The following is a 57,671-nucleotide window of genomic DNA, read 5'->3' on the forward strand; positions in this document are numbered from 1 at the left end:
CAGCGGTATGAGAGCAAACATCTTTCCTCCCACTTTCATGACCAGTGTTACATCATCGAACGGAAAGCATTCCTCCACTTGGGGCAATGACAAGCATAGTTCCCGAGCTTGCTCTATGTGCATATTTATCTATTTTTGCTACGTATGAATTTTGGATCGGAAATATTGCCGAAACTTTCTCAAACAAAAATAATGGAAAAACTGATTTTTGCCACCAATAATCAGCACAAGCTAAGTGAGATTCGTCACATCCTTGCGGGCATAGCAGAGATCGTCAGTCTGAATGATATCGGTTGCGACGAAGACATTCCTGAGACGGCAGATACTTTGGAAGGAAACGCACTCCTCAAAGCGCAGTTTGTCTACGAACGCTATGGTCTACCATGTTTCGCCGATGATACGGGTTTGGAAGTAGAAGCTTTGGCTGGAGCTCCCGGAGTGTACTCCGCCCGATATGCAGGAGAGTCCTGTGATGCAGAGGCCAATATGCAGAAGCTTTTGCAAGCATTGATCGACATTCCCCAACCACGTAATGCCCGGTTTCGTACAGTGATAGCCCTTATCAATGCCCAAGGGGAGTATTTTTTTGAAGGTAAGATAGAGGGTAGTATTGCCACCGAACGCAGAGGTACAGCCGGTTTCGGCTATGATCCCATATTCGTCCCCACAGGAGGGACGCTCAGTTTCGCCGAGATGGGCGAAGACGCAAAAAATCAAATCAGCCATCGCGCTCTGGCGGTGGCCAAACTCCGAGACTTTTTATTATGTGGAAAATAAGATTCGCATCCTTGCCGATTCTGCTGATCGGCTTCTTGCTTACAGTCCTTCCCCTTCGCGCCCAAAAAGAGGGTATTTGGAATACTTTGTTGGCAATCCATCGGACCGAAAAAGCCGTCGAGACGCCCAAGAAAATCTTCGCCATGGCCAATGGTGTCCTCTACAGTGTGGACAAGGAGGCGCCTTACGAAGTGAAGATATTCGATCGCATTAGTGGCCTTAGCGATGTATCCATCCTCGAGATCGCCTATGCCGAGCAGCTCCGTTCACTCGTCATTTATTATGCTTCGGGCAATATTGACATCTTGACGGAAACGGGAGCCGTTATCAACGTATCCGCTCTCCAGGACAATATCGATTTAATTGATAAGACACTCAACCGACTCTTGGTTGTTGGCGATAAAGCTTATCTCGCCGGTGGTTTTGGTCTCTCTGTTTTGGATGTGGCCGAAGGGCGCATCTTGGCCACTTATGCCAAAGGAACCAATGTAGTTGACGTGGCCAAATTGCCTGACTCCCAACTGCTGATGTTTCATAGCGGAAAATTGTATATCGGGAAGGAGACAGACAACTTGCAGGACCCCTCTACTTGGCGGACGTACCCTCTGAGTATACCCACGACTTATATGTCGAGTATAGGTTCGGTTGGCGATGACATCTGCTTCCTCCTATCCGATGGTCAGGTGTTTGCTGCTCCGGCTCTTTCTCCCGTCGCCACATACCTCTTCTCGGTAGCTGCAGGCTCGACAATGGAGATCGCTCCTCGTGGTTTATTTATCTGTGCAGCCGACCGAATTCATTTTATTGATCGTGGTCGTCAGGTGACTACTTTCCAGATAGCCAATGTGCTGGATGCAGGAGCCATGGCCGATAGCCAAACAGCCTATTTGGCTATGGGCGAAGATGGATTGGCGGCGCTTCCTCTTTCTGAAGGTAGTACTTCTACCTCCCTGCCAGTGGCTTTTGATGGCCCGGGTGATAATAACTACTATGAAATGCTCTTCCAACACGGACGCTTGTATGCTGCCAGCGGTTTATGGGGTACCAATCTGATGTGGTACCCGGGGATGGTAAAGGTGTATGATGGTAAGAAGTGGACTAACTATGACAAGAAAACCGTTGAAGAAACTATTGGTGGAGGTTTCGGTTTCAATGATGCTGTCGATATTGCGGTCACGGCGGCTGATCCCGATCATTTCTTCGTAGGGACATGGGGACGCGGATTGTTTGAGTTCAAAGGTGGACAACCTGTTGCCCGCTATTCTGCCGGCAATACGGCTATTGCCGAATGTAACCCTGGTGATGCGCGTGTAAAGGGTATTGCTTTCGATGCTAAGGGCAATCTTTGGGGCACGTTGGGCTCTGTGCTCAATAACATCTTCATGTACGAGATTGAGAGCAATCAATGGCATGCTTTCAGCTATCCCGAAGTCTCCTATCTGGCCTCATTCGGCAATATGGTTATTCTTCCCAATGGCGATAAATGGGTGAATATCCTTCACCGCAGTGGTGGCTCTTCGCAGCGAGGGATGCTCATCTTCAACGACCAAGGCACTCCTGCCTCAACGTCGGACGACAAATATCGCTATGTCGAGCAGTTTGTCAATCGTCTCGGTGCTCCTCTGGGACACAAGATCATCTATGCCTTGGCTATAGACCACAACGGTACCATGTGGATGGGATCTGATATAGGCATATTTGGCGTGCATAATGCTGCAAGTGTCCTCTCTTCTACGTCTTCTGCTCCCGTAGCTGTAAGACCGGTGGGAGGGGCAGAGCCCAACCTCTACTACATCCTCGATAAGGTGACTGTGACTGATATAGTCGTGGACAAACTAAACAATAAGTGGGTGGGGACTCAGGGCAACGGACTCTATCTCTTGTCCGAAGACTGTAGCCGGATCTTGGCGCACTATGCTGTGAGCAATAGCCCCTTGCTATCCGACAATATCCTTTCGCTGGCATTGGATGGTACTGATGGTTTGCTTTATATCGGTACGGCGGATGGTCTGATGACCTTCCAGACCGGTACAGGTTCCGGTACTGTAGCTGAGTTGGATGGCATCTATGTATATCCCAATCCACTTCGTCCTGAGCATCCCGACGGTATCACCATCGCAGGACTACAAGCCGGATGCGACATCAAGATTACGGACATGACGGGTCGTCTCCTCTTCCAGACGGAGAGCGTGGCCACGGAAGTCAAGTGGAATGCTCGAGGAGCTGACGGCAATAGGGTGGCCTCAGGTGTCTATGCCGTGGCGGTGTATGACCCTGCTTCGAAGAAGTCCAAGCTCTTGCGCTTCGCCGTCATTCACTGACGTTATTCGTCGCTCTTTTCATTCAAGAAATCATCATAATCTAAACCTAATAAGTAATGAACAAAAAGATTTTTGTCGCCTCTTTAGCTGTCGTTGCTGCCTTTGTAGCCGAGCCTATCCAGGCTCAGACTGCTAAAGGAGCTATCACGCCCCAAGTGCTCGCTGAGATCCGAGCTTCACAGCCTAATAGCCCCGCCGATAAGGCTCTGCGCAATGCTGTCGTGGCGAATGGTATGACCTTTGTCAATAGTGCCAAGACCGATTTCCCCGATGCGCAGTTCAGCCACCGAGTGGAGAGCAAGGGCATTACGGATCAGCAGTCGAGCGGTCGTTGTTGGCTCTTCACGGGAATGAATGTCCTACGTGCGCGGATGATAACCGACAATAATATGGGTAAATTCTTCTTTTCCCATAACTACTCCTTCTTTTGGGACCAACTCGAAAAGGCCAATCTCTTCTTGCAAGGCATTATTGACACGCGTAACAAGCCTATGGATGACAAGATGGTGGAGTGGCTCTTCAAAAATCCCATTGGTGACGGCGGACAATACACTGGCGTATCGGAAAATCTCATGAAGTATGGCCTCGTGCCCTCAGAAGTGATGCCTGAGACTCGCAATAGTAACAACACCAGTGCACTCAACCGCATCCTCTCCAAAGTGTTGCGTCAGGGTGGTATGCGATTGCGCCAAGCCGCAGAGCAGGGTGCCGGTGAAGCCAAACTCGATACTCAGAAAAAGGAAATCCTCAAGCGCGTCTATCGGATCTTGGTGCTCAACCTTGGCGAACCACCCACGGAGTTTACGTGGAGTATGCGCGATGCTTCCGGTAAAATTGTTTCCACCGAGAAGTACACACCACAGAGTTTCTATCAGAAGTTTGTCGGCGAAGACCTGCGTGAGGACTACGTCATGGTGATGAACGATCCCAGCCGACCCTACTACAAACTGTATGAGATCGACTACGACCGTCACACCTACGACGGCAAGAACTGGACCTACGTCAATGTCCCCATCGAAGACATCAAGCAGATGGCGATTGCTTCCATCCGGGACAGCACCATGATGTACTACTCTTGCGATGTGGGCAAGGAGTTGGATCGTACACGCGGTGTGCTTGCGATGGACAATAACGACTATGCCTCTCTCTTGGGTGAGGACTTCACGATGACCAAGAAAGAACGCATCCAAACCTTCGACAGTGGTTCCTCTCATGCCATGACGCTTATGGCTGTGGACTTGGACGCCGCCGGCAAACCTACGAAATGGATGGTTGAGAATAGTTGGGGTGCGGACAATGGTGCGCAAGGCTATCTGATCATGACGGATGAGTGGTTCGATGCCTATACCTTCCGTCTCGTGGTCAAGAAGAAGTATGTGCCGGCTAAGGTGCTTGATATACTCAAGACCAAGCCTACACGTCTGCCCGCATGGGACCCCATGTTTGCTGACGAGCAGTAACGCATAATCCGTTCGGCCTCAATCTTTTGAGGGCATGCCGAAATGAGAATTTCGGCATGCCCTCTTTTCTTTTTTTGATATAGATAATCTGAATAATCCGAATGTTTAGATGATTCCGAACATCGTTAATTTTTGTTGTTTTGGTTTCTACTTTTCATGGACGAAAAAAGTTTTCAACACCGAAGGTGCGCTTAGAATCATTCTAAATAAGCGCACTTTTTGATCAGATATAATGAGCCGGAAGAAGTCGATAACAAGATTTGAGAAGCTGAAAACCGACTTTTCTGGGATCGGAAAGCAAACTTTATAAATGTTAGATGTGATTATTATAAATATCATCACTGATAATTGTAATAATTGATTCGTAAACTTATAATAGTTGCAGGTAAAAAATATAAAGGTTACAACCTCCGAAAGCCTGCTTAGGGCGTTAGAAAACGAACAGCCCGTGTTGCGTTCATGGCCGAACACAACACGGGCTACGTGCTTTTTTACTTATGACTTGGGGTTTATTCTGTCTTAATTCTCATTCGGTTGTTGATGTTTATTGACATATTCCGTCGTTATCCAGTGCATACTGCGCAGGCACATAAACAAAGAAGGGTAGGGATGCGGAGCAATTCCCGCGGGTGTGAATAGGTCTCTGTCGTTCATTATCGTTGCTATTTACTACTATCATCCAAAGTTGTCGGGCGGTACGCACTGATATAATGCTATCTACTCTCAATAGCAACGTCTGCCGATATGCAAAAGTAGCAAAAAGATCGCCCTCCATCATCCCGCCCCTCTCCTCTTTCTTTTTGTCGTCGATCGGTATTTTTGTGCTACATCATCATGCGCGTTCTTGTTTTTTGGGGGGACTGTGCGGATGGTCGTGTGCCGAAACCTTGTATATTTGTGGGAGCTAAATCAGAAGATTAGGAATGAGCAATAAGACGTTACAGCAAGTCGGCGACTATACGATGCTGATGAAACGGACATTTGCGCTACCCAACAGGTGGAAAATGTCGTTCAAGGAGCTGATAAAGGAGATTGATAAGCTTGGAGTGGACTCCGTGTGGATCGTCATCATCATTTCGTTCTTTATCGGTGCCGTTATCACCATTCAGTTGTCGCTGAATATGACTTCGCCGCTTATTCCCCGTTTTACGATTGGCTATTCGACTCGTGAGATCATCCTGCTCGAGTTCTCCTCCACGGTGATGTGTCTTATTCTGGCAGGTAAGGTGGGATCCAGCATTGCCTCCGAGCTCGGGACGATGCGTGTGACGGAGCAGATAGATGCGATGGAGGTGATGGGGGTAAATTCTGCCAACTATCTCATCCTGCCGAAGATCGTAGGCTTCATGCTCTTCGTCCCCGTGCTGAGTGTCATCAGCATGTTTACGGGTATCATAGGTGGATACTTGGCGTGTTCTCTTGTACCCAATCTCCCCCAGAGTGACTTTGAGTACGGCTTGCAATTATTTTTCGCGCCGTACAACGTCTTTTATTCCATTATCAAGTCGGTGGTCTATGCCTTTATCATAGCGAGCGTGGCAGGTTACTATGGCTACACCGTCAAGGGAGGTGCGCTCCAAGTGGGCAAAGCCAGTACCAATGCCGTGGTGCAGTGCAGTATCTTGGTGCTTGTGGCGGACTTGTTGCTGACCAATTTATTGCTGGCCTAATTTCAACGAAGGAGACTATGATCGAAGTCAAAGAAGTGAGCAAACAGTTCGAGGACAAGACTGTACTTAGCAATATATCGGCCACATTCGAGGCGGGCAAGACCAATCTGATTATCGGCCGTAGCGGCGCGGGCAAGACAGTCTTGCTCAAGTGCATCATCGGCCTTATCGCCCCTACGACAGGACGCGTCTTTTACGATGGACGGGATATTACGGTCATGGGAGAAAAGGAGCTGAAGCTCTTGCGTCGCGAGGTGGGGATGCTCTTTCAGGGATCAGCTCTCTTCGACAGCATGACCGTGATGGAGAATGTGATGTTCCCGATGAATATGTTCTCTAATGATAAGTTGGCTGTGCGTCGCGAGCGTGCAGCCCGATTGTTGCACAGGGTGGGGTTGTCCGATGCCAAGTATAAGTATCCGAGTGAGATCAGTGGTGGTATGATGAAGCGAGCAGCCATTGCCCGCTCTTTGGCTCTGGAACCGAAATACCTGTTTTGCGATGAGCCTAATTCGGGCTTGGACCCCAAGACAGCGATCGTCATCGATGATCTCATCTACAGCCTCACACAAGAGCATGGTATCACGACGGTGGTCAATACGCACGACATGAACTCCGTGAAGACTATCGGAGACAAGATCATCTACATTCGTCACGGGCAGAAGGAATGGGAAGGCTCGAGTGCGACGATAGACAGCTCGGACTGCACGTCGCTGAAGAACTTTGTCTTCGCCAAGACGATCGAATACTAAGTCGGTAAGACCGATTGTCGTATCGGGAGGTTTTATCCCCCAGCGGTGAGTACCATGGATAATAACGATAATAAAAAAGTAGTCTCATGAAACGAAATATTGCTTTGCACACACTCTGCCGACTGTGCCTTTTGATGCTCTTCGCATGGAATACGGCGGGTGCACAGATCCAAATATCAGGAGCGCCGAGTATGCAGGCACTGGAGGATACGCCCAATAGACTACAGGTCTATATGCTCAATACGGCCAATGTGGGTACCGTCACGCTGCGTTTCCCGGCAACGGATGGTGGCAAATTATATCGCTATACGCTCAAGGCTATCGATGCTGAGGAGGTGACTGCGGCGGCTCTGGTCGATGGTATGTGGGTACTGCAGGCGCCGCAACTCAACTGTGGATACTTCGTCTCCGATGCGGCACGAATGCCTCAATACTATTGGGTGTGCAACTATGCCGACTATGCTCTCTCCATATCTCAAGTGACAGCGCACCTCTCCCAGACCTCGCCTTGTCTCTCAATGGAATTGGTGGTGGATGCCGATGTTCTCCCTATCACCTTCTATCAACCCAACGGGGTGCCGCGGATACTGGCTCGTGGCATGCAGGTGAGTTATCCCGATATGAAATGGGAGGCTTCTGCTCGACAGTTCCTCTCTTCCGTGACAGAAGTGGCTGCTGAAGTATCGGAAGATCGGCGCACCATTACTGTGGAGGCATCGCTGGCCGATGCCGTTTATACCATCAGAGGAGACCGTTTCACGAAAGGGCTCTCGTTGTCTGCACCCGCATTGAGTACGGACGAGATGCCGACTTCGCGAGTGGAGGTGTATGCCTTTGTAGATAAAGCAGATGGGACGACAGGGACAGATGAGACGACAGAAAGCGAGACGGGCAATCTCGTCTCTGCTCCCTTTGCCGTGAGGCTTTCCGCCTACGGCAATGAACCTTCGGCAGCCCACTTCGTCTGGCGCATCTATCGCAGTACCGAGGGACCGGAGAATAGCATCTTGGTTTATAATGGTACATCGACAGACTTCACTTTTCGTGAGGCAGGAACTTATAGCATTCTCTTGCAGGCGACTAACAGAATAGGCACTTGCAACGATGAGGTGCTCTTCGAGAATCTATATCAGGTGGCAGAGTCGAGCCTGACTGTGCCCAATGCCTTCAGTCCTTATGGCAGCCCGGGCGTGAACGATATATTCCGTGTGAAATACTCCTCGCTTGTCCGCTTCGACGGACGGATATTTGACCGATGGGGCAAGCAGATATTTCGATGGACCAATCCCGATGACGGGTGGGATGGCAAGTACAACGGCAAGCAGATGCCTACCGGAGTTTACTTCTATGTGATAGAGGCCGAGGGAGCCGACGGTATCAAGTACAAGAAAAAAGGGGACATCAATATCCTGCGTGCTGCATACGAAGTGCAACCGGGGGGTACCATCACCCGATAAGAACTGCAGATTTACAACGAATTAGGCACTTCGGCTGTTCTTATTTATTAGAACAGAGACGAAGCGTGCACTACAATGAAGAAAATAGCGATAGACATACAAGACAAGATAGCCCGCCATGATGCCGTGGAGGTGTATGGTGCACGTGAGCACAATCTGAAGAATATCGACGTAAGCATTCCACGCCATAGTCTTACCGTGATTACGGGGATGAGTGGTAGCGGCAAGTCTTCGTTGGCTTTCGACACACTTTTTGCCGAAGGGCAGCGTCGTTATATAGAGACTTTCTCGGCCTATGCTCGCAACTTCCTCGGAGGTGGTATGGAGCGTCCCGATGTGGACGAGATAACGGGACTCAGTCCCGTTATCTCCATTGAGCAGAAAACGACCAATCGCAATCCGCGTTCGACCGTGGGGACAGTCACGGAAGTGTACGACTTCTTCCGCCTACTTTATGCCCGTGCGGGCGAAGCTTATTCTTATGCCAGCGGCAAGAGGATGGTGAAGTACACCGAGGAACAGATTTTTCAGCTTATTCTGGATCGGTATAGCGGACGCAAAATCGCTTTGCTCGCTCCTGTAGTGCGTTCGCGCAAGGGACACTATAAGGACCTGTTCGAAAGACTTCGCAAGAAAGGCTACCTCTATGTACGTGTAGATGGCGAGATCCGAGAGATCTTGCATGGCATGAAGCTCGACCGATATAAGATGCACGATGTGGAAGTGCAGATCGACAAGCTTCGTGTGACGCAGGAGCAAGCTACTCGTATAGCCGAGAGTCTGGCATTATCTATGCGAGAGGGAGAGGGGCTTGTGATGGTGCTTGATTTGGATACGAACGAAGTAGGTCACTTCAGCCGGATGATGATGTGTCCCGATACGGGATTGTCGTACAGTGATCCTGCTCCGCATAACTTCAGTTTCAATTCTCCGCATGGTTACTGTCCGCGCTGTAAAGGCTTGGGCGAAGTCAACCTGCCCGATATGGATCGGATTATCCCTGCCCGCGAGAAGAGTATATATGAGGGTGGAATAGAGCCGTTGGGTAAGTACAAAAACAATCTTTTTTTCTGGCAGATAGAAGCACTGTGTGAGAAATATGATGCCACCATCAAAACACCGATAGCGGACTTGCCCGAAGAGCTGATAGAAGATATTCTATATGGTAAGGATGAGCTATTGACGATCAATAATAAGATGCTCGGACAATCGAAGTATGCTCTCAGTTTCGACGGTGTAGCCAAGTATATACTCATGCAGGCGGAGGAATCGGACGCATCAGCATCGGCGCAGAAGTGGGCGGAGCAGTTTCTCAAGATGACCACTTGCCCCGACTGCAGTGGCAAGCGCTTGAATAGAGAGGCTTTGTCTTACCGTGTTGCGGGCAAAGATATTGCCGAGGTCAATGCCATAGATATCAAGACGCTTGTGGAGTGGGTCGATTCGTTGGATGAACATTTGTCCGATTCGCAACGAGCGATCTCTGTAGAGATCTTGAAAGAGATTCGCACGCGTCTGGGCTTCCTACAAGATGTGGGCTTGGAATACTTGACAATGAATCGCGCTGCAGCTTCCCTCTCGGGAGGAGAAAGCCAGCGTATCCGCCTCGCTACTCAGATAGGAAGCAAGTTAGTAGAGGTTCTATATATTCTGGACGAACCAAGCATTGGTTTGCACCAGCGGGACAATCTCCGCCTCATCCGTTCTCTCCAAGACCTGCGCGACATCGGTAATACAGTTGTCGTGGTGGAGCATGACAGAGACATGATGCTCCAAGCTGACTGTGTGATAGACTTAGGCCCTCGTGCTGGCAGACATGGTGGAGAGGTGGTCTTTGCCGGTAGCCCGAATGAAATGTTGCAAGCCAAGACACTCACTGCCGACTATATAAGCGGTCGCAAGCGAATAGAGAAACAGACTGTCGATAGGCAAGGGAATGGTAAGGCAATAAAATTGTACGGAGCCAAAGGCAATAATCTGCAAGGAGTGGACGTTGTCTTCCCATTAGGGATTTTTATATGCGTGACCGGCGTGTCGGGAAGTGGCAAAAGTACGCTGATCAATAAGACGCTTTTTCCTGCAATCAGTCAGAAACTTTACCGTTCGTTTCAGGATCCGATGCCGTATGACCGGATAGAGGGTTTGGAGCATATCGACAAGATAATTGCGGTAGATCAGAGTCCAATAGGTCGTACTTTGCGCAGCAATGCTGCTACATATACGGGATTATTTACCGATATTCGCGCTTTGTTTGTGGGATTGCCCGAGAGTAAGGCCCGTGGATACAAACCCGGACGCTTCTCATTCAATGTCAAAGGTGGACGTTGCGAGGTGTGTAAGGGCAATGGGTATAAGACGATAGAAATGAATTTTCTGCCGGATGTCTTTGCCCCATGTGAAGGCTGTCGTGGCAAGCGCTATAACAGAGAGACGCTCGAAGTACGCTTCAAAGGAAAATCTATAGCCGATGTCCTGGATATGACGATCAACAAGGCTGTGGAGTTTTTCGAGAACGTCCCCCACATTCTATCCAAGCTTTCTGTATTGCAGGAAGTAGGATTGGGCTACATCAAACTGGGGCAGCCATCCTCGACATTGTCGGGTGGAGAGAGTCAGCGAGTGAAATTAGCGACCGAACTGAGTAAACGCGACACGGGAAATACACTCTATGTATTAGATGAACCTACCACAGGGTTGCACTTCGAAGATGTGCGCGTGTTGTTGGGCATTCTTGATCGTTTGGTGGAGCGGGGTAATACAGTGGTGGTCATTGAGCACAATCTGGACGTAATCCGTTGCGCTGATTATTTGATTGATATTGGTCCCGAAGGGGGAGCAGGCGGTGGTCGGCTCCTGTATCAAGGAAAAACGGAAGAAATAGTGAAATGCAAGAATAGTTACACGGCTCAGTTTATGTCAGCCGAGCTTTAAGGGAGATCGGACAAAGGTGGGACGAACAATTCTGCAGCTATATATAATGTAAAGAAAGGAAGGTTTATTCTATGAAAGAACAGAAATTATCGAATCGGTTCTGCCCGGAAGGCATGACCGTAGAGGAATGGCAAGTAGGACTCAGAAGAGAATTTGCCGAGCAGAACCCTTTTGAAGTCGAACATCTGGATGATAATCGGATATGGGGGGATTACCTAGTAGCCAATGGACGTAATCGCTACCGAGTGGCATTTCGTGGCGTAAGAAGCGAACGGAACTATTGTTCTTGTTTGGACTTCCGTACCAATGGATTGGGTACTTGTAAGCATATCGAAGCTGTAACGCTCTTTCTCCAAGATCATGTGCCGGGTTATCCTTGGGCCGAGTTGGACTATACGCCTGAGTATAGTTCTATCTATGTAAGCTACAAAGGAGGTCGGAGGATCAAGATGCGTGTGGGACGCGAAGAGTCCGCTCGTTTCGAATCTCTGCGTGCTCGTTTCTTCGATGATGCGGGAACCTTGTTGCCGGAGAACTATCGCTATCTGCCCCAAATCTGTGACGAAGCGAAGGATATTGCAGCTTCGTTCCGTTGTTATGAAGATGTGTTTGATCTGACACAAGAATACTGTCGCCAAGATGAGTGGCAGGAGTATCTGCGCTCGACATACCCTGACAAGCGTGTAGATAATGACTATACGGCAGATATGCCCGAAGAAATGCGTGCCCATGTGTACGACTTGGCTCATGAGGGTCATGGCGTGATGGTAGGCATTCCCACAGATGTTATCGTCCGTGAGATAGTAGCGCTTGCCGATGTTTACCTGCGTGACCAACCAGGAGTCACCGGCTATGTGATCATCAACGATCCTCAGCGTTTTATCCTCTGGCGCAACGCCTTTGCCCATCCCTCACTTCACAAACTGCCTCTTGAGGTGATGCATGCATCTGCTTTCGTGAAGAAGGTGGCAAATAATGTACCCCCCTGTACTTTCATGTTCGTGGAACAAGCTGCTCGCCTGAAAGAATGGCGTGATCCTGTTTCTGTAGCCATTAAGAGAATGCAGATTGATCATCTCTATTTGAATTTGGAGACGATCGAAGATCTGACTCCCGTACAGTTCTCTTCTGTGGTGCAGCATATTGATCCGTTTATCTTAGGGCCGTTCTATCGCTTCATACGTGACTATCGTCCCATCTTCCCTCTTAGGAATGACGGCTCGAACCTGCCCGAGGATGTACGAAACTTTATGTTCTTGTACACCTCTGAAGCTATCCGTGAAATGAATGCAGCACTTCCTCCCATTCGCATGGAAGAAATTACGCTGCACGGATCTGATGCAGAAGAGGAGGTGGACAAACTCTTGCGCCATCTCAATCGGATTCTCTCTAACGATGTCTTGAGAGATGTCTTCCTCAAACGACTCAGTATGATCATCGGGGCATAGAATGTCCGCTGATTATCTCTCCTCACTGAACGACAGCCAAAAGGCTGCCGTTCTTTATAATGACGGGCCTGCCTTGGTGATTGCCGGGGCAGGCTCCGGCAAAACACGGGTGCTTGTCTACAAGCTCCTGCACCTGATTCGTTCGGGCTACGATCCGCGCAAGCTGATGGCATTGACCTTCACGAACAAGGCTTCCAGAGAGATGAAAGAGCGCGTGGCTGTTGAGATAGGACGCGATGCGTACAAGATGCAGATGGGTACGTTCCACTCGGTCTTCTCTCGCATCTTGAGGGAGAATGCTGACCGACTCGGATACACATCGGACTTCAGCATATACGATACCAACGATACCAAAAGCCTTCTGCGTCATGTGATGAAACGCATGAACATAGACGACAAGGTCTATAGGATCAATGCGGTGCAGCATCGTATTTCCATGGCTAAGAACCAACTCATCTCTCCCGAGTCATATGCCGCCAATAAAGAATTGGCTCGGTACGACATTGACTGTCGCATGCCGCGGATGTCTGAGATCTATGCTCACTATGCGGTCTCATGCAAGCAGAACAATGCGATGGACTTCGATGATCTTCTTTTCAAAGTCAATATCCTCTTTCGTGATTACCCCGATGTGCTGAAGGAATACCGAGATCGCATCGATTATCTGTTGATCGATGAGTACCAAGACACCAACTTCGCTCAGTATCTCATCGCTCGTCAATTGATGGGGGAGAAGGGCAAAGTCTTTGTCGTAGGCGATGATGCACAGAGTATCTATAGCTTTAGAGGGGCCAAACTGGAAAATATCTTGGGTTTCTCGCAGTCATTCCCCAGCAGTAAGCTCTTCAAGTTGGAAGAGAATTATCGTAGTACCCAATGCATTGTCAATGCTGCTAACAGCCTAATCGCTCACAACGAGGGACGAATCCCCAAGCAGGTCTATTCGATGAATCAAGCCGGTGAACCCATTCGTCTCGTCGGCTGTCTCTCCGGCTATCTTGAGGCCTATACTGTAGCCGAGGCCGTTATGGAACGCCGATTGCAAGAGCATTGTGCCTATTCTGACTTTGCCATTCTCTATCGTACCAATGCCCAGAGTCGTCCTTTCGAGGAGGCCTTGCGCAAACACAACATACCGTTCCGGATTTACGGCGGTCTTTCCTTTTATTCTCGCAAGGAGGTCAAAGACGTATTGGCTTACTTCCGTCTCATTGTCAATCCAAATGACGATGAAGCCCTGCGTCGTATCATCAATTATCCCAAGCGCGGCATAGGAGACACCACCATAACCCGTCTTAATGAGATTGCCCATCGGACATCGAGCTCTCTGTGGTCTGTGCTGTCGGATCCGGCCACCTTTCTTGCCGATTTCAATGCTGCGACGCAGCGCCGCCTGACTGACTTCGCCGACTTGCTCGCTCAGTTGCGCGAAGCGGAGTATGACTCTCTTTACGAGCAGGCTGCCGATATCATCAAGTGTAGCGGTATTTCAGCAGATATTTTTTCGGACAAAAGCGTCGAAGGCATCAGTCGGCAGGAGAATCTGAAGGAACTGCTCAATGCAATCGAAGAGTATGCAGCCACTTATGTAGAAGAGAATGGACGGAAAGCTACATTGGCTACCTTTCTCAGCGAGGTGGTACTCCTCACCGATCAAGACACAGGGCAAGAGGACAGCCAGTTCTTGACCCTCATGACAGTTCATGCAGCCAAAGGGCTTGAATTCAAACACGTATTCATCGTAGGGATGGAAGAAAACCTCTTCCCCATGATCATGAATGCCAATGAGCAAGGGCTCGAGGAAGAGCGCCGACTATTCTACGTGGCCATTACACGTGCCAAAGAAACCTGTCACATCAGTTATGCTGCCGAGCGTTCGCGCAACGGACGCACCGAGCGTTCGCGTCCCAGTCGATTCCTTCGTGAGATAGATGCTGCCTACGTACAGAGCCGCGTCCCGCACGAGATGCTGACCGAGTCGAATGACGGTGATCATCTTCCCACACGTTTTGGCCGTTCGGATTCTTTCGACACCATTGCACAGCCCATCCCCTCGCGACGGAAGTTGGTGCACATCAGTTCGACGCCTGTTCATCAGGAAAATGCGCATCACCATCAGATTGGAGACCTGTGCGTCGGAGATACTGTTTCTCATGCGCGCTTCGGCATTGGAGTCATCTTGCAGCTCGAAGGCGAAGGGGACAATGCCAAGGCTGACGTCGCTTTCTCGCAAGTCGGGAACAAGCGGCTGCTCCTTCGATTCGCCAAGCTCTCCAAGCTCGAGAGCGATCCCTCTCGTTAGAGCTCGAAGCTTCCCCTCAATAGTCGCCCCCAAAAACGACAGTATATTCCGCCGGCAACATCTGTATGTTTTGCCGGAAACGACAGTATGTTTTGCCGGAAACGACAGTATCTTCCATTCGGTCTGCTGGGAGGACCTTTCGAAGCCGGTATCGGATTGGGCCGAGAGCGATCCTGTCGGAGATGGGGTGGGCGGAGCTCTGGTGGTAGTGGCATCCTTCGGCCCACGGCAGCCTCACACGAGCAACATGTGCATAAAGAAGAGGTCGCCCGCAGGTCTTTGCTGACCGGATGCGGGCGACTTCGCTGTATTTCGGAAGGCGAAACAATCAGCCTTCTTAGCTCAGGCCTTCGATGAAACCGTTGACAATGTCGATGTGGATTGCTTGAGGCTCTTCCGGCAGACCGGGCATACGCATGATCTCACCAATGATCACGACGAGCATGCCGGCACCGCGATTGATGATAATGTCGGAGACCTTGAGCTCGAAGTCACGCACATCTCCCTTGGCTTTCGGGTCGGAGGAGAATGAGTATTGCGTCTTGGCGATACATACAGGCAGATTGTCCAGCGATTGCATGGCTATCTTCTTGAGCTTGCCCTCGGCCTTGGAGCTATAGACAACGCTGCCCGCACTGTATATGTCCTTGGCTATCTTGTCAATCTTGGCTTTGACGGGGCTCTCCAGATCGTATGCATAGCGTAGCGGCTGCGAGGGCGTATTCTCCACCATCTCTACCACGAGACGAGCCAATTCTACAGCCCCCTTGCCCCCCTGGGCGAAAGCGTCATTGACGGCAAAGCCTACGTGCTGTTCTGCACAGTGGTTGCGTACGATATTGATCTCATCTTCCGTATCGGTATCGAAGCGATTGAAGGCTACGACAACTTGCTGACCAAACTTCTTCAAGTTATAGATATGTCTGTCCAGATTGGCCAGACCACGTCTGAGTGCTTCGGCATTCGGCGCTTTGATCTCAGTTTCGGCAACGCCTCCGTGTAGCTTCAGTGCACGCAGTGTGGCCACGAGGACGGTGAGCTTGGGTGATAAGCCGGACTCGCGGCATTTGATGTCGAAGAATTTCTCTGCCCCCAAGTCGGCACCGAATCCTGCCTCCGTCACGGCATACTCGCCGAAAGACAGAGCCATCTTCGTCGCCAGGATGGAGTTACAACCGTGTGCTATGTTCGCAAATGGACCTCCGTGCACGAATGCGGGAGTGTGCTCCGTCGTCTGCACGAGATTGGGCTTGACTGCATCTTTCAGCAATACGGCAATGGCTCCTGCGATGCCCAGGTCTTTGACCAAGAAAGGCTGTCCTTCCTTTGTATAGCCGAGCAGAATGTTTTCCAAACGGTGACGCAAATCCTCGAAGTCTTTCGCCAGACAAAGGATGGCCATGATCTCGGATGCCGGCGTGATGTCAAATCCCGTTTGGCGGGGGATGCCGTCCGAAATGGCTCCCAAGCCGGTAACGGTATTGCGGAGAGAGCGGTCATTGACGTCGAGGACACGCTTCCATAGGATTTCGGACAGGCCCTCACAAGTATTACGATTCTGATAGATGTAATTCTCCAAGAGTGCCGTAATCATATTGTGTGCGGAGGTGACTGCATGGAAGTCGCCCGTGAAGTGGAGGTTGATGTTTTCCATCGGCAATACCTGAGCATATCCGCCGCCGGCAGCTCCTCCCTTCATGCCGAAGCATGGGCCGAGCGATGGCTCGCGCAGAGCTACGATAGCCTTCTTGCCGATCTGATTGAGACCGAGAGCGAGACTGATCGAGACTGTGGTTTTTCCCACGCCGGCCTTGTTGGGCGTAATGGCTGTAACCAAGATAAGATTGTTCTTCTTTACCTTCTCTTCGTCTATATAGCTCAGCGGCACTTTGGCTATATGGCGGCCATAAGGTTCTATTTGTTCGGGGGGGAGGCCGATGGATTCGGCTATCTGTTCTATTCTCTGCAACTCAATCTCTCGTGCAATTGCGATGTCTGATTTCATTCCTAATGGGTTTATTGATGATTGATACTTCTTTTATTGTCTTTTGTTACATACATCTATATAACAAGGATAGAGGATTTCGGTTGTGTTGTGAGAGAAAAAGCCTATCTTGCGACGACAATTTCAGTATTACTCAACGGTAAAAGAACGTTACTATGGCTGCAAAAGGGAAAAAAAAGAATTTTGTGTTGGACACGAATGTGATCCTGCACGATTACGAATGCATAGAAAAGTTCGAAGAGAATGACATCTATCTTCCGATCGTCTCGCTCGAAGAGTTGGACAAATTCAAAAAAGGAAGCGAGCAGATCAATTTCAATGCGCGCGCTTTCGTTCGCAGGTTGGACGAAATATCGGATCAAGACCTCTTCAAGAAAGGAGCTTCTCTCGGCGAAGGCCGAGGACGCCTTTTCGTCAAGATCAACGGACAATACCATACCAAAGTAAAAGAGGCTTTTGGTGAGGCTAAAGCGGATCACCGCATCCTCTCCATCGCCATGACGCTGGCAGACGAACAACCTAATGTAAAGACCATTCTTGTCACCAAGGACGTGAATCTGCGCATGAAGGCTCGTTCGCTTGGTATGCTGGTAGAAGATTACATCAACGACAAGGTTACCCGAGTGGACTTGTTCGAGAACTCAGAGCCGGAGTTCGAAGGAGTAGATGGGGACTTGATCGATCGCATCTATGCTTCCAAGGACGGTATCAATGTGGATGAGTGGGAACTGGCTTCCAAATTGGATCCGAATGACTGCTTTGTCATGAAGAGTGAGCGAAACAGCGTCTTGGCTCGCTATAATCCCTTTACCGACAAGATCGTCAAAGTAGAGAAGTCTGTTTACTTCGGTATCCAACCTCGCAATGCAGAGCAGACATTTGCCATGCATATCCTCAGCGATCCTGATGTCAAGTTGGTGGGTCTCACCGGTAAGGCCGGAACAGGTAAAACGCTCTTGGCGCTTGCAGCGGCACTGAGTCAAGAACAGCAATACAAGCAAATCCTGTTGGCACGCCCCATTGTTTCCCTTGCCAATAAAGATTTAGGCTTCCTCCCCGGTGACGAAAAGGCGAAGGTAGCACCCTATATGCAACCCCTTTTCGACAATCTCAATGTGATCAAGGCACAATTTGCTCAGAACAGCAGTGAGCTGCGTAAGCTCGAAGAGATGCAGAAAACAGAGAAACTCGTGATAGAAGCCTTGGCATACATTCGTGGACGAAGCGTATCCGAGACGATATTCATCGTTGACGAGGCTCAGAATCTCACGCCGCATGAGATCAAGACCATTATTACACGTGCAGGCGAAGGCAGTAAGCTGATCTTTACCGGCGACATCGAACAGATCGACTCACCTTATCTCGATGCCCAAAGTAACGGCTTGGCTTACATGATTGAGCGGATGAAGGGACAACCGATATTCGCCCACGTTAATCTTGTCAAGGGTGAAAGAAGCCAACTGAGCGAATTGGCCAGCGATCTTCTGTAGATATGCTTTTTGTCTAACGAAAGCGTGATTGTTGAGAGGCAAACAAAGCAAAGGACAAAAGTGTCCTTTAGAAAGGATAGATTTGTCCACCGTAGAGGACAGAACTGTTCTTCCCTAAGGACAAAACGGCTCTTCGATATAATCGACAGCACATTTTGCCCTCTCACCGATCAGTTAGCAGATAAGAGCATACGAGGATTTGGTATCCTGCTTCGTCAAGGCAGCCGCATCACAAAAGGTGCAAAGACTCGTTCGATGGCATCATCCCGCGAATAACACCCCCCCCGTATTTGATACGGTTACCTGCATTTTTCCTTCAAAACGAATCGGAGAAAAAAAAACTTTGTATTTTTGTCCCAAAGCAAAGAAATCAAAAAACAATACTATCGGATATGGAAATCAAAAAATCACCTAAAGCCGACTTGGAAAAAGGTAAGGGTCTAAACTTCCTTTTGGGGCTTGTAGTGGCTCTCGCGGTTGTGTATGTAAGTCTGGAGTATCGTACTTACGACCGGACAGAGGCCTATGCACGCGATAAAGTGGATATTGCCGACATGGAAGAGACCATCTTGATCAACGAGGATCAGCCGGAGCCTGAACAGCCTGAACCGGAGCAGCCTCAGCAACAAGAAGTTCAACTTCCCGAAGAGTTCAAGGTGGTGGATAATACTCAGAAGGTAGAAAAGATCACACTTGTTTCTGCAGATGAGAGTCGTCCGCTCCCTCCTCCTGCTCCTGTAGCACCCGTTAAGGTGGTAGAGGAAGAAGAGACGATTCACGAGGTAGTGGAAAATCCTGCTGAATTCCCCGGCGGAGATGTCGCTCTGAACAAGTGGTTGAGCAAGAATCTGGTTTATCCCGAGCAAGCTGTCGAGATGGGTATCCAAGGCCGTGTAATCGTGCGATTTGTCGTAGAACGCGATGGATCGGTAACGCAGGCAGTCGTAGTAAAGGGTATCGACCCTGCTCTCGACAAAGAAGCTCTTCGCGTAATTCAGGCTATGCCTAAATGGAAACCTGGTATGCAGCAGGGAAGGGCTGTCCGTGTGCGTGCTACGCAGCCGGTTCTGTTTAGACTTCAATAAGCATTTGAGCAGGGGTCTCCCGCCCGAGTATGTAAGGCTCTTTCTATCTCTTGCGGCGTGAGGGGGGCTCCAGGTATTAAAAAAGAGGCTGTGTCGTAAACCTTACGATACGGCCTCTTCGACTATAGTAAAGCCACAACGAGGAGTGGTAGAATCTTTCGGATGGAATGCTGACCGTGTAATGGTCTACCATCCTATTGTCGTGTTGCCTTTGTCCCTTAGTGTATCATCAACAACAAATTTTTCAACGATACTTTTACAATAAAGGAATATGCATACATTTGAAGAGTTAAGAGACCGAATCGAACAAAAAATAGCGGAACAGCCCTATGCACTAAGGCGGCCGGACGGATTGTTTCACCCCATCTCCTATATTCTCAGTTTGGGGGGCAAACGTATCCGACCCACTCTCACATGCATAGCCTGTGAGATGTATTGTGATGATTACCTGCCGGCGATGGAGGTTGCTCTCGCTCTGGAGACCTACCATAACTTCACGCTCTTGCATGACGATCTCATGGATCGATCGTCAATGAGGCGTGGAAAAGAGACTGTTCACCATCGCTGGGGAGACAATACGGCTATCCTTTCGGGTGATGCCATGACCATCGCCGCGTATGAGCATCTTGCTAAGGTGGATAAGGATCTGTTGCCCGTATTATTGCCATTGTTCAATCAGATGGCCATGGAGATTTGCCAGGGACAGCAGTATGACATGGATTTCGAAGGCAGAGAGGAGGTTACTGAAGAAGAGTACCTTGAAATGATTCGATTGAAGACTGCCGTTCTCTTGGCCACAGCTCTCAAAATGGGGGCTATCGTGGGTGGAGCTGCTATTGGGGAAGCGGAAATTCTCTATCGTTATGGTATTCATGTCGGTTTGGCTTTTCAGCTGGAAGATGATCTCTTGGATGTATATGGCGATCCCATTATATTAGGAAAGAGAATCGGAGATGATATTGCCTGCAACAAGAAGACAATGCTTCTGATCAAAGCTCTTAACATGGCTGAGGGAGAGGAGCAGGCGATCTTGCACGAAGCACTTTCAATGCCTGAAAGTCAGCGAGAGGAAAAAATTAGGGTTGTAACCGGTGTATATAACCGTTTGGGCGTGCGGGCTCTCGTAGAGGATCTGATGGATCAACATAATACGTTGGCAGAAGAAGCTCTGTCCGAATTGTCTTTGGATCAAGGCCGTGCCAATGTGCTTAGAGGGTTGGTCAATACGCTTCGGAACAGAAAGTCGTAACACTTCTTTGCAGGGCCTCTATTCAGTTTTTATTCTGTGATATCTTAGTGGGGTGCCACACTGAGTGTTCTTGTTGTTCGCAGAGAAGATATGTTCCTCGTCGATACGCATACGCACGTTTATGAGCCTCAATTTGATGAGGATAGAGAGAGCTCGATAGTCGCCTCGCAAGAGGCAGGTGTCGCTCATCTTATCCTCCCCAATATTGATGTGGAGAGCATTCCGCGTATGCATTCGCTCAAAGCTCTCTATCCGGACTATGTGTCGGAGGCTATGGGGCTCCATCCTACATCCGTAAAGGCTGATTTCAGAGAACAGTTAGGAGTCATTCATGATGAGTTTGATGTTCGTCCTTACGTTGCTATTGGAGAGATAGGGATCGATTTATATTGGGATAAGACCTATCTCGCAGAACAAATTGAGGCTTTCGAGACTCAGATAGATTGGAGCGTGGAGCGTAACTTGCCCATTATCATACATGCTCGTGAGGCATGGGAGGTGGTCTTCTCTTCTTTGGATCGATTCCCTCTAGATAAGATTCGTGGCGTTTTCCATAGTTTCTCTGGCGATGAGGCTGATTTAGAGCGTGCCTTGTCTTATCCACATTTCTGTATCGGCATTAACGGCGTGGTTACATTTAAGAAAAATACTTTACAGAGCCTTTTGCAACAGATTCCTCCTAAACGACTGTTGCTTGAGACTGATTCTCCTTATTTGGCTCCCGTTCCCCATCGTGGCCGACGCAACGAGCCTGCATATATGGTTCATACAGCGAATCATATCGCTCATTGCTTAGATATTGATGTCGCGATTTTGGCGCAGGCTACGACGGAAAATGCTTGCCGTCTTTTCGATCTTAGCCTTAATCTCGAAAGACTAAAACCTAGTCTCTGAGCGTTAAGATCGAAAAAATGTGCGCGTAAATAGGGACGGAATGATGAAAAAAACATAGATTTGCAGATGAATCTGAAAGATATCTGCATCAGATAACCACCCTTTCGCTCTTAGAACCTCTTTAAGAGGCTGGTGCATAGGATGATAACTGTGACAGAGCCGTTTCTGGTGATCATAAGGAGAGGTGCTCGAGTGGTTGAAGAGGCACGCCTGGAAAGTGTGTAAACGCCGAAAGCGTTTCGCGGGTTCGAATCCCGCTCTCTCCGCAGAAAGAATAAAGAAAGAGAATAAAGTAACTAATAACAAAAAGAAAAAAGTACTAATCTAAACAAAAGACTCGCGATGAAAAAGTTATTTGCAACAATTGCATGTGTGGCCTTCATGTCAGTAGGCTTCATGACTCAGGCTTTCGCTCAAGATGCAGCTACGGACTCGGCAGCTGCTGCTGTAGCCGCTGCTGTAGAAGAAACTGACGCTCCGGCAGCAGAAACAATTCCTGCAGCAGAAGAAGAAGCCTCTTTCCATCAAGCCTTGAAGACGAAATTTATCGAAGGTGGACCCGAATTTATGGCCACTATTGCCATCACTCTGATTCTTGGTTTGGCTATCTGTCTTGAGCGTATTATCTACCTCAATCTGGCTGATACAAACAATGAAAAATTCCTTGCCGAAATCGATCAGGCTCTTGAGCGTGGCGATGTAGAAGGTGCAAAAAAAATAGCTCGTGACACGCGCGGTCCAGTTGCTTCAATTGCATACCAAGGTCTGATGCGTATTGATCAAGGTGTTGATATCGTTGAGCGTTCTATCGTTTCTTATGGTGGCGTACAGGGTGGTTTGCTCGAGAAAAACCTTTCTTGGATTACACTCTTTATCGCTATGGCTCCGTCACTTGGATTCTTGGGTACAGTAGTCGGTATGGTTATGGCTTTCGACAAGATCGAACGTGTGGGTGACATCAGCCCGACGGTTGTAGCCGGTGGTATGAAGGTTGCTTTGATTACGACTATCGGTGGTCTTATCGTAGCCCTAATCCTTCAGGTGTTCTACAACTATATCCTGTCTAAGGTTGAAGGTATCCTCAATAAGATGGAAGATGCATCTATTACACTGCTCGACTCCATCATCAAGTACAACGTGAAATTCAAAAAATAATAACAGATATGGCTGTTACTAAAATAAGAAAAGTATCCAGCTGGACTCTCATTTCCATCGTCGTCATCAGCGTTATCGTTGTATTGGCGTTCTTCTTTGGAGGAAGTCACGTGGAGGGAGAGAGGACGATCTATCATCAGACCGGCCTGCTGCTTACTTGGTCATATATTCTATTCGGAGCCGCCGTTTTAGCAGCTTTGTTCTTCTCCTTTGGTTCTTTTGCAAAGGGATTTAAGAACAATCCCAAGAAGGCTATGATGTCGCTTGCATCATTCATTCTTTTGGCAGTTGTGCTGCTTATTGGCTATGCCGCGGGTAGTGAAGAGGCAATGACCAGTCTCAATGCGGATTCTGCCCGATACAATACACCGGGTTGGTTGAAGGTTACGGATATGTGGCTTTACACCATCTATACCTTAGGTACACTTGTAATCTTGGCTACAGTTTGGGGCGCAGCCCGCAAGTCTCTGAAGCGTTGATCGTGTAATCAAAATAAAAGAAAACAGAAAGCACTATGGCAAGAAAGAAAAGAAAAACGCCCGGCATTAACGGATCATCATCGGCCGATATCGCTTTTATGTTGCTTATCTTCTTTTTGATTACTACATCAATGGATACGGATATGGGGCTTACTCGTCGTTTGCCGCCGCTCTCTCCCAACAAGGAAAAACAACCAGATATCGAAATCAACGACCGTAATATCATGCGTATTTTGGTCAATAAAAACGATGAGATTGTTCTGTTGAAGAAAGGGCTTACGGGGTCGCAAGATCAGGTTATCAATATCAAGTTGAGCGATCTAAAGAAAAGAACGAAAGAGTTTATCACAAACCCCGCGAATCGTCCCGACCTTCCTGAGAAGGAAGTTCGCGAAGTTGCTGGCCTTGGTCAGATGGAACTTGTGACATCTTCGTATGCGATTTCTATCAAGAATCAGATAGAGACGAGCTACCAGATGTACATAAGTGTCCAAAACGAACTAATCGCTGCATACAACGAGGTGTGGGATGAATTTGCGTTGAAGCATTTCCGTAAGTCATACAAGGAGCTTGCTCCTACACAGCAAAAGGCTGTATTGGAAGCTTATCCGTTGCATATTTCAGAAATGCCGTTGTCTAATCTCAAATAAGGAATAAGGAACAAATGGGAAAGTTTAATAAATCCGGCGGGCGAGAGATGCCAGAGCTTAATACCTCGTCACTTCCTGACTTGGTGTTTGCGTTCCTCTTCTTTATCATGATGGTAACGACTATCCGAGAGGTAACGCCTAAGGTGTCGTATAACAACCTTCCGAAAGCTACAGAGCTGACAAAGCTGGAAGAAAAATCTTTGGTGACGTTCGTGTATATCGGTAAGCCTAATGAAGCTTATCAGGCTATGTACGGTACGAAACCTTGTATCCAGCTTAATGATCAGATCACGCAAGATCCGGGAGCTGTCTATACATACGTAAAGCAAGAAGAAAGCAAGATCAAAGATGATCGTAAGAAACTGATGACGGTATCCATCAAGGGCGATAGAGACACCAAGATGCATATCTTCGAGCAGGTTAAGTATGAGCTCCGTCGAGCTGATGCTTTGAATCTGAACTATTCTGCTCGTAAAGACGTAAAATAATCTTACAACAGAATTATTCTCAGCTATTCGAAAGCTGTGTCTTGGAGTTTGCTCCATGGCACAGCTTATTTATTTCTTGCGACCTTACTTCTACTCTTGATCAATCTATGGAGTGATTTTGATGTCAATTTATACACGAAAATGCGATTTGTGTGCAAAAACCAGGCCAAAAATTTGTTATGTAACACAAAAGCGGGTAACTTTGGCACAGAAAAAAGCTTATGGCAGATCTTCATACGCCACTTCTTCTCATAGATACATCCACGCAAGTGTGTTCCGTTGCGATCGCTTCTTCCGCTGGTGTCATCTCACAGCGTGTAAGCTATGAGGGCAATTCTCATGCGGCTAATGTCGGTCTTTTCGTTAGCGAAGTTTTAACTGATGCAAAACGAGAAGGGATTCTTCCCACAGCAGTTGCCATTAGTTCAGGGCCGGGTTCCTATACTGGCTTGCGTATAGGATCATCAATCGCCAAAGGGATTTGTTTCGGAATGGGGATACCGCTTATTGCAGTGCCTACTTTGGAAGTAATAGCTGAAGCGGCTCGTTCAATTGTCGGAGAAGATTGGTTGCTCTGTCCCATGATTGATGCCAGACGTATGGAGGTCTATACTGCTTTTTTCGATTCAACTGGAAGGGCATTGACGGATACTGTCTCGGCTATCATAGATGCTGATTCTTTTGTAGAGGAGCTGAAGCAACATCAGATACTCTTCGTAGGCAATGGAACTGAGAAGTGTCGTCCATTCATCAAAGGAGCCAATGCTCACTTTGTTGATGAAGTAATTCATCCACTTGCTGAGTATATGTTCAAGCCTGCTTTTTTACGAATGCAGACATCACAGTATGAGGATGTCGCCTATTGGGAACCTTTCTATTTGAAGGATTTTGTAGCAACAGTGGCCAAAAATAAAGTGATACACTAATCTAAAGCAGGGATAGAGTGAAAGAGAGTTCTCAATTAATATCCTGCATTATTCAGATAATATTCAAACACAAACGAAAATAAACACTCATGAAGATTATCGTTCTTGCAAAACAGGTGCCTGATACCCGTAATGTGGGTAAGGATGCCATGAAAGCCGACGGTACAGTAAATCGTTCCGTCTTGCCGGCTATCTTCAACCCCGAAGACTTGAATGCTTTGGAGCAGGCTCTGCGTGTCAAGGAGTCAATGCCTGATACGACTGTACATATTCTCACAATGGGGCCTCCCCGTGCAGCAGACATTATTCGCGAAGCCATGTATCGTGGTGCAGATGGTGGTTATCTGCTCACTGACCGCGCTTTTGCCGGTGCCGACACGTTAGCTACGAGCTATGCGCTCGCGACAGCTATTCGTCACATCGGTGTTCCCGATCTCATCATCTCAGGCCGTCAGGCTATTGATGGCGATACCGCTCAGGTAGGACCACAGGTGGCAGAGAAATTGGCTCTCCCCCAAGTAACGTATGCAGAGGATATCCTGAAGGTTGATGCCAAGGGTATTGAGATCAAGCGTCGTCTTGAACGTGGAGTAGAGACAGTGACGGCTTCTCTTCCATTAGTGGTTACAGTAAATGGATCTTCTGCTCCGTGTCGTCCTCGTAATGCCAAACTTCTACAGAGATATAAGTATGCTCGCACAGCGTCAGAGGCTAACGAAGTATCGACAGAGATTAAATCTCTTCTTGACCAACGCCCTGCTTTGCACATCGTAGAATTGAGTGCTGCAGAGATAGGAGCCGATCTTGCACAGTGCGGTCTTTCGGGTTCACCTACTAAAGTAAAGCATATTGAGAATGTTGTGTTCCAAGCTAAAGAAGCAAAGAGGATGTTTCCCGAAGATGGGGAGATCGATGCTCTGATGCAGGAACTAATTGCTAACCACACAATCGGATAAGGATAGACATATGAACAATCTTTTTGTATATCTCGAAACAGAGGCTGGCGTTGTTCAGGACGTAAGCCTCGAACTGCTCACCAAAGGTCGTTCTTTAGCGAACACATTAGGATGTCAGCTCGAAGCTATTGCCATCGGCAAGTCTGCTAACGGTGTAGCCGATCAGGTCTTTCCTTTTGGCGTAGATAGATTGCACATCTTCGAAGATGATCGCTTGGAGCATTATCTGACACTTCCTTTCACGTCTATCGTGACGAAGCTTTTTGCCGAAGAGAAGCCGCAGATTGCACTGATGGGAGCTACGTCTGTGGGACGTGACCTTGGTCCTCGGGTATCTTCTGCTTTGGGCAGTGGTCTTACTGCCGACTGTACATCTCTTGAGATCGGCGACCACGAAGACAAGAAGGAGGGTAAGAATTATCAGAACCTTCTCTATCAGATTCGACCGGCATTCGGTGGCAACATCGTAGCTACGATTATCAATCCGGATTGTCGTCCTCAGATGGCCACGGTACGTGAGGGTGTAATGAAGAAAGAAGTGTATGCGACAGATCATAAAGGCGAAGTTATCCGTCATGCGGTAGCTGACTATGTGAATGCAGAAGACTTCGTCGTAAGCATTATCGAGCGTCATATTGAGGCCAGCAAGTCCAATCTCAAAGCCGCTCCGATTGTCGTAGCCGGTGGTTATGGAGTGGGTAGCAAAGAAAACTTCGGACTCCTGCGCGATCTTGCATCCGTATTGGGTGGCGAGGTCGGAGCATCTCGTGCGGCAGTAGATGCCGGCTATGCAGATCATGATATGCAGATTGGCCAGACCGGTATCACGGTTCGTCCGAAACTCTATATTGCTTGTGGAATCAGCGGACAGATCCAGCATATTGCCGGTATGCAAGAGAGCTCGATCATCATTGCGATCAACAATGATCCGAATGCTCCCATCAATGCAATAGCCGACTACGTGATTACGGGGACTATCGAAGAGGTGATCCCCAAAATGATTACTTATTACAAGAAGAATAGCAAGTAAGGAATATTATGGCTAATTATTATAGTGATACCCCGCAGCTCAGGTACCACCTGAATCACCCACTGATGCGTCGCATCGTGGAGCTGAAAGAGAGAGGTTATACACAGAAGGATGAGTTTGACTATGCTCCGCTCAACTTCGAAGATGCCATGGACAGCTACGAGCAGGTGCTCGAAGTCGTAGGCGAAATCTGTGGCGACATCATTGCCCCTAATGCAGAGGGTGTCGATCATGATGGTCCCACGCTCCATGACGGTCGTGTTACATACGCAGCCGGCACGGCAGAGAATCTCAAAGCAATCACCGATGCCGGCCTCATGGGGATTTCCATGCCGCGTCGTTACGGTGGTCTCAATTTCCCCATCACTCCGTACATCATGGCCGCAGACATCGTGTCTCGTGCCGATGCCGGTTTTGAGAATATTTGGGGGTTGCAAGATTGTGCCGAGACACTTTACGAATTTGGTAATGACGATCAGCGCGAACGTTTTATCCCGCGTGTTTGTGCCGGAGAGACCATGTCTATGGACTTGACAGAGCCTGATGCCGGATCGGACTTGCAGGCTGTCATGCTCAAAGCGTCCTATTCCGAAGCTGATGGTTGCTGGTACCTCAATGGTGTTAAACGTTTTATTACCAACGGCGACTCTCATATCCACCTTGTCCTTGCGCGTAGCGAAGACGGTACTACCGATGCTCGTGGTCTCTCAATGTTCATCTATGATCATCGTGACGGTGGCGTGACGGTGCGCCGTACCGAGAACAAGATGGGTATCAAGGGTGCTCCCACCTGCGAGCTCGTGTTCAAGAATGCCAAAGCTGAGCTCTGCGGCGATCGTAAGATGGGTCTTATCAAGTACGTAATGGCCTTGATGAACGGTGCTCGTCTCGGTATCATGGCGCAGTCAGTAGGACTGTCCGAAGCTGCATTCCGCGAAGCCCATGCCTATGCATTGGATCGTAAACAGTTTGGCAAACCCATTATTGAGTTCGCTCCCGTGTACGAAATGCTTGCGCTTATTCGTGCCAAAGCAGACGCTTCTCGCGCCATGCTGTACGAGACCAGCCGCTATGTAGATATGTACAAGGTGCTGGAGGACATCAGCCGTGAGCGTAAACTCACTCCCGAGGAGCGTACCGAGATGAAGCTGTACAATCGTTTGACTGATGCTTATACCCCTATGGGTAAGGGGATGACGTCAGAGTTTGCCAATCAGAATGTTTATGACTGTGTGCAGATTCACGGCGGTAGCGGTTTCATGAAGGACTACACTTGCGAACGTCTCTACCGAGATGTGCGTATCACCAACATATATGAAGGAACGACGCAGCTCCAAGTCGTAGCTGCCATCCGTCACATTACTACGGGCACCTACATCTCACGCATCCGTGAGGAGTACCAGCAGGTAGCGGTCAAACCCGAATTACAGCATATGAAGGAGGCATTGACTCGTATGACTGACCGTGCTGAGGCTTTGGTTGGTTTCGTGACTGAGCAGAAAGATCAGGAGTTGCTCGACTTCCAAGCACGTCGTCTGGTGGAAATGACCGCTCATGCTGTCTTTGGCCATTTGCTGATGCTTGCTGCCAATGACGACGATCTGTTCCGCCAGTCAGCAGAGGTTTACCTGCGTTATGCTCTGGCTGAGCAGGAGAAGATTGATAGCTATGTGCGTGCTTTCCGCACAGAGGAACTCGCGCTGTATAGCGGTTGCTCTCGTCCCAAATAATCTGTTTCATAGCATAGTGCCCGAGGGGGTGAGTCCATAGTCGGATTCACCCCCTTTTTTATTACGAAATGGAAAGATACATGGGTGTAAAAGGCGTGTGAAACAGTAGTCTTTTGGTGCCAAATTATGGGTAGTCAAGAATTTTTCTTTAATTTGGCCTCATAATGGCGGAATAGTTATGTGATAATTCTGTTCCGTATTGTTGGAAAAGCACCGCAAATTTGCTTCTTATTATAGCGTATTTTCGGTGGATGTGAACATTAAAGCTGTAACGTATGGAGAACCCTACGAACCCTCTCACGGATCCAATGGCTCAGCCAGAATCCGAAGAATTGCAATCTGCGGCGATCGATCAATCGCCGGAGGTTCAAAGCCATGAAGTGGCAGACTCGACTCCTTTGGAAAGCGAATCCAAATTAGCCGAAGATAGTAAGACTGATGTTTCTGTGCGACTGGCAGACATGTCTGAGCTTGAGTTGCTTGATGCCTTGGCCACGCTGCTCCAAAGCGAAGAGTTGCCCCGCCGGAAAGATGTGGATGCCTACAAGAGTGCTTTCTACAAGAAGAAACAAGCACGCTCCGAGCAATCTGCCGACGAAGCTACTTCCACCATGGCAGAACCCGACCTGAACGAAGAGCGACTGAAAGATCTGCTGCGGAGTTTTCAAGAGCTGAATCAGTCTCGAATAGAGTCGTTGCAGAAGGAACGTGAGACCAATCTGGCCCTCAAGGAATCTCTTCTCCAACAGTTGAGAGATCTTCTCAATAGCAATGAAGAGTTTGGCAAGATTAGTCTGGTTTTCCATGAGATTCGTAAGTCTTGGAAGGAGGCCGGCCCCGTGCCCGAAACTAACGTTACCGATATTACCAAGGAATATAACAATCTCGTAGAGCGTTTCTACGACCTCAAGCAGATAACCGATGAATTCCGCGCCTATGACTTCAAGAAGAATCTTGAAGCCAAGGAAGAACTCATCTCACAGGCTGAAACATTGACGCAGGATGTTGATGTCATTCATGCTTTCCGCGCATTGCAGGATCTGCATCACCAGTGGCGCGAACTGGGACCTGTGGCTCGCGAACTTCGCGAGGAGATATGGGCCAAGTTCAAGGCTGCCTCTACGACGATCAATAAGCGGTATCAAGACCACTTCGAGACGCAGAAGCAACGTGAACAGGAGAACCTCGACGCCAAGACACGCCTCTGTGAAGAGATGGAAGCTATCGACACCTCCGGTCTCAACTCACTTCCCAAGTGGGATGAGCAGACTAAGGCTGTTCTTGAGATACAAGCCCGATGGAAGACCATAGGCTATGTCCGCAGGAGCGACAATGAGAAGATCTATGAGCGTTTCCGCGCGGCTTGCGACGAGTACTTCAACAAGAAAACGGCTTTCTTCAAGGGAAAACGAGAGGAGCTTGCAGCCAACTATAGGAAGAAGCTCGCCATGGTCGAAGAGGCCGAGGCGCTACAGGAGAGCTCCGAATGGAAGGAAACAGCTGCACGTCTGGCTCAGCTCCAAAAGGACTGGAAGACTATCGGCGCGGTGCCTCATAAGTATAGCGATGAGATTTGGAAGCGCTTCACTACTGCTTGCGATGCTTTCTTCAAACGAAAGAAGACTGAGCAGGGCGATGCCCGTTCTGAGGAACGTGAGAATCTGAAGAGCAAGAAGTCCATCATCGCCGAGCTTGAAGCACTTGATGCCGAAGAAGTTGCCGAAGGCATCGTGGACAAACTCAATGCCTTGATGGTCAAGTGGAATGCTGTGGGCTTCGTTCCTTTCCGAGACAAGGATGCCATCAACAAGACATACCGCAAGCTGATCGACGGTCTATATGACAAACTCAATATCGAGCGCAGCAATCGTCGATTGGAGGGTTACAATGCCTCTCTGGAGCAGATCGAAGGTGGTGGCCGTGGACAGCTCTTTGACGAGCGCGACAGGATGAACCGCATCTTGGATCGTATGCGCAACGAGTTGCAGACCTATACGAACAATTTGGGCTTCCTCAATGTAGCCAGCAAGAATGGCAACAGCCTCATGCGTGAGATGGAGCGCAAGCAGGAGAAGTTGCAGGAAGATATTCGCCTGATGGTCGAAAAGATCAAACTCATCGACAACAAAATCAGAGAGGCTGACTCTAAGGATTAAGATATCCGACGAGACTCTTCCGATTCTCATCATACCCGATAGGCCGGTGGCTGAAGCATTGCTTTGCCATCGGCCTATCGGGTTTTCAGAGAGGTTCGGAGTCTGTTCTCTTCCGAAACGGGGTGAAAAATTGACAAAATTATGCCTCACAATCAAGAGAAATCCCGCGCCATTTCTGTTTTGTTTTGGCGCCATTTCGGAATAGAATATGCGCCATTTCGAAAAACTTTTGGCGCGAATTTGTGCCCCGATTGGGCGCCACAGACTCTTCGTTTTCGGTGCCAAAAAGAAGAGCGTATGCACCATGTTTGAAAAAGAAGGGCGTACGTTGCGAGAGTCCTCTGTCAAGGGTAATCAAAATCCTTTACCCTATGAAAAGAAATGCTCTATAGTTCTCTCTTTTTCGACCGTCAAGAGGACTGTATGCTTTGAGCTTTTTGTTACCTTTGTTTGTTGTAATCAGACAGATAAAGCAATGATAAAAGTAGGCGACCGCTTCCCCGATATTCTCGGGACGGATCAGGACGGGAATGAGATCAGACGAGACGACTATAAAGGGCGCAAAGTAGCCCTCTATTTCTATCCCAAAGACAACACATCGGGCTGTACGGCAGAGGCTTGCAGCCTGCGTGACGGTTATGCCGAGTTGCGAGCCGCCGGCTATGAGATCATCGGCGTCAGTCGCGATTCGGCCAAGAGTCATCGCAACTTCAGAGAGAAGTATGAGTTGCCCTTTCCCCTAATTGTGGACACAGACGTACAACTCAACGAACACTTCGGTGTATGGGTGGAGAAAAGCATGTACGGGCGCAAGTATATGGGCACGGAGCGCACCACTTTTTTGGCTGACGAAGAGGGTGTGGTGATGCGCATCATACGAGGCAAGGAGGTCAATACCAAAGACCACGCCAATCAGATATTGAACGGATAATAACAATACAAACACATAAATGGCAGAAGAAAAGAAACCCGTGGTTCAAGACGAAAAGAAGCTGCAAGCGCTTCGGATGGCTACGGAGAAGATAGAGAAGACGTTTGGCAAGGGTGCCATCATGAATATGGGAGCAGAGACGGTGGAGGACGTGAGCGTCATCCCCTCAGGTTCCATCGGTCTGGACTTGGCTCTCGGCGTAGGTGGTTATCCGCGCGGGCGTATCATAGAGATCTACGGACCGGAGTCTTCCGGTAAGACCACACTCGCCATCCATGCCATTGCCGAGGCTCAGAAGACAGGGGGCTTGGCAGCCATCATCGATGCCGAGCACGCTTTCGACCGCACCTATGCAGAGAAGTTGGGCGTGGACGTGAGCAGCCTCTGGATAGCACAGCCGGACAATGGCGAGCAGGCTTTGGAGATAGCCGAGCAACTGATTCGATCCTCCGCAGTAGATATTATCGTCATCGACTCGGTCGCAGCCTTGACTCCCAAGTCGGAGATTGAGGGCGATATGGGTGAGAACAAGGTGGGACTCCATGCCCGACTGATGTCGCAGGCATTGCGTAAGATGACGGGGGCTATCAGCAAGTCCAATACGACGTGCATTTTCATCAACCAGCTCCGTGAGAAGATCGGAGTCATGTTTGGCAATCCCGAGACTACGACGGGGGGTAATGCACTCAAATTCTATGCCTCGATTCGTATCGACATTCGCAAGGGTACGCCGATCAAGGATGGCGAAGAGGTGATGGGCTATCTGACGAAAGTGAAAGTGCTCAAGAACAAGGTGGCTCCTCCTTTCCGCAAGGCAGAGTTCGACATTGTTTTCGGAGAAGGCATTTCTCGTGCCGGTGAGATCATCGACATGGGTGTCGATCTGGACATCATCAAGAAGAGTGGTTCGTGGTTCAGCTACGGCGACACCAAGCTGGGACAAGGGCGTGAAGCTGCCAAGGTCATGGTGCGGGACAATGAAGAATTGGCCGAGGAGCTGACCGAGAAAATACGCGAAGCCATCCGCAACAAACATTCCTAAATGTAACGACAAGGAGGAGTCGAAGTTATTGGCGTGGCAGTATTGGATGGCTACGGCAGTACTTCGGCTTTTTCATTTTGTAGAGGGATCGAGATGAAAGAACGCTATCGGGAACTATGTCGCCACAGAGCCACCATTCCTCTCTATATGCAGGATTGGTGGTTGGATATCGTGTGTGGTCAGGATCGATGGCAGGCATTCGTTCACGAGGCAGAAGGGTTGCCGCTGGGGGTGATGCCGTGCTATCAGCCGGTGCGTGGCCATATCAGTATGCCTCCCTTCACACAGTTTTTGGGTTCTCATATTCTGGTTGACCGTGATGTGGTGCCTGCTTCTTTCCGTGAGCGTCGGCAAGTGCATGATGCCCTGCGCGCCATGTTGCCCGCCCATCGTTCCTTCATGGTGCAGTACTCCACGGCTTTTACTGACTGGCTTCCCTACTATTGGCAGGGCTATGGTCAGACGACACGCTACACTTACCGCATAGACCTATCTGCAGGGTTCGACGCCGTTTGTGCAGGCATCAGACCCGATGCCATGAAGAAGATTCGCAAAGCTGAACGCGATGGCCTGTGTTTGGTGTCGGCTTCGGTGGATGATCTGCTTCGGCTCTGTCACATTTCCATGTCCCGTCAGGATGCCAAGGGATTGGCTTCGGCTCTGTTGGCACGTCTGGCTGAGGCTTCCGTTGCTCGCGGAGTGGGGGAGATAGTCGGTTGTGAGGATGCCGCGGGACAGCTATTAGCCGCTGTGTTTTTGGTACATGACCACGATACGGCCTATACCATCGCTTCCGGTCAGATCCGCGACGGGCAAGGACGCAATGCCGGAGCCTATGCTCTCTACCAAGCTATCCTAATTGCGGGACGGACCGAAGGCATCCACACTTTCGATTTCGAAGGCTCTATGCTCGAAGGGGTGGAAGGATTCTTTCGCTCGTTTGGTGGCGTGCAGACTCCTTACTTTCGTCTGACCAAGGGACGGCTCGGGTTATGGGCACGGTTGATACGCAAATGTCGGACACGATAGTCATAGCATGCTGCAGCGAGAACATACATGAATAACGATTTGATCCCGTATATCATCCGATTCCTCGTAGGACAGGATACGAGTTCCGACCACCTCCTCAATCGGATAGGCTATACTTCTAAGCCCAATGAGATGGCCAAGTATAGCATCGTGATACGTCCTTCCGGTTTCTTCGATGCAGATGTGTACGGCACCGATCGGGCTTATCCTTCTCTGCCGCTGAAAGAGTGGGAGGGCATCCCCCTCCTCTTCGGTGAGCCTACTGAGGAGTTGCTCGAAGAGAGCGACACGTTGGTGATCCATGCCGATATTATTGCCTCTACTTACTTCCTAATCTCGCGATACGAGGAGATGTATAAGCGCAAGGTGCGCGACATTCACGGACGATTCCCCGGGAGAGAGTCCTTATTGTTCCGAGCCGGATTTCTCCACCGACCCATCGTCGATGAGTACGGCGCTGCCTTGCGGTCCAAATTGCGACAGATGGGATGGCGGGTGCGTGAGCCGGAGCCACACTTCTCGATGGTGAACCTCACACATGATATAGACGAACCGTTTGAGTATCGGGGCTGGAGAAGCTTTGCCCGAGCGCTGATCAAAGAGCGCAAATCGCCATTCAAAGCTTTCCGATTGGCCTTCTCCAATCCTGTGAACGATCGTTTCTATACCTTCCCGCGTCTCTTGGATTGGAACAGATCGCTGCGGACTGCGATACCGGATCGTTGTCGAATCATCTTTTTCTTCAAAACGCCCGGCAAGGCGTCGCAAGATGCGCCCAACTATTCGCTCAAGAGAGCACTCTACAGACCGCTCCTCTCTCTCGTGCGCAACAATGGTGTCGAAGTGGGACTCCATAGTAATTATTCGGCTTCGCTCCGACCGGAGCTGATCGCAGAGCAGCGCCGCCTGCTTATGACGGATACGGGGGCAGAGGTGGATGCCAATCGGCACCACTACTTGGCTGCACGCGAACCCGAGGATATGCAGTCGCTCATCTCTGCAGGTATACGCCACGACTATAGTATGGGTTATGCCGATGTGGCAGGCTTCCGACTGGGTACTTCCCGTCCCGTGCGCTTCATTATGCCTTCGACCAGACGATTGACAGAGTTGGTGCTGCACCCCCTCTTGGCGATGGACTGCACGTTGGACAGACCAGAGTATATGGGACTTGATGAGGACTCAGCTCTGCAATTATGTGAGACGCTTATCCGTCATGCGCACCGTCATGGTGGCGAAGTGTCGCTGCTGTGGCACAATGAATACCTCTCGCGTGACGTGCATCCGTGGCATGGCCGTCTGTATCGCAATCTCCTGCGTCTGATACAGTCGATGGAAGAAGAGGATAGGGACGTGTCTTCTGAAAACGAAATTGTTGTCAATTCATGAGGCGGGTACTGATCTTTGCCGATATTTTTCCGCCTGCCTTTGCGCCGAGGGCGGCTTACTTGGTCAAGTATTTGCCGCGTTTCGGTTGGGAGCCGTACATTATCTCTGAACGGATACCTGAGGTTGCCGACCATTCGCATGGCAATGTCTTCGAGGGTTTCTCCTTTGAGGTGCCTGTTGTCAGGGTGGATGTGACCTCTTCAGCCTTGCCTGCAAAAGTGGCGCAACCCGTCCGGATGCTCGGCGAGTTACTCGCAGAGACGAAAGAGAAGCGGTTCTTGAAACGAGCGGAGCAGGCTTTCCCCGATGTGGCGTTCGATGCCGTTCTCTGTATGACGTATCGTAAGTTTCCGCTTGCGGCTGCTTACCGCTATGCTCGTGCGCACCGCTTGCCGTGGATAGCGGATTGTCGCGATATTATCGAGCAGTACAGTAACTATGATTTCTTGCCGCGGGGCCGACGTTTGCCGTTGCCGCTGATGAAACTGCTGCGTAGTCGCTACATCGCTCTGCGCAATCGTTATCTGCGTCGTGCCGATAAGGTGATTTCAGTTTCGCCTTGGCATTGTCGTTTGCTCTCTGTCGTCAATCCTCGTGCTGAACTCATCTACAACGGTTACGATCCCGAACTTTTCTATCCGAGCCAATCGCAGAGCGAGAAGTTTATCATCTCTTATACGGGCAGACTACTCAGCCGAGAGATGCATGACCCTACACTCCTCTTCCAAGCGTTGGCCGGAGGAGCTCTCAAAGAACAGCGCCGAGCAGGCAAAGTGGAGCTACATTGGTATGTGGATGCACACTCGCAATCCATATTGAGACCGCTGATGGAGCAATATGAGCTGACCGATATATGCTGCTTTTTCCCCATGGTGCCGGCAACGCAAGTGGCCTCCATCTTACATCGGAGCAGCGTATTGCTCCAATTGGGCAATACCGAGAAGACCGGTGGTCCGCATGGCATCGTATCGACCAAGCTGTTCGAATCGTTGGCAGTGGAGAAGCCCATCCTCATGGTGAGGAGTGACGAAGCGGTCGTGGCTGAGATGATAGCCGAAGCACGGGCAGGCCTTGCCGCTCGCACAGTTGAGGAGGTGACGGCTTTCCTTGAGGAGCAGTATGCCCATTGGGAAGCAGTGGGTGATACCACGCTGTCGAATCCTAATAGAGCTTTTGTCTCTACCTTTTCACGCGTCGAGCAAGCCGGACAGTTTGCCCGGCTGTTGGAGTCTGTCGTTAGTAGTAAATAGAATTGTTTCATGCAGTATCGTGATTTTATTCCCTTGGTTTTCCCTTCCGAATTGCACACCTTCGTAATTGCAGGCCCTTGCAGTGCAGAAAGCGAGGAACAGGTGATGACCACGGCTCGTAGCTTGAGAGATGAGGCCGGCGTGCGCATCTTCCGTGCCGGATTGTGGAAGCCTCGTACATTGCCTGGCTGTTTCGAAGGAGTAGGAGAGGCGGGTTTGCCTTGGTTGATGCGTGTGCAGGACGAACTGGGTATGCAGGTGGCTACCGAAGTCGCTACCCGAGAGCATGTGGAGTTGGCATTGAAAGCCGGAATCAAGATGCTGTGGTTGGGAGCACGCACCACGTCCAATCCCTTTGCAGTGCAAGAGATAGCCGATACTATTGGGAAGAATGATGCGGTGACTGTATTGGTCAAGAATCCTATCAGTCCCGATCTGGACTTATGGACAGGCGCGCTGGAGCGGCTTCGTCAATCCGGCGTAGAACGCATCGGGGCGGTACATCGGGGTTTTAGCACGTATGCAGCTAAAACTTTTCGCAATCCACCTCATTGGCAGATACCTTTTGACCTGAAAAGACGTTTCCCGTCCTTGACAGTGCTCTGCGATCCGAGTCACATCTCGGGACGAAGGGAATGGATCGAGACGTTGTGCCGACAGGCCATGGAGATGAATTTCGACGGACTGATCGTGGAGTCGCATTGTCGTCCCGACGAAGCATTGAGCGATGCCGCCCAGCAGATCACGCCTCAAACACTCGCTACCATTCTCCATCGGCTGAGTGTCCCCCGTCGTCAGCTCGGGGAGCAGGACGAAGAACTCCTTTCGTGGCGGATGCAAATCGACCAAATAGATGAGGGGATACTGGAGATGCTGGCGCGACGGATGCAGGTGGCTGACCAGATCGGTCGCTTCAAGAAGGAGCACAATATAGCCGTCGTTCAGAGTATGCGATATGAGCAACTACAACGCCATCGGGCTGTGACAGCGCAACTCTTGGGCATGGACGAAGCATTCGTGTCGGAACTATTCAGTCGCATCCACGAGGAATCAGTCCGCTTGCAGACTTTCGACAATTCTTCACCTCAAACTGACGAACCCACACCATGAGTACTCATCGAGTAGTTATCAGTATCGGAAGCAATAGTGCTGCAGATGTCCATGTGCCGGCGGCCATGGATTTGCTCAGACATTCCTATCAAGGGATTCGTTTTTCTACGCCACTGGAGACCGAACCGATTAACTTCCCTTTCCCATCGGGACCCTTTACCAATGTGACGGCAGACTTCTATTCGGACGAATCACCCGAGGCTATATGTCGTAATCTGAAGGATATGGAGTCGCATCTGGGACGCATTCGCACCAAACCATTTGACGGACGAGTCGCGATCGATCTTGATCTGATCATTTGGGATAGCCAAATCATGAAGGATATTGACTATTCCAGACCGTATATCCAAGCCGGACTCAGAGAACTCGGCATCAATATCAACACCCAATTCAATATGATGAAAGAATCAAAGTCAGAAGCATTTTTCCATGCACAGCCCAATAACTGGAATTGTGCACAGTCCATCCAGAAAGGTTTGCAAGAAGTGACCGGCATGACGGATGAAGAAATCGAAGCGCAATATCGCTCCAAAGGCGGAGGACGTGCCGAGGGCGGACTCTGCGGCGCTCTATACGCTGCCAACTGTATCCTTGAAGCCAAGAGTCTGAAGCCCGTCACGCAGGAGTTTGAAGCCTATGCCGGTGCAACGACTTGTCGCGCTCTCAAGGGCGAGCTTAAGTTCCCTTGTATCCAATGTGTTCGACTGGCGGAGAACCTCGCGGAGCAGCGTTTATCTTCCCTGCCGACAGAAGGCTGAATGCCCCTCAGAGACTTGATACTATAAAGCCTAATGCTTGAGTCGCTTTTTGTTGTCGAAGCTTCTATCTCTAACATTTCATTGGAGGCTATTTGGAGCGATTTGTTCTCTGTCATATGTCTTGCTTAAACCTTTTTTCTTCGGTCATAAACGTGGCCTTGTCCTCCTTATGTCTCTTTCCTTGTCTGTTGTTTGACGGGGGATAGTACTCGTTGCCGGGTGAGTAATCTCTATAGTGTGCCCAATCAAGGATAAAAGAAATAAACCTCTTTAAGATCCTGGTTCTCTTGCCCGGACGAGGAGGGGGGGATGCCAAATTCTTGTTTGCAGCCTGTCGGCTAATTGATCGGTGGAAGGGTGATGTCTACTGCCGATTATTTAGAAGTTCAGTTTTGTCCTTAGGTAAGGACAGTTCTGTCCTCAGTTGAGGACAAATCTATCCTTTATAAAGGACAGTTTTGTTCTTTGTATTATTGTCTCTCAGTTGTTACTCTTTCGTCGGGCGGTAAGGGGGCACTTTTGATGCGGTTGCCCTTCCTCTTGTCGTCTTGCGATGCTGAAAAAGAAAAGGCTCGACCGAAATTTTCGGTCGAGCCTTTTGCGCTTTATTGCAAGGTGAAAACCTTATTTCTTGACGATCTTCTGGCTGATAGTGCCGTTGGCCGTCTGCATGACGAGCATATAGTTGCCTGCAGTAAGACCTTGAAGGCTCAGCGTTACTCCGCTTTGGAGACTATCCCAATTGCGCACGAGTCTGCCATCCAGCGTGTAGAGCATAGCCGAAACGACCATGTGTGCATTCTTGATGCTGAGGCGATCTGTTGTGACAGAGGGATAGGCAACGACTGCGTTGCTGTTGTTCTCTATTTGAGCAATGCTGCTGGCAATGCCAGTGCCTTGATAAACCAATTCGAGCTCGTACTCATCGTTAGTCGATCCAGATCCGTCTGTATAAGACGTCGTTGTCGGACCTTGCGTGTCGATGTGCACTCCATTCTTATAAATGCGGATTTCGATTAGCTCAGGGAAGGGAGCAACATTGGTTCCCTTGGCATAGGGTTCCTGAACCAAAGACATGTCAATCTGTGTGGCATCAGTATTCACCACCAAATACTTTATGGCCAGATAGCCAACGAGAGAAGGTATTCCGTAGCCATTAAAAGTGAGTCCGTTATCATACGAAATCTTTTTGCCGGTGATGGTGTATAAGTTGTCAGGACTTTTTACAAAACGAATTGCGCGGTTGTTCTGATATTTATTGGGCATTCTGATACCCGCAAATAGCATCTGACTGGTTTCAATCTTAAAAGGGTTAGTCAAGTTGATTCTTTCCCAATTGCCATTCTGCCAGTCAGAAGGAGTCGTAACCTTCTGCAGAATTCGTTTTTCACCGCTCTTCAGAAAGAGAAAATAAGTGGAATCCGGAGCAGAAGGCATTACCTCTACGGCTACGATAGAAACTTTGTTGGGGTAAGTCCCTGCCATGAACTTGTCGGCAATAACTACTCCTACAGGAGGGTTTGTCGTTTGAGCAGCCTCTGCTGTAACATAAGGAACCGAGAAGACGCGATAGTCGTGATTGGGATCTTCGCCAAATCGAGATACCAGCTGGCTGAGATAAGGAATCTTCCATTGTAGCTCCGCTCCACCGTTGGCTGCAGCAGTAACAGTCGGTTTGATTTTTGTCTGAAGATCGCCGATGGCGAGATCGGCCGGAGTCTTATCTGTTTCGGCGTATGCTTCTGCTCCTTCGAGTATTTCTGGGTAGATGAATCGCGCACTTACTTCGTAGCGGATCATTCCGTATCCGATAACATCTTGACTAATGGGATCAGAATAGGCCAAATCCTTTGTTTTGGTGATATAATCGCCATTTCTGTATATATAGTATTCTACCTGATAGGACGAAGGGTACTCGCCTACAGGAACAGGATGCCAGCTCAGATCTACTCTGTCGCCACGATATTGTGCAAGAACGAGAGGAACAGATGGCAGCGGTTTATAGTTCTCTCGATAGGTTCCAGCGAGAGAAGTTGTTTGCCCGTTATTCTGAGGATCAAGGTAGATATCCATACGGCTGGAGTTGCCTCCGGAAGCATATTTGTTCCAATGGACATGCAAGCGACCATAGAACTCCGTTCCGCCACAGCCACCCGCTCCACCGGTCAGTGTACCTACAACCAGTTTATTCTGGTTAAAGAGAGAAGACCCTGACGATCCGCCCTCAGTACCACCAATGTCATATCTGAAGTAAAAGTGATCATTCGTTCCGCCGACTGCGTTTGTAGTGATCCAAGTGCTCAGAGTCGGAGCCTTCTTTAAGATAGAAACTTTCATCGCATCGCCTGCCGGATGGTGGATACCGGCACCGCTTGTTAGAATGTCAGCCGAGCTGTCCCATCCATTATAATAGACGCGATAGCGCAGAGGAATTTGATCTGTAAGTTGCAGAAGTAGACCATCTGACTGTCCGGCGATGGGGAGGAATGCTTTCATAGTAGCACCAATGATGCTCTTCCCTCGGAAGATGGCCAGCGTACCATTGCTACAACCTCTCTTTTCATAATGGAAAGTGAATATCCATTTGTTCAAGTCGTTCTGTGTTGGAGTGAAGTTTGCCGTCCGTGAAGCACAGTGTGCTGCCGAGAGGATAAGAGGCGTGAAATCTCCTTTGGTATTGTTCATCAAGTTGCCAGAACACATCGACATATAGTTCCCTGTCACCATGAGCATCTGCACCACACCATTCTTTTCAGTTTGCCAGTCGGCTCCCTCAGGACAATTGATATTTACCTCGCATGTCGCATCTGACATATCCTCGCCGACGCCATAGTGTTGGTCGGTAATGGGACGGCCACCTACCTTATCAAAGATATAGCCGGCACCAGATATTTTGATATTCGGCAAGGATCCTCCTTTGACGACTTCATAGTCCATGATCAGTTCGCTTCCCAATACCGGTTCAGTTGCGAATGAACCGCTACGTTGGTGAGTTGCATTGGTGTACGCACCCAACACGTTTTCGTGATTGGGAGTGTAAATGTAAAGTTTGCCGCCTTCGGGAATGTTGAAAGTGTCATAGTACAAAGCAACAGCTCTGGCGCCTTCCAGTTTGAATTGAAGACGATAGACATCGACACCTCTTTCTGAAGAGATCAGTTCAGCTTTTGATGCAAAGTCAATGTCAACGGGGATCACTTGTCCGATCTGAGCCGGCCTGCCATCGCGTTGCGCCTGCCAACGACTTTGAGCGATTAGGTCTTCGGGATTGAAATCGGGGATGAGGCGTACGGTCATCGCATTGTCAAAAGAATGCGTGTGAGGTGCCTTCGAGGAGAAGCTTAGTGGCTCTCCTCCAAAAGAAATCTGAGCTGAAGCAGTCAGCGTTGTCACCAAAGCGACCAAAACTGTCAGTCCAATCTGCAGAAATACTCTACGAAATTTGTTCATGTTTTTGTCTATTATATTATTGCTCTTGATTATTTCGACCTACAATGATACGAATTAAATCGATTTTATAGACCTAATATGGCGTTTTGTCCTCTTTGGATGCCCATATATCAAAGCTCTTGATGGCTTCCTCCGCCATCAATTGGATTTGTTGTAGCTCGCGAAGGTGCATAGGCTTGGCCAACTCGTCGTAAATGAACGAATCGTCAAAGTCAATCGCTTGAGCATCAGCTTTGGTATTGCCATAATAGATCTTGTCTATTCGTGCCCAATAGATAGCGCCGAGACACATGGGGCAAGGCTCGCAAGAGGTGTAGATCGTACAGCCGCTGAGATCAAAGTTCTTGAGTACTTGTGCCGCCGCACGGATAGCCGAGACCTCTGCATGCGCAGTCGGGTCGTGTGCTGCTGTCACACGGTTCACTCCTGTAGCGATGATTTGGTCATCTTTGACGATTACAGCACCAAATGGTCCGCCACCCTTAGCCACATTCTCTGTAGCTAAGCGTATTGCTTCGCGCATGAATTCTTCATGCCGCTTGCTCGATTCTCCTTGTTTCATATCTATAGTATATAACAAGATGCCCATCCCAAGGGTTTGACCAAGAGATGGGCATCGAGAACTATTGTGAAACGACTCCTTCTATATAACTCTCAGATTGCTCAAACGGGAGAATAGAATGCAAAGGAGGGACAATCTCTTCTTTATCACTTACCGGCAGCATAACGGAGTGCAAACTCACGTCCTGCATGCAGCGCTTTGAGATTCATATCTACGACCTCTTGTCCTTTACGATTGAAGATCGCTTCAATACCGGCGGCCAGGTAGTCAAATGGAATGTCAATAAAGGGTGAAGCTGCACCGAGCATTACGAAGTTAGAAGCGCGCACATTGCCCACTTCTTCACGAGCTATACCATCCGCATCGATCAAGACATGATGAGGCAGTGATTCTATCTTGGCAATAACTGACTGCTCCTCCGGATAATCCGGAATGTTGATGAAAGGTACCGTATTTGTCACCACGTAGCCATTGGGTTTCAGATAGGGGAGGTAGCGCAACGCTTCCATCGGTTCCACAGAGAGGATGAGATCTGCACCTCCCATCGGAATCAAATCTGAATAGATGGGTGTGTCGGACAAACGCAGGAATGACTGTACATCCCCGCCTCGCTGGCTCATGCCATGCGTTTCAGCCTGCTTCAAATACAAATTGTTAGTCAGGGCAGCCGAACCAATCGCAGCTGCAATGGACAAAATGCCTTGGCCCCCGACGCCGGCCAATATGATATCTGTTTTCATATTATGATTCCTCTTGCTTCAATAATTACTCCGATGTATTTGCTTGTTTGGCCAACTTGGTATCGCGAGCCTGCTTCTGAATACAAACGCGGCGAGGGATAATCACGGACACACCTTGGTAATTGATCTCATCACGGATGAGTGTGCATAGTTCGTCATGCTTCTTGGGCAAAGGACGGAACTCCTTGATATGATCCGGATCCACTCCGATGCCGCGGCAGATGTCAGTGATCTTGCCAAAGCCCGATGAGTGCTGACCACCGGTCATTGAGATCGATTCATTGTCTGAGATGATAATGGTGATGTTCGAGTTTTCGTTCACTGCATCCAACAAACCTGTCATTCCGGAGTGAGTAAACGTAGAGTCTCCGATTACAGCTACAGCGGGGAACAAACCGGCATCGGCTGCACCTTTGGCCATGGTGATAGAAGCCCCCATGTCAACACAAGTGTTAATGGCTTCGTACGGAGGTAAAGCTCCCAATGTGTAGCAACCGATATCTGAGAATACACGGCCATCAGCATACTCCTTCAATACTGTGTTGAGTGCATCATAAACGTCGCGGTGGCTACATCCCTTACACAAGGCGGGTGGACGACCGGCTACGAGTTCGGGTATTGGTGCTCCTTCGACAACGGGGAGGTTGAATGCCTTGGCCACGATGTCGGGCGTCAGCTCACCATCGCGAGGTAGTGTGCCGTCCAGACGACCCTTGATGCGATCCAGTCCGGGGAATCCCTTGAGCATATTCTCAACCACAGGATAGCCATCTTCCAAGACAACGATGTCACCACACTCGTTCAAGAGTCGTTCCATCTGTTTGTGCGGGATGGGGTATTGTGTCACCTTGAGAACGGGATAAGGCACCTGTGCATTGAAAGCCTCCATCAAATAGTTGTATCCGATACCACAAGCCACGATACCCTTAGACTTGTCTGTACCGTCTATGTATTCTGTGTAGGGAGAGTTTTCTGACTCCTTCACAAACTCAGTCTGCTTGTCCAGCAAGATTCTGTATCTCTTCTTGGCGATGCCGGGGAGTAGGACGTACTGACGTTTGTCTTCAGGCAGACGCAGGCCATTCTCTTCGATGGGAGCAGCTCCGACCACACCTGCACGAGAGTGTGCCATACGCGTGGTGATACGCATCAGGACGGGTGTGCCCAGACGTTCCGACAAGTCGAATGCTCGACGTGTCATATCGTAGGCTTCCTGCTGGTTGGAGGGTTCCATTACGGGGATCATCGCAAACTGACCGTACACGCGAGAGTCCTGTTCGTTCTGTGATGAGTGCATCGAGGGATCGTCTGCAGCCACGATCACGAGACCTCCGTTGGCTCCTGTGATAGCTGCATTCATGAAGCAGTCAGCAGCCACGTTCATGCCCACGTGCTTCATACACACGAGCGCACGCTTGCCGGCGTATGACATACCGAGAGCCGACTCCATAGCCGTCTTTTCGTTTGCTGCCCACTCGCGGTGGATGTTTCTCTCCTTGGCGAGACGAGAGTTTTGGATGTGTTCGGTGATTTCCGTAGAGGGGGTACCCGGGTAGGCATATACGCCGGAGATACCAGCGTCAATAGCCGCTTGGGCGATAGCCTCTACTCCCAACAACAATTGTTTTTGCATAATGATATTCCTTTTATTAATGTGATAACTATTTCTATGAGAGCTTACAGCTTGCTACTAAACGTGGCTTTTTACTCAGGATGCTCTCCCCTGAGGATAACAATCGCTTCTTCTGTATCGTTCGTCTTTCGGTCAGAGTTGCTTATAGAAGTTCCCGCTACTGGCCTGGGCACGCGGCATGACCACCATGTCGTTGATGCAGATGTTCTCCGGAAGGGTCAGTGCTGTAGCGATACATTCGGCTATGTCGTTTCCTGTTAGCGGTGTGAATCCTTTGTAAACGGCATCAGCTCTATCTTGGTCGTTGTGGAAGCGCACGAGGGAGAACTCTGTCTCCACCGCTCCCGGGCACACCTGTGTGACCTTGATGCCGTATGGCAGCATATCGATGCGCATAGCCTTGGATAGAGCATCCACTGCGTGTTTCGTAGCGCAATAGACGTTGCCATTGGGATACACTTCCTTGCCGGCGATGGAGCCTATATTGATAATGTGACCATTCTTGCGTGCGATCATTCCCGGACTGATTGTTCGTGTGACGTAGAGCAGGCCTTTGATATTGGTATCAATCATGCGTTCCCAGTCCTCTATGTCCCCCGATTGTATGGGGTCCAGTCCGGCTGCCAGTCCGGCATTATTAACAAGGACTGCGATCTGCTGCCAGTCTTCAGGCAGATTGCCCAGATGGGCTTCCACTTCTTCACGTTTGCGCACATCGAAGCAGAGCGGCAATACTGTTGCGGCATACTCGTTGCGTAGCTCTTCCGCCATCTGTTGCAGACGTTCGGCACGTCGTCCCGTAATGATGAGGTTGTACCCCAGCGAAGCGAGACGTCGCGAAGTGGCAGCACCGATACCCGATGTCGCACCGGTGATTAATGCAATAGGTTTCATTGTCTTGTAAGGTCGTGTCGAAGAATTGTAACCAAAAATTACGTCCCCCAAAGGTAAAAAAAAGACGGTGTGGAAAAGTAATTGTCGCACATAAAAACCGTTTTTACTGGCTTATGACACGCCCGAGCTCGATTTCGTGAACCTTCTCTCAACCTCCTGCTCCTGCTTTAGGGCGAGACGATGCGTCCTGAGACGTTGTTGGTCAGGTGGAATGTGTGTTGCCGATCGGCCACCTTCTCCATTGTGGCGAGCAGGTGGTCGCAGGTTACTTCGTCGGTATTGACCAGGATGTGGCTGTGGTTGTGGAGTGCGTATATGGAGGCGTCACCCTCTGAAGGGTGCCAGCTTTGCATCACGGGAGGCGTCTCCGTCTTGCGCTCTTGCTTGAAGTGGCGGAGGGCGAGTGCCAATTGTGTGCGTCCTTGTATGATTAGATTGATAAGGCCATGTGCCAATGGATTGAGCTTGCCTCGATAGTATTTGTCGAAGAACAGTCCCATCGCTCCGTGAAATGAACGCAGGTATTTGACGTCCGTCACCGAAGAGCTTTCTCCTTTATAGTGGAGGATCGGGGTGGGGTAGTAGAAGTTGTCGTAGCCTCCCTGTACCAGCCGGTAGGAGAGATCTATGTCTTCTCCGTACATGAAGAACCGCTCGTCGAGCAGACCCACCTCGTCCAACGCTTTTCGACGCATCAGCATGAAAGCACCGGCGAGCACTTCCACGTGGTGCACTTCGTCATGGGAGAGGTAGCCGAGGTGGTAGCCGTTGAAGCGGCGCGAACGAGGAAACAGCTTGTTCAGTCCCGACAGTTTGCAGAACGACACCCAAGGCGAGGGAAAACCCCGCTTGCTCTCGGGCAGAAACTGCCCATGAGCATTGAGCATCTTCACTCCCAAGCCTCCTGCATGGGGGTGTGCATCCATAAAGTCCACCACCGTGCGCAACGTGCTCTCTCCGATGAGTGTGTCGGGATTGAGCAGGAGGACGTACTCTCCTGTGCTTATCCGGATGGCTTGGTTGTTCGCCCGCGAAAAACCTATGTTCTCTTCGTTGGCAATAAAATGGACGGTGGGGAATCGACTGCACAGATACTCCACGGACCCGTCTCCCGAATTATTGTCCACGACCCATATATCCATATCCATGCCTTGACCGGATTTTTGTACCGATAGGAGGCATTGTTCCAGAAAGTAGGGCACACGGTAATTGACGATGACGATGGAGAGTTTCACGGGCAGAGTGGCGGTTTCGGTCCCGCATCGGAGCCACACACACCATCTGCCGTTGTGGCAGGACGGGCATATGTGCCGGCTCGGATAGTGGCGGGGCTATACTTACATTATATATACGTAGTGTGGAGCTTACTCCACGATGATGAGGTAATAGTTTTTCTTGCCTTTTTGTGCGAGCAGATAGCGGTCGGCCAGCAATTCGGTGGTCGTCACGGTCTGTTCGGCATCGGCCACTTTTTCTTTGTTCAGGCTCACGCCTCCGGCCTTCACGGTCTTGCGCAGTTCTCCTTTAGAAGGGAAAATGTCTGTGGCATCGGCCAGCAAATCCACGAGTGTGATGCCGTCTGCTACCTTGCTACGCTCCACGTGATATTGGGGGACGCCAGCAAAGACGTCGAGCAGGGTTGCCTCGTCGAGCTTGCGCAGCTGCTCCGTCGTGCTGCGGCCAAAGAGAATCTCGCTGGCTTCTACAGCGGCTTCGTATGCTTCGCGACTATGTACCATGACGGTGATCTCCTCGGCCAATCTCTTCTGCAGGGGACGCAGATGGGGAGCTTCGGCCTGTTGGCGTGCCAGCTCGGCTATTTCCTCTTGGTTGAGGCCCGTGAAAATCTTGATGTACTTCTCTGCATCGGCATCGCTTACGTTCAGCCAAAACTGGTAGAAGGCGTAGGGTGATGTGCGGGCGGGGTCGAGCCAGATGTTGCCACTCTCCGTCTTGCCAAATTTGCCTCCGTCGGCTTTGGTGATAAGGGGGCATGTGAGGGCATAAGCTTCGCCTCCGTCCTTGCGACGTATGAGTTCTGTGCCTGTGGTGATGTTGCCCCACTGATCCGATCCTCCCATCTGTAGTCGGCAACCTTCGTGTCGATAGAGATAGAGGTAGTCATAGCCTTGCAAGAGTTGGTAGGAAAACTCTGTGAAGGACAGTCCCGTATTGCTCTCTGCACTCAGACGTTTCTTCACGGAGTCCTTGGCCATCATGTAGTTTACGGTGATGTGCTTACCGATGTCGCGGATGAATCCGAGGAACGAATAGTCCTTCATCCAGTCGTAGTTGTTCACGAGTTTGGCGGCGTTGGGCGCATCGCTGTCGAAGTCGAGGAACTTGGCCAGTTGCTTACCGATGCAGTTCTGATTGTGTCTCAGCGTCTCCTCGTCCAGGAGTACACGCTCGGCCGACTTCATCGAGGGGTCGCCTATCATCCCTGTGGCTCCTCCTATGAGAGCGATGGGGCGATGGCCGGCGCGCTGGAAGTGCCGTAGCATCATCACGCCCACGAGGTGTCCTATATGCAGAGAGTCCGCCGTGGGGTCGATGCCCACGTAGGCGGAAGTCATTCCCTTGTTCAGCTCTTCTTCGGTACCGGGCATCATGTCGTGGATCATGCCGCGCCAGCGCAGTTCTTCTACAAAGTTCATATGCTTGTCGTGTGTATGTTTAGAGTACGTAATTGCTCGGAGCCGATGCCGTTCTCGGCCGTGCTCCTCGGCCTGCAAATGTACAAATTAAAAGAGGCTATGCCATATAAATCTATGACATAGCCTCTTCAAGAGTTTGCTTTGTTGTCTCACAAGGATTCGAACCTTGACAAACAGGACCAGAATCTGTTGTGCTACCATTACACCATGAGACAGTAGTTAGAAGCCTGTATCGCTTCAGGCACTGCAAATGTATGCCTTATTTGTGAAATGCACAACAGTCGGCAGAGATTTTTTTGTGCACCAGCTCCCTATACCTATATTATATATGCCATGGAGGCATCGATGGGCTCGTTCGAGATTCTTACACCGGAAACAAGAAAGAAGACGCGCCAATACGAAGCAAATACATGCGCGTAATTTTGTTGGAAATGGGGCCATTTCTTTCCGGAATATGCGCCAAATCCAAAATGATTTGGCGCGTCTTTTCTCGTGTTTCTGCCGCGTGTTTTTATTCGTTTTAGGCACCATTCTATGCAAGCGGGTGTCGTGGTTCCGTGATTTCGGTTGCTATACAGGTGGATGAAGGAGCTGGGATATTACCATGATGATATGCAAAGGCAAAAATAATCGCACTGCATTAAACTTTGCTGTCGCTTCTTTTTCTATTCAAAATGTAGGGCGCGTCCGTGTAGATCATTTCGGAGAATGAATGCGGCAGCCCGGACTTTTCTTTTTTTCGTAAAAACTTATGCGTTCGATTTATCAATTACTGTTGTCAATGCTCGTCGCCTCTCTCGGATTCGTTGGGCTTAATGCCCAACAAACCGGAGTGGCGGGGCGAGTGTTGGATGAAGAAGGAAGCCCCATGATTCACGCCAATGTGCAGCTTTTGCAGAGCTCAGGCCAGAGTCAAGCAGTAGGGGTAACCAGTGAAAAAGGATTATTCAACTTGAAAACCAATCAGGGGGGTAATTATACATTACGTGTCACCTACGTGGGTTACATCACACACGAGGAGAAAGTGGAGCTCAAAGCCGGGCAGACTCTCACGCTCAAGGACATCAGCATGAACGAGGATGCACGTATGCTTCAGAGTGTGACGGTGCAAGCTAAGGCGGCCGAGATCGTCGTGCGCAACGACACGCTCGAATTCAATGCCGGATCCTACATGGTCCAGCAAGGGGCTACTCTTGAAGAGTTGATCAAGAAACTGCCGGGAGCAGAGATCGGTACCGATGGCAAGATCACCATCAACGGAAAAGACATCAGTCGGATTTTGGTGGATGGCAAGGAGTTTTTCTCCAAGGATCCTCAGGTGGCTATTAAGAATCTTCCGGCCGATATGGTCAATAAGGTGCAAGTGCTCAACAAACTGAGCGAGCTCTCTCGTATGAGCGGGTTCGATGACGGAGAAGAGGAGACAGTGATCAACCTCACTGTCAAGCCCGAAAAGAAGAAAGGGCTCTTCGGATCCGTACAAGGTGGCTATGGTACGGATGACCGATATATGGCAGGCTTAAACGTCAATCGCTTCGATGGCAACAAGCAATGGACCATTATCGGTGGCGCTAATAACACTAACAATATGGGCTTTAGCGAGATGGGTAGCGAGATGGGCTCCATGTCCTTCATGGGCGGTGGAGGCGGTGATCGTCGATTCTTCGGTAATTCCGGCGGCATCACCTCTTCCTCTATGCTCGGAGCCAACTTCAGTGCGGAGATCACTCCGGAGTTTTCTTCGGGTGGTGACGGACGCTACGGATACAACGATCGTGCCATCGAGACGACTCGACGGGTGGAAAACATCGTAGAAGGTGGCAATACATTCATGGATGAGAACGTATCGGAGCGTTCATTCTCACACAACGGACAAGCACGTCTCAAGTTGGAATGGAAGCCTACCGAGCGCACGGAGTTGATTTTCCAGCCCAACCTCTCTATGTCTAAGGTCAATGGTTTCTATAATGACCTCTATGAGACAGTGAATGCCTCCGGTGCAATGATCAACAACGGTTTCATCAATCAGACGACCACGGGTAATAACTTCCGATTTGACGGCGATCTGGATATCAGCCATAAGCTCAACGATGACGGACGTACGATCAGCGGTTCGATCAGTGGCGGATACACCGATGAGGAAGGTGAAGGCATCTATCAGGCTGCACTCCAGAACGTGGAGACCAATCAGAAGCAGTTTAATGATAATACCAATCTGCAGTACAGACTGCGACTCTCATACGTGGAGCCGTTGGGCAACAACTACTTTGCTCAAGCTGTGCTGAACAGACGCTACTCTCGACGCAATTCGGATCGCGAAGTCTTCGCTCTCGGTGCCGACGGACAGTACTCCGTTTTGGACAATGACTACGGTCTCGCGTACAGCAATGAATTCACCCAATATCGTATCGGTGTGAACATCAAGAAAATTGCCAAGACGTGGGACTACACTGTGGGCTTCAATGTCGATCCCAATCGCACCGTCAGCTACCGCACAGTGGGTGGCGTGGAGCAAGACAAGCTCGCGTTCAATCGTGTGAACTTCTCACCGATGTTCCGCATCAACTACAAGCCTGACAGAACGACTAACCTGAGGGTGGATTATCGTGGTCGTACGATACAGCCATCTATCAACCAGATTGCTCCCGTACAGGACATTACCAATCCGCTTGTTCTCACCCTGGGTAATCCGGATTTGAAACCCAGCTACTCAAATAACTTGATGGCTACATTCCAAAGCTTCAATGCTAAGAATCAGATGGCGTTCAACGTGGGTCTCTTTGGTTACTATACTTTCGACGACATTGTCTCCAATACACATTACGACCCTGCTACGGGTGTCCGCACAACGAGCTTCCGCAATGCTTCTGGCACGTGGATGGGCAATCTGCATAGTTCGCTTTCCGTTCCTTTGCGCAATAGAGCATTCTCGTTTAGGCTCAGCATGTTCAATCAGCTCTACCAAGGACAGAGCTTTATCAACGATGTTAAGAACAAAGCGCTCACCTTCCGTACTCGTGAAAGGTTGACACTTACCTATCGCAACGACTGGTTGGATATGAGTATCGGCGGTATGTTCGGTTTCTACTCGGTGAATAATTCTCTTAGTGCTCAGAGCGATGCACGTACGTACGACTATGGTGGCAATTATCAGGTGGCCATTACATTGCCTTACGGGTTCCGTATCGATAGCGATGTGGAGTATAATACCAATTCGGGCTACAGCTTTGCACTCAATGAGTGGCTGTGGAATGCCTCACTCTCGTACAGCTTCCTCCGTGACAAGGCCGGTACTCTCCGTGTGAAGGGGTATGATATTCTGGCCCAACGCTCCAATATCAGTCGTTCGGCGACTGCCCTTGCGATAGAAGAGAGCATGACCAATACAATCGGACGCTATGTGATGGTAGATTTTATCTACCGCTTCAATATCTTTAGTGGAGGTGGTTCACGTAGCGATTACCAGCGTAGCAACATCGGAGGGCCTCCGTTTGGAGGAAGACGCTTCTGAGTTGTGATAGAATCATGGCAAAAGTGTAAAGAGTTCATATAACAAACGAGGGGGGCGCATCCGTGTGGTGGGCCCCCTTCGTGTTTGAGATTAATTGAGTTCTCTGACTACGGCTAATTGTTCAATGCCGTTCGGCTGACTTGACACCGTTCGTTCCGCGTATTTTACGTAGTAGGATGGAGAGCGTAGAGGTGTCAGGCACTTCGACGGTGAAGAGTCCGTCGAAGAGATTGTCCTTCGAGTTGATGGAGTAAGCGCGGAGTGATACACCTGCTTCTTTGTTGATAACCGACGTTATATTGGTTACGATGGCCAGATTGTCCTGCCCAACGACATGGAGCGTAGCCTCGTAACCGGTCGATCCTTTGCCGCTCCAGCGTGCTTCGATCACGCGATAACCATAGCGACTGAACATATCCGGCGCATTGGGACAGTCCGTGCGATGGATCTTGATGCCACTATTGCTCACAAAACCAAAGACCTGATCGCCATAAATAGGGTTGCAACACTTGCCGAAACTGTACTCTATCCCCGTCATATTTTGGTCTATGACGAGTACATCGCTCTTCCCTCCTTTGGCTGTTTCCTCTTCACGTGGAGGATGTGCGACGAATGAATCTGCGCTTCGTTTGGCCGCACCTTGTCCCGCTTCGCGACGGTGTTCCTCCTCCAGTTCGCCGGCATATAGTTCTAATACTTCCAAGACATCCAGTCTGTCGGCTGCGATTTCCAGATAGAAATCGGTCAGATGCTTGAATCCTTTGCGGCGCACGATGCGTGTAAACACGGCCTCATCGAACGGTAGCTTGCGGTTTTTGAGTCGACGACTTAGCAGTTCTTTGACCACATCTATGCTACTCTCCACCTGCTGACGGATCTGTTGCTTGATCTTGTTGCGCGCTTTTGAGCTCACCACATAAGAGAGCCAGTCCTTCTTGGGGGTCTGTTGTGCGGAAGTGATGATCGAAACAGAGTCGCCGTTCTCCAGTTTATGTTTGAGTGGGACGTTCTTTCCGTTTACGTTTGCTCCCACCGCTTGGCAACCGATGCGCGAGTGGATGGCAAAAGCAAAGTCGAGCACGCTTGCCCCTTGGGGCAGCTTGATGAGTTCTCCCGTGGGTGTGAAGGCGTATATCTCGTCGGTGAAGAGATTCATCTTGAAGTTCTGCACCGTCTCTGAAGTGTCGTCAGACGAATGTTCGCGCGCCTCCAACGTCTCGCGTACGCTGGTGAGAAATTCATCCAGTCCCGTCTCGCTCTTGATTCCCTTGTATTTCCAGTGAGCGGCCAGACCACGCTCTGCCACTTCGTCCATCCTGCGCGTGCGGATCTGCACCTCTACCCACTTGTTCTGCGGCCCCATTACCGTGATGTGCAGGGATTCGTATCCGTTGCTTTTGGGTATGGAGATCCAGTCCTTGAGCCGTTGCGGATTGGGCTGATACATATCCGTGATGATAGAATAGACATGCCAGCATGCCGATCGCTCCTCTTTCTCGGGAACATCCAGAATGATGCGAATGGCAAAGAGGTCATATATGGCTTCGAACTCGATGCCTTGCTTGCGCAGTTTGTTGCGGATGCTGTTGATGCTCTTGGTCCTTCCCTTCATTTCGTAGGAAGTGTTGGGGAGAGCTTCGTCCAGTCTCTGGCGCAGCGGGGTGATGAAGGCCTCTATATAAGCGTCACGGCTCCGCTTTGTCTCGCCCAGCTTGCGTTTGATCATGTCGAAGGTCTGCCTGTCGGTGTACTTCAGACAGAGGTCTTCCATCTCGCTTTTGATGGCGTAGAGACCGAGCCTGTGAGCCAATGGAGCATATAAATAGGAGACCTCCGCGGCCAATGCTGTTCGCTCTTCTGCCGATGCGATGCTCTTGGCATTGCGGAGCAGGAAGGAGCGGTCGGCGATGATGAGCAGGACTACTCGTATATCTTCGGCGATGGAGAGGAGGAAGTGCTCGAAGTTCGTCGTATTGATGGCCGCATTGCGCATATAAATCTCGGAGGTCTTCAGCAGCAGATCGATCAGTCGTGCCACATCTTCTCCCAGCAGCGCCACGATTCGCTCTCGCTGCATCAACCCTTTCATCATGGGGCGATAGAACAACAATGCCCAGATTGACTCTATCCCCAGCCCAATCTCGCGGGTGGCTATGCACGCCACTTCGATGTTACGCATGAAGCCATGCATGCCGTTCTTGTCGCGGTCGAAGCATCCTTCTTCCACGAAGAGGTTCATCAGGTGTCGCACTTCTGCCAAGACTCGCCGATCGGGAGTCAGTGTGCGTAAGAGACAGCTGTAGCATGAGACGAGACGTGCTCGCTCATCGGTCGTATAGAAAGGAGAGGGCTTTGTGGTCATGAATGTGGTCCGGATAGAGAGTTATAGCAGTGGGGCAAAGAGTCGAATGAACGACTCGCTAAATTTCTTGATGCGACTACGCTTGCGCCATCGTTTGAGATCGAGTGGTTCGCTCTGCAACAGATCCTCAAAGAAGATCGCTTCCAAACGCTGCACCGTGGGTTCGTCGTATATGATACCGTTGAATTCGAAGTTGTTCTCCAAGCTCCGGAAGTCCATATTGGTGGAGCCTATCGAAGCCACTTGACCGTCGATCATCATCATCTTGGAGTGGAGGAATCCCTCTTTGTAGAGGTAAATGTGCACACCTGCCTCCAGTAGATCCTCCATGTATGAGAAGGCCGCTATCTGCGGCAGGCGGGCGTCGCTCCGTCTGGGGACGATCAGATGCACCTCGATGCCGGCCAGTGCTGCCGTGATGAGGGCATTGTTCAATCCCTCTGTGGGTAGGAAGTAAGGCGTCTCGATGTAGATGTGCTCGCAAGCACGCTCGATGCAGTAGATGGTTGCCTGCTCGATGGTGCGCCACTGACCCACGGGGCCGGAGCGTACGAGCTGTATTTTCATGCTCTCGTCCGAGTAGGGGAGCGGTTGGTCGGGGTAGTAACCCGAGAGATTGATGACGCGCCGTGAAACCACGTACCAGTCCAGCAGGAAACTGCTCTGCAGGCCTGCTACTACGCTGCCCGTCATGCGGAAGTGCGAGTCGCGCCACATGCCCAGCTTATTGCCGTAGTAGTAGCGGTCGGCAGCATTCATACCTCCCAGATAGCCTATGCGTCCGTCTATTACTGCCACCTTGCGGTGGTTGCGGTAATTGACGCGTCCCGAGAGAAAAGGGAAGAAGACCGGCATGAAAGGATAGACCTCCACACCTCCGTTCCGCAGCCGTCTCCAATACCGTCGCCCCGTTGCCCATGACCCCACGTGGTCGTATATGACGCGTACTTTCACACCTTCTGCCGCTTTGCGTATGAGAAGGTCGGCCATCTGATTGCCCAATCGGTCGTCGGCGATGATGTAGAACTGGATGTGTATGTGGTGGCGAGCCTCTTCGATGTCGCGGAAGAAGCGATCGAACATTTCCTGACCTGTGGTGAAAATGTCGGGTCGGTCGCTTAGCATGACAGGGCTGTCGGCATTGTTGTTGATCAGCTTCATGATGGGATTGAGCTGGATGTTGCTCATCGCCTCCAACTGAACTTCCGGAATGGAGAGGTAGTGCGGCTTGTGCATGATGCACTTGTAGATGCGTCGGCTCACGATGCGTCTTCTGCGCTGGTCCTGCCCGAAGAAGATGTAGATGATCATCCCGAGAACGGGGACGAAGGTCACGACCAGAATCCACGACATGGCTTTCAGCGGATTGCGATTCTCACTGATGATTACGGCACTGACAGCTGCAGCCAAGAGCAGATATAGTACGATCAATAGTGCGGTCATGCGTCGATGGTCGTCTTAGTACTTTTCAAACTTAGGCAAAATTTTCGGGAATCCGAGTCTCAGCTCGCTATTGACTGGCTATAATCAGACTTGCTTGGGACAAATATGGAGATCATCATGGGGCACTATCGAAGAGATTTGTGCGTCATCATCTTTTTTAACACTCGGTGAAGCCTTGAGAGCCGTGGAGCATACTTCTCAATTTTGTGAGCCATAAATCGGAAAAAACTCGCGCAAAGAGATCGGGAAAACACGCGCCTATTGTTTTTCGTTTTGGCGCATAAACTTTTCCGTAATGGCGCCAAAATCGTTTCTTTTTGGCGCGACTTTTTTCGACATCCTGTGTGGGTTTGAGATCGTAACACATCTGCATACTTTTTCACAATAGTGTATCTCTCTTTTCAGAATGGGGTATCCCCTTGGCGAGTCCTGACTGTTTGTCGATGACTGGAATCATAATTACATAGCAGTCTGTACGCATCGATTGGGGCAATTCTGTGCATTCTCCTTCTTGTCTTTGTATCAGATATAATTGGTTTATGTCTGAATATCAGTCTGTTATAAGGTGGAGGTGAATTTTTTCTCACTGCATGACAGAATTCTGTTTGCTCTTCGTCTTGCAAATAAAGACCTTTGCTCGCCAAACGTCTCAAGACAATCATGGAAGTAGAAGCATTCGCACAGAACGTAGCCCCCTTGGCCCCTCGCCTCAAGCGCGTGGCCTATAGCATCCTCGACGACGAGGAGGCTGCAGCCGATGTGTCGCAGGAGGCACTGATGCGTCTGTGGATCAATCGCGACCGACTCTCTTCCTACGATAGTGTCGAGGCAGTGGCTGTGACTACGGCACGACGAATAGCGCTGGATATGATCCGCAAAGATGGGCGCACGGAGCCATTGCCCGACCATCTGCCCTTCGTCGATTACGAACCTACGCCCCAGGGCGTCTTGGAACAGTCCGAGACCATGCAGATGGTCGAGGCAGCCATCGAGGCTCTCCCACCGCTCCAGCGGATGACATTCCGACTGAAGGAAATAGACGGCTACGAAAGCGAGGTAATAGCCCAGCTCGTGGGGGTGCGAGTGGAAGCCGTATATACTAATCTGAGTCGTGCGCGTCGTGCCCTGCGCACCGCATTGGCTCTACAATTGAAACGATGATGAAACGTATAGGATATAAGACAAAAAACCGCCTTTCTGAAGTGGAGATAGGCCAACTTCTGGACCGGTACTTCGATGGTTTCACGACAGAGGGCGAAGAGGAACAGCTGCGTCGCTACTTCGCCACGGAGGATCTGCCTGAGGAATGGCAGCATCTGCGCCCGCTCTTCGGCTACATCACCTGTCGCAGAGCCATTGACGGACACTCGCAATCTGCTTCGCACCACTCTTGGATACGTCGCTCCGGCGTTCGCCGGACGCTGTGGACGGTAGGTAGTGTCTCTGTAGCCGCTGCCGCAGCCCTGGTCTTAGTGTTCCGACAGCCGCAGGTGGATAAC

General features: G+C 49.9%; 43 protein-coding genes and 2 tRNA genes (2 of these 45 running past the window's edge). 33 read left to right on the forward strand and 12 right to left on the reverse strand.

Annotated elements, in window-relative coordinates; genetic code table 11:
• Positions 1-123, reverse strand: the 5' end (the start) of a protein-coding gene (locus C7382_RS02265) for an MmcQ/YjbR family DNA-binding protein (protein ID WP_116678694.1). It extends 258 nt beyond the left edge of the window; 123 of the gene's 381 nt are visible here — the first part of the coding sequence; it begins with the start codon at positions 121-123; its stop codon lies beyond the left edge, outside the window.
• 69 nt (positions 124-192) lie between these two features.
• Between C7382_RS02265 and C7382_RS02270 the strand changes: the two genes are divergently transcribed.
• The 9 genes from C7382_RS02270 to C7382_RS02320 all read left to right on the forward strand — a co-directional run bounded on the left by C7382_RS02270 (position 193) and on the right by C7382_RS02320 (position 15,118).
• The gene (locus C7382_RS02270) at positions 193-777 is read left to right on the forward strand and encodes a non-canonical purine NTP diphosphatase (protein ID WP_116678695.1); all 585 of its coding nucleotides are present in this window, start codon (positions 193-195) and stop codon (positions 775-777) included.
• Positions 765-3,098: a type IX secretion system anionic LPS delivery protein PorZ gene (porZ, locus tag C7382_RS02275; RefSeq protein WP_116678696.1), complete on the forward strand. Its 2,334-nt coding sequence runs from the start codon at positions 765-767 to the stop codon at positions 3,096-3,098. Before C7382_RS02270 ends, porZ begins: the two co-directional genes overlap by 13 nt.
• Positions 3,099-3,154: 56 nt before the next feature.
• On the forward strand, positions 3,155-4,558 hold the full coding sequence (locus C7382_RS02280; RefSeq protein ID WP_116678697.1) for a C1 family peptidase: 1,404 nt from the start codon (positions 3,155-3,157) through the stop codon (positions 4,556-4,558).
• 923 nt (positions 4,559-5,481) lie between these two features.
• The gene (locus C7382_RS02295; protein ID WP_116678700.1) at positions 5,482-6,228 is read left to right on the forward strand and encodes an MlaE family ABC transporter permease; all 747 of its coding nucleotides are present in this window, start codon (positions 5,482-5,484) and stop codon (positions 6,226-6,228) included.
• 17 nt (positions 6,229-6,245) lie between these two features.
• Positions 6,246-6,980, forward strand: a complete 735-nt coding sequence (locus C7382_RS02300; RefSeq protein WP_116678701.1) for an ABC transporter ATP-binding protein — start codon at positions 6,246-6,248, stop codon at positions 6,978-6,980.
• A gap of 86 nt (positions 6,981-7,066) precedes the next feature.
• Positions 7,067-8,437 (forward strand): gliding motility-associated C-terminal domain-containing protein, encoded by a 1,371-nt coding sequence (locus C7382_RS02305; RefSeq protein WP_116678702.1) that lies wholly within the window; start codon positions 7,067-7,069, stop codon positions 8,435-8,437.
• A 75-nt stretch (positions 8,438-8,512) separates the two neighbouring features.
• Entirely contained in the window at positions 8,513-11,368 is a 2,856-nt protein-coding gene (uvrA, locus tag C7382_RS02310; RefSeq protein WP_116678703.1) for an excinuclease ABC subunit UvrA, read from the forward strand.
• Positions 11,369-11,439: 71 nt separating this feature from the next.
• Positions 11,440-12,816: an SWIM zinc finger family protein gene (locus C7382_RS02315; RefSeq protein WP_116678704.1), complete on the forward strand. Its 1,377-nt coding sequence runs from the start codon at positions 11,440-11,442 to the stop codon at positions 12,814-12,816.
• A gap of 1 nt (position 12,817) precedes the next feature.
• Entirely contained in the window at positions 12,818-15,118 is a 2,301-nt protein-coding gene (locus tag C7382_RS02320; protein ID WP_116678705.1) for an ATP-dependent helicase, read from the forward strand.
• Between the two features lie 337 nt (positions 15,119-15,455).
• Here the strand turns inward: C7382_RS02320 and C7382_RS02325 are convergent, their stop codons facing one another.
• Positions 15,456-17,123: a formate--tetrahydrofolate ligase gene (locus C7382_RS02325; protein WP_116678706.1), complete on the reverse strand. Its 1,668-nt coding sequence runs from the start codon at positions 17,121-17,123 to the stop codon at positions 15,456-15,458.
• 155 nt (positions 17,124-17,278) lie between these two features.
• Here C7382_RS02325 and C7382_RS02330 point away from each other — a divergent pair, with 155 nt between their 5' ends.
• The 21 genes from C7382_RS02330 to C7382_RS02430 all read left to right on the forward strand — a co-directional run bounded on the left by C7382_RS02330 (position 17,279) and on the right by C7382_RS02430 (position 38,920).
• Entirely contained in the window at positions 17,279-18,613 is a 1,335-nt protein-coding gene (locus C7382_RS02330) for a PhoH family protein (RefSeq protein WP_116678707.1), read from the forward strand.
• A 392-nt stretch (positions 18,614-19,005) separates the two neighbouring features.
• A complete protein-coding gene (locus C7382_RS02335) occupies positions 19,006-19,698 on the forward strand; it encodes an energy transducer TonB (protein WP_116678708.1) in 693 nt (230 codons plus the stop codon).
• Between the two features lie 271 nt (positions 19,699-19,969).
• Positions 19,970-20,947 carry a polyprenyl synthetase family protein gene (locus C7382_RS02340; RefSeq protein ID WP_116678709.1) on the forward strand — a complete coding sequence of 326 codons (978 nt, stop codon included), beginning with the start codon at positions 19,970-19,972 and terminating at the stop codon, positions 20,945-20,947.
• Between the two features lie 90 nt (positions 20,948-21,037).
• Positions 21,038-21,841 carry a TatD family hydrolase gene (locus C7382_RS02345; protein ID WP_116678710.1) on the forward strand — a complete coding sequence of 268 codons (804 nt, stop codon included), beginning with the start codon at positions 21,038-21,040 and terminating at the stop codon, positions 21,839-21,841.
• A gap of 178 nt (positions 21,842-22,019) precedes the next feature.
• Positions 22,020-22,107 (forward strand) — tRNA-Ser (locus C7382_RS02350).
• Between the two features lie 76 nt (positions 22,108-22,183).
• Positions 22,184-22,996, forward strand: a complete 813-nt coding sequence (locus tag C7382_RS02355; RefSeq protein WP_116678711.1) for a MotA/TolQ/ExbB proton channel family protein — start codon at positions 22,184-22,186, stop codon at positions 22,994-22,996.
• A gap of 8 nt (positions 22,997-23,004) precedes the next feature.
• Complete coding sequence (locus C7382_RS02360; RefSeq protein WP_116678712.1) at positions 23,005-23,475, forward strand: hypothetical protein; 471 nt, start codon at positions 23,005-23,007, stop codon at positions 23,473-23,475.
• 35 nt (positions 23,476-23,510) lie between these two features.
• Entirely contained in the window at positions 23,511-24,125 is a 615-nt protein-coding gene (locus C7382_RS02365; RefSeq protein WP_116678713.1) for an ExbD/TolR family protein, read from the forward strand.
• Positions 24,126-24,139: 14 nt separating this feature from the next.
• A complete protein-coding gene (locus tag C7382_RS02370; RefSeq protein WP_116678714.1) occupies positions 24,140-24,613 on the forward strand; it encodes an ExbD/TolR family protein in 474 nt (157 codons plus the stop codon).
• 221 nt (positions 24,614-24,834) lie between these two features.
• Positions 24,835-25,539: a tRNA (adenosine(37)-N6)-threonylcarbamoyltransferase complex dimerization subunit type 1 TsaB gene (gene tsaB / locus C7382_RS02375; RefSeq protein WP_116678715.1), complete on the forward strand. Its 705-nt coding sequence runs from the start codon at positions 24,835-24,837 to the stop codon at positions 25,537-25,539.
• Positions 25,540-25,628: 89 nt separating this feature from the next.
• Positions 25,629-26,495 (forward strand): electron transfer flavoprotein subunit beta/FixA family protein, encoded by an 867-nt coding sequence (locus C7382_RS02380; RefSeq protein WP_116678716.1) that lies wholly within the window; start codon positions 25,629-25,631, stop codon positions 26,493-26,495.
• A 10-nt stretch (positions 26,496-26,505) separates the two neighbouring features.
• On the forward strand, positions 26,506-27,525 hold the full coding sequence (locus C7382_RS02385; RefSeq protein WP_116678717.1) for an electron transfer flavoprotein subunit alpha/FixB family protein: 1,020 nt from the start codon (positions 26,506-26,508) through the stop codon (positions 27,523-27,525).
• Positions 27,526-27,533: 8 nt separating this feature from the next.
• Positions 27,534-29,255 carry an acyl-CoA dehydrogenase family protein gene (locus C7382_RS02390; protein ID WP_116678718.1) on the forward strand — a complete coding sequence of 574 codons (1,722 nt, stop codon included), beginning with the start codon at positions 27,534-27,536 and terminating at the stop codon, positions 29,253-29,255.
• Positions 29,256-29,530: 275 nt separating this feature from the next.
• Entirely contained in the window at positions 29,531-31,411 is a 1,881-nt protein-coding gene (locus C7382_RS02395) for a DUF349 domain-containing protein (RefSeq protein ID WP_116678719.1), read from the forward strand.
• Positions 31,412-31,886: 475 nt separating this feature from the next.
• Complete coding sequence (locus C7382_RS02400) at positions 31,887-32,342, forward strand: peroxiredoxin (RefSeq protein ID WP_116678720.1); 456 nt, start codon at positions 31,887-31,889, stop codon at positions 32,340-32,342.
• Positions 32,343-32,361: 19 nt separating this feature from the next.
• A complete protein-coding gene (gene recA / locus C7382_RS02405) occupies positions 32,362-33,384 on the forward strand; it encodes a recombinase RecA (protein ID WP_116678721.1) in 1,023 nt (340 codons plus the stop codon).
• 33 nt (positions 33,385-33,417) lie between these two features.
• Complete coding sequence (locus C7382_RS02410; RefSeq protein ID WP_243405628.1) at positions 33,418-34,413, forward strand: GNAT family N-acetyltransferase; 996 nt, start codon at positions 33,418-33,420, stop codon at positions 34,411-34,413.
• A 27-nt stretch (positions 34,414-34,440) separates the two neighbouring features.
• Positions 34,441-35,802, forward strand: coding sequence for a DUF7033 domain-containing protein (locus tag C7382_RS02415; protein ID WP_116678722.1), 1,362 nt, complete (start codon positions 34,441-34,443; stop codon positions 35,800-35,802).
• Positions 35,799-37,052 (forward strand): glycosyltransferase, encoded by a 1,254-nt coding sequence (locus tag C7382_RS02420; protein WP_116678723.1) that lies wholly within the window; start codon positions 35,799-35,801, stop codon positions 37,050-37,052. The genes C7382_RS02415 and C7382_RS02420 overlap by 4 nt, the downstream gene beginning before the upstream one ends.
• A gap of 9 nt (positions 37,053-37,061) precedes the next feature.
• Positions 37,062-38,162 carry a chorismate mutase gene (locus C7382_RS02425; protein WP_116678724.1) on the forward strand — a complete coding sequence of 367 codons (1,101 nt, stop codon included), beginning with the start codon at positions 37,062-37,064 and terminating at the stop codon, positions 38,160-38,162.
• Complete coding sequence (locus C7382_RS02430; protein WP_116678725.1) at positions 38,159-38,920, forward strand: C-GCAxxG-C-C family (seleno)protein; 762 nt, start codon at positions 38,159-38,161, stop codon at positions 38,918-38,920. The genes C7382_RS02425 and C7382_RS02430 overlap by 4 nt, the downstream gene beginning before the upstream one ends.
• Before the next feature lie 624 nt (positions 38,921-39,544).
• Here the strand turns inward: C7382_RS02430 and C7382_RS02440 are convergent.
• From C7382_RS02440 to C7382_RS02475, 8 genes are all read right to left on the reverse strand, one after another.
• Positions 39,545-42,370, reverse strand: a complete 2,826-nt coding sequence (locus C7382_RS02440; RefSeq protein ID WP_116678727.1) for a T9SS type A sorting domain-containing protein — start codon at positions 42,368-42,370, stop codon at positions 39,545-39,547.
• Between the two features lie 73 nt (positions 42,371-42,443).
• Entirely contained in the window at positions 42,444-42,932 is a 489-nt protein-coding gene (locus C7382_RS02445) for a nucleoside deaminase (RefSeq protein WP_116678778.1), read from the reverse strand.
• A gap of 146 nt (positions 42,933-43,078) precedes the next feature.
• Positions 43,079-43,672, reverse strand: coding sequence for an indolepyruvate oxidoreductase subunit beta (locus C7382_RS02450; protein WP_116678728.1), 594 nt, complete (start codon positions 43,670-43,672; stop codon positions 43,079-43,081).
• Positions 43,673-43,697: 25 nt separating this feature from the next.
• Positions 43,698-45,305 carry a thiamine pyrophosphate-dependent enzyme gene (locus C7382_RS02455; RefSeq protein ID WP_116678729.1) on the reverse strand — a complete coding sequence of 536 codons (1,608 nt, stop codon included), beginning with the start codon at positions 45,303-45,305 and terminating at the stop codon, positions 43,698-43,700.
• Between the two features lie 132 nt (positions 45,306-45,437).
• The gene (locus C7382_RS02460) at positions 45,438-46,199 is read right to left on the reverse strand and encodes an SDR family oxidoreductase (RefSeq protein WP_116678730.1); all 762 of its coding nucleotides are present in this window, start codon (positions 46,197-46,199) and stop codon (positions 45,438-45,440) included.
• 167 nt (positions 46,200-46,366) lie between these two features.
• The gene (locus C7382_RS02465) at positions 46,367-47,434 is read right to left on the reverse strand and encodes a glycosyltransferase family 2 protein (RefSeq protein WP_116678779.1); all 1,068 of its coding nucleotides are present in this window, start codon (positions 47,432-47,434) and stop codon (positions 46,367-46,369) included.
• A gap of 129 nt (positions 47,435-47,563) precedes the next feature.
• Positions 47,564-48,856 carry a tyrosine--tRNA ligase gene (gene tyrS, locus C7382_RS02470; protein ID WP_116678731.1) on the reverse strand — a complete coding sequence of 431 codons (1,293 nt, stop codon included), beginning with the start codon at positions 48,854-48,856 and terminating at the stop codon, positions 47,564-47,566.
• Positions 48,857-49,000: 144 nt separating this feature from the next.
• Positions 49,001-49,071: transfer RNA gene (locus C7382_RS02475), tRNA-Gln, on the reverse strand.
• Positions 49,072-49,607: 536 nt separating this feature from the next.
• Here C7382_RS02475 and C7382_RS02480 point away from each other — a divergent pair.
• Complete coding sequence (locus C7382_RS02480; RefSeq protein WP_243405629.1) at positions 49,608-52,367, forward strand: TonB-dependent receptor; 2,760 nt, start codon at positions 49,608-49,610, stop codon at positions 52,365-52,367.
• Positions 52,368-52,488: 121 nt separating this feature from the next.
• Here the strand turns inward: C7382_RS02480 and C7382_RS02485 are convergent, their stop codons facing one another.
• Both C7382_RS02485 and cls read right to left on the reverse strand, forming a co-directional pair.
• On the reverse strand, positions 52,489-54,729 hold the full coding sequence (locus C7382_RS02485) for a RelA/SpoT family protein (protein ID WP_116678733.1): 2,241 nt from the start codon (positions 54,727-54,729) through the stop codon (positions 52,489-52,491).
• Between the two features lie 21 nt (positions 54,730-54,750).
• Positions 54,751-56,172 carry a cardiolipin synthase gene (cls, locus tag C7382_RS02490; protein WP_116678734.1) on the reverse strand — a complete coding sequence of 474 codons (1,422 nt, stop codon included), beginning with the start codon at positions 56,170-56,172 and terminating at the stop codon, positions 54,751-54,753.
• A gap of 660 nt (positions 56,173-56,832) precedes the next feature.
• Between cls and C7382_RS02495 the strand changes: the two genes are divergently transcribed.
• Together C7382_RS02495 and C7382_RS02500 are read left to right on the forward strand one after the other, a co-directional pair.
• Positions 56,833-57,333, forward strand: a complete 501-nt coding sequence (locus C7382_RS02495; RefSeq protein WP_116678780.1) for an RNA polymerase sigma factor — start codon at positions 56,833-56,835, stop codon at positions 57,331-57,333.
• Positions 57,330-57,671 carry the 5' portion of a hypothetical protein gene (locus C7382_RS02500; protein WP_116678735.1) on the forward strand. The gene runs 150 nt beyond the window's last position, so the window shows 342 of its 492 coding nt (coding positions 1-342); the start codon lies at positions 57,330-57,332; its stop codon lies off the right edge, out of view. The genes C7382_RS02495 and C7382_RS02500 overlap by 4 nt, the downstream gene beginning before the upstream one ends.

The organism is Porphyromonas loveana, assembly GCF_003096695.1.
In the GTDB taxonomy this organism is placed as follows: Bacteria; Bacteroidota; Bacteroidia; order Bacteroidales; family Porphyromonadaceae; genus Porphyromonas; species Porphyromonas loveana.

Coding starts and splice junctions, on each gene's coding strand:
- C7382_RS02455 (WP_116678729.1), bottom strand. CDS start 45,305: ATGCAAAAACAATTGTTGTTGGGAGTAGAGGCTATCGCCCAAGCGGCT.
- C7382_RS02460 (WP_116678730.1), bottom strand. CDS start 46,199: ATGAAACCTATTGCATTAATCACCGGTGCGACATCGGGTATCGGTGCT.
- recA (WP_116678721.1), top strand. CDS start 32,362: ATGGCAGAAGAAAAGAAACCCGTGGTTCAAGACGAAAAGAAGCTGCAA.
- C7382_RS02440 (WP_116678727.1), bottom strand. CDS start 42,370: ATGAACAAATTTCGTAGAGTATTTCTGCAGATTGGACTGACAGTTTTG.
- C7382_RS02330 (WP_116678707.1), top strand. CDS start 17,279: ATGGCTGCAAAAGGGAAAAAAAAGAATTTTGTGTTGGACACGAATGTG.
- C7382_RS02445 (WP_116678778.1), bottom strand. CDS start 42,932: ATGAAACAAGGAGAATCGAGCAAGCGGCATGAAGAATTCATGCGCGAA.
- C7382_RS02495 (WP_116678780.1), top strand. CDS start 56,833: ATGGAAGTAGAAGCATTCGCACAGAACGTAGCCCCCTTGGCCCCTCGC.
- C7382_RS02305 (WP_116678702.1), top strand. CDS start 7,067: ATGAAACGAAATATTGCTTTGCACACACTCTGCCGACTGTGCCTTTTG.
- C7382_RS02415 (WP_116678722.1), top strand. CDS start 34,441: ATGAATAACGATTTGATCCCGTATATCATCCGATTCCTCGTAGGACAG.
- C7382_RS02450 (WP_116678728.1), bottom strand. CDS start 43,672: ATGAAAACAGATATCATATTGGCCGGCGTCGGGGGCCAAGGCATTTTG.
- C7382_RS02360 (WP_116678712.1), top strand. CDS start 23,005: ATGGCTGTTACTAAAATAAGAAAAGTATCCAGCTGGACTCTCATTTCC.
- C7382_RS02380 (WP_116678716.1), top strand. CDS start 25,629: ATGAAGATTATCGTTCTTGCAAAACAGGTGCCTGATACCCGTAATGTG.
- C7382_RS02370 (WP_116678714.1), top strand. CDS start 24,140: ATGGGAAAGTTTAATAAATCCGGCGGGCGAGAGATGCCAGAGCTTAAT.
- uvrA (WP_116678703.1), top strand. CDS start 8,513: ATGAAGAAAATAGCGATAGACATACAAGACAAGATAGCCCGCCATGAT.
- C7382_RS02325 (WP_116678706.1), bottom strand. CDS start 17,123: ATGAAATCAGACATCGCAATTGCACGAGAGATTGAGTTGCAGAGAATA.
- tsaB (WP_116678715.1), top strand. CDS start 24,835: ATGGCAGATCTTCATACGCCACTTCTTCTCATAGATACATCCACGCAA.
- C7382_RS02295 (WP_116678700.1), top strand. CDS start 5,482: ATGAGCAATAAGACGTTACAGCAAGTCGGCGACTATACGATGCTGATG.
- tyrS (WP_116678731.1), bottom strand. CDS start 48,856: ATGAACTTTGTAGAAGAACTGCGCTGGCGCGGCATGATCCACGACATG.
- C7382_RS02480 (WP_243405629.1), top strand. CDS start 49,608: ATGCGTTCGATTTATCAATTACTGTTGTCAATGCTCGTCGCCTCTCTC.
- C7382_RS02430 (WP_116678725.1), top strand. CDS start 38,159: ATGAGTACTCATCGAGTAGTTATCAGTATCGGAAGCAATAGTGCTGCA.
- C7382_RS02485 (WP_116678733.1), bottom strand. CDS start 54,729: ATGACCACAAAGCCCTCTCCTTTCTATACGACCGATGAGCGAGCACGT.
- C7382_RS02345 (WP_116678710.1), top strand. CDS start 21,038: ATGTTCCTCGTCGATACGCATACGCACGTTTATGAGCCTCAATTTGAT.
- C7382_RS02385 (WP_116678717.1), top strand. CDS start 26,506: ATGAACAATCTTTTTGTATATCTCGAAACAGAGGCTGGCGTTGTTCAG.
- cls (WP_116678734.1), bottom strand. CDS start 56,172: ATGACCGCACTATTGATCGTACTATATCTGCTCTTGGCTGCAGCTGTC.
- C7382_RS02420 (WP_116678723.1), top strand. CDS start 35,799: ATGAGGCGGGTACTGATCTTTGCCGATATTTTTCCGCCTGCCTTTGCG.
- C7382_RS02280 (WP_116678697.1), top strand. CDS start 3,155: ATGAACAAAAAGATTTTTGTCGCCTCTTTAGCTGTCGTTGCTGCCTTT.
- C7382_RS02315 (WP_116678704.1), top strand. CDS start 11,440: ATGAAAGAACAGAAATTATCGAATCGGTTCTGCCCGGAAGGCATGACC.
- C7382_RS02355 (WP_116678711.1), top strand. CDS start 22,184: ATGAAAAAGTTATTTGCAACAATTGCATGTGTGGCCTTCATGTCAGTA.
- C7382_RS02320 (WP_116678705.1), top strand. CDS start 12,818: ATGTCCGCTGATTATCTCTCCTCACTGAACGACAGCCAAAAGGCTGCC.
- C7382_RS02300 (WP_116678701.1), top strand. CDS start 6,246: ATGATCGAAGTCAAAGAAGTGAGCAAACAGTTCGAGGACAAGACTGTA.
- porZ (WP_116678696.1), top strand. CDS start 765: ATGTGGAAAATAAGATTCGCATCCTTGCCGATTCTGCTGATCGGCTTC.
- C7382_RS02390 (WP_116678718.1), top strand. CDS start 27,534: ATGGCTAATTATTATAGTGATACCCCGCAGCTCAGGTACCACCTGAAT.
- C7382_RS02340 (WP_116678709.1), top strand. CDS start 19,970: ATGCATACATTTGAAGAGTTAAGAGACCGAATCGAACAAAAAATAGCG.
- C7382_RS02395 (WP_116678719.1), top strand. CDS start 29,531: ATGGAGAACCCTACGAACCCTCTCACGGATCCAATGGCTCAGCCAGAA.
- C7382_RS02270 (WP_116678695.1), top strand. CDS start 193: ATGGAAAAACTGATTTTTGCCACCAATAATCAGCACAAGCTAAGTGAG.
- C7382_RS02365 (WP_116678713.1), top strand. CDS start 23,511: ATGGCAAGAAAGAAAAGAAAAACGCCCGGCATTAACGGATCATCATCG.
- C7382_RS02335 (WP_116678708.1), top strand. CDS start 19,006: ATGGAAATCAAAAAATCACCTAAAGCCGACTTGGAAAAAGGTAAGGGT.
- C7382_RS02400 (WP_116678720.1), top strand. CDS start 31,887: ATGATAAAAGTAGGCGACCGCTTCCCCGATATTCTCGGGACGGATCAG.
- C7382_RS02425 (WP_116678724.1), top strand. CDS start 37,062: ATGCAGTATCGTGATTTTATTCCCTTGGTTTTCCCTTCCGAATTGCAC.